This is a genomic window from Gemmatimonadaceae bacterium, from assembly GCA_036273715.1.
Taxonomy (GTDB): Bacteria; Gemmatimonadota; Gemmatimonadetes; order Gemmatimonadales; family Gemmatimonadaceae; genus JADGGM01.
In genome coordinates, this window is record DASUHB010000002.1 from 1 (window position 1) to 50507 (window position 50507).

The 50507-nt window shown below is 66.5% G+C and carries 43 protein-coding genes, 1 tRNA gene and 3 rRNA genes; 44 read left to right on the forward strand and 3 right to left on the reverse strand.

The genetic code is table 11. The features are described 5' to 3' along the window. From VFW04_00095 to VFW04_00310, 44 genes are all read left to right on the forward strand, one after another. Positions 1–1380, forward strand: a 16S ribosomal RNA gene (locus VFW04_00095); the annotation flags it as partial. A gap of 255 nt (positions 1381–1635) precedes the next feature. Continuing rightward, positions 1636–4607: ribosomal RNA gene (locus tag VFW04_00100) — 23S ribosomal RNA — on the forward strand. 102 nt (positions 4608–4709) lie between these two features. Next, positions 4710–4826, forward strand: a 5S ribosomal RNA gene (gene rrf, locus VFW04_00105). A gap of 72 nt (positions 4827–4898) precedes the next feature. Then, entirely contained in the window at positions 4899–5783 is an 885-nt protein-coding gene (gene era, locus VFW04_00110; protein ID HEX5177704.1) for a GTPase Era, read from the forward strand. Next, complete coding sequence (locus tag VFW04_00115) at positions 5780–5947, forward strand: Trm112 family protein (protein HEX5177705.1); 168 nt, start codon at positions 5780–5782, stop codon at positions 5945–5947. Before era ends, VFW04_00115 begins: the two co-directional genes overlap by 4 nt. A 204-nt stretch (positions 5948–6151) precedes the next feature. After that, entirely contained in the window at positions 6152–7117 is a 966-nt protein-coding gene (locus VFW04_00120) for a diguanylate cyclase (GenBank protein HEX5177706.1), read from the forward strand. 591 nt (positions 7118–7708) lie between these two features. Continuing rightward, positions 7709–8149: a hypothetical protein gene (locus tag VFW04_00125; GenBank protein HEX5177707.1), complete on the forward strand. Its 441-nt coding sequence runs from the start codon at positions 7709–7711 to the stop codon at positions 8147–8149. Between the two features lie 81 nt (positions 8150–8230). Beyond that, positions 8231–9347, forward strand: a protein-coding gene (prfB, locus tag VFW04_00130) for a peptide chain release factor 2 (GenBank protein ID HEX5177708.1) whose coding sequence is annotated in 2 segments (ribosomal slippage) — positions 8231–8293 and positions 8295–9347 — 1116 coding nt in all. Because the reading frame shifts where the segments join, the coding sequence is not laid out codon by codon here. Further along, a complete protein-coding gene (gene lysS, locus VFW04_00135; GenBank protein HEX5177709.1) occupies positions 9344–10843 on the forward strand; it encodes a lysine--tRNA ligase in 1500 nt (499 codons plus the stop codon). The genes prfB and lysS overlap by 4 nt, the downstream gene beginning before the upstream one ends. Next, entirely contained in the window at positions 10840–12090 is a 1251-nt protein-coding gene (locus VFW04_00140) for an FtsX-like permease family protein (protein ID HEX5177710.1), read from the forward strand. The genes lysS and VFW04_00140 overlap by 4 nt, the downstream gene beginning before the upstream one ends. Continuing rightward, positions 12087–12785, forward strand: coding sequence for an ABC transporter ATP-binding protein (locus VFW04_00145; protein ID HEX5177711.1), 699 nt, complete (start codon positions 12087–12089; stop codon positions 12783–12785). Before VFW04_00140 ends, VFW04_00145 begins: the two co-directional genes overlap by 4 nt. A 35-nt stretch (positions 12786–12820) precedes the next feature. Beyond that, positions 12821–13273 (forward strand): UvrB/UvrC motif-containing protein, encoded by a 453-nt coding sequence (locus VFW04_00150; GenBank protein ID HEX5177712.1) that lies wholly within the window; start codon positions 12821–12823, stop codon positions 13271–13273. Continuing rightward, entirely contained in the window at positions 13270–14355 is a 1086-nt protein-coding gene (locus VFW04_00155; protein ID HEX5177713.1) for a protein arginine kinase, read from the forward strand. The genes VFW04_00150 and VFW04_00155 overlap by 4 nt, the downstream gene beginning before the upstream one ends. Before the next feature lie 60 nt (positions 14356–14415). After that, the gene (locus tag VFW04_00160) at positions 14416–16875 is read left to right on the forward strand and encodes an ATP-dependent Clp protease ATP-binding subunit (GenBank protein HEX5177714.1); all 2460 of its coding nucleotides are present in this window, start codon (positions 14416–14418) and stop codon (positions 16873–16875) included. A gap of 80 nt (positions 16876–16955) precedes the next feature. After that, positions 16956–19358, forward strand: coding sequence for an outer membrane protein assembly factor BamA (gene bamA, locus VFW04_00165; protein ID HEX5177715.1), 2403 nt, complete (start codon positions 16956–16958; stop codon positions 19356–19358). Positions 19359–19369: 11 nt separating this feature from the next. After that, positions 19370–20023: an OmpH family outer membrane protein gene (locus VFW04_00170; protein ID HEX5177716.1), complete on the forward strand. Its 654-nt coding sequence runs from the start codon at positions 19370–19372 to the stop codon at positions 20021–20023. Then, complete coding sequence (gene lpxD / locus VFW04_00175; GenBank protein ID HEX5177717.1) at positions 20023–21093, forward strand: UDP-3-O-(3-hydroxymyristoyl)glucosamine N-acyltransferase; 1071 nt, start codon at positions 20023–20025, stop codon at positions 21091–21093. The genes VFW04_00170 and lpxD overlap by 1 nt, the downstream gene beginning before the upstream one ends. Continuing rightward, complete coding sequence (locus VFW04_00180) at positions 21090–22370, forward strand: bifunctional UDP-3-O-[3-hydroxymyristoyl] N-acetylglucosamine deacetylase/3-hydroxyacyl-ACP dehydratase (GenBank protein HEX5177718.1); 1281 nt, start codon at positions 21090–21092, stop codon at positions 22368–22370. Before lpxD ends, VFW04_00180 begins: the two co-directional genes overlap by 4 nt. Beyond that, positions 22367–23143 (forward strand): acyl-ACP--UDP-N-acetylglucosamine O-acyltransferase, encoded by a 777-nt coding sequence (gene lpxA, locus VFW04_00185; GenBank protein ID HEX5177719.1) that lies wholly within the window; start codon positions 22367–22369, stop codon positions 23141–23143. Before VFW04_00180 ends, lpxA begins: the two co-directional genes overlap by 4 nt. After that, positions 23140–24132 (forward strand): Gfo/Idh/MocA family oxidoreductase, encoded by a 993-nt coding sequence (locus tag VFW04_00190; GenBank protein ID HEX5177720.1) that lies wholly within the window; start codon positions 23140–23142, stop codon positions 24130–24132. The genes lpxA and VFW04_00190 overlap by 4 nt, the downstream gene beginning before the upstream one ends. Continuing rightward, on the forward strand, positions 24125–25240 hold the full coding sequence (lpxB, locus tag VFW04_00195; GenBank protein HEX5177721.1) for a lipid-A-disaccharide synthase: 1116 nt from the start codon (positions 24125–24127) through the stop codon (positions 25238–25240). The genes VFW04_00190 and lpxB overlap by 8 nt, the downstream gene beginning before the upstream one ends. After that, positions 25237–25896, forward strand: a complete 660-nt coding sequence (locus VFW04_00200) for a lysophospholipid acyltransferase family protein (GenBank protein HEX5177722.1) — start codon at positions 25237–25239, stop codon at positions 25894–25896. The genes lpxB and VFW04_00200 overlap by 4 nt, the downstream gene beginning before the upstream one ends. Continuing rightward, positions 25889–26968, forward strand: a complete 1080-nt coding sequence (locus VFW04_00205; protein HEX5177723.1) for a tetraacyldisaccharide 4'-kinase — start codon at positions 25889–25891, stop codon at positions 26966–26968. Before VFW04_00200 ends, VFW04_00205 begins: the two co-directional genes overlap by 8 nt. 83 nt (positions 26969–27051) lie before the next feature. Then, positions 27052–28272: a Glu/Leu/Phe/Val dehydrogenase gene (locus VFW04_00210; GenBank protein HEX5177724.1), complete on the forward strand. Its 1221-nt coding sequence runs from the start codon at positions 27052–27054 to the stop codon at positions 28270–28272. Between the two features lie 42 nt (positions 28273–28314). Beyond that, positions 28315–28779, forward strand: a complete 465-nt coding sequence (locus tag VFW04_00215; GenBank protein HEX5177725.1) for a 23S rRNA (pseudouridine(1915)-N(3))-methyltransferase RlmH — start codon at positions 28315–28317, stop codon at positions 28777–28779. Between the two features lie 88 nt (positions 28780–28867). After that, positions 28868–30442, forward strand: a complete 1575-nt coding sequence (gene bshC / locus VFW04_00220; protein ID HEX5177726.1) for a bacillithiol biosynthesis BshC — start codon at positions 28868–28870, stop codon at positions 30440–30442. After that, positions 30429–32024 (forward strand): murein biosynthesis integral membrane protein MurJ, encoded by a 1596-nt coding sequence (gene murJ / locus VFW04_00225; GenBank protein HEX5177727.1) that lies wholly within the window; start codon positions 30429–30431, stop codon positions 32022–32024. The genes bshC and murJ overlap by 14 nt, the downstream gene beginning before the upstream one ends. A gap of 81 nt (positions 32025–32105) precedes the next feature. Next, positions 32106–33953 (forward strand): excinuclease ABC subunit UvrC, encoded by a 1848-nt coding sequence (gene uvrC, locus VFW04_00230; GenBank protein HEX5177728.1) that lies wholly within the window; start codon positions 32106–32108, stop codon positions 33951–33953. Next, positions 33950–35095 (forward strand): threonine synthase, encoded by a 1146-nt coding sequence (locus VFW04_00235; GenBank protein ID HEX5177729.1) that lies wholly within the window; start codon positions 33950–33952, stop codon positions 35093–35095. The genes uvrC and VFW04_00235 overlap by 4 nt, the downstream gene beginning before the upstream one ends. Positions 35096–35232: 137 nt before the next feature. After that, positions 35233–36423 (forward strand): nickel pincer cofactor biosynthesis protein LarC, encoded by a 1191-nt coding sequence (gene larC / locus VFW04_00240; protein ID HEX5177730.1) that lies wholly within the window; start codon positions 35233–35235, stop codon positions 36421–36423. 47 nt (positions 36424–36470) lie between these two features. Continuing rightward, entirely contained in the window at positions 36471–37997 is a 1527-nt protein-coding gene (locus tag VFW04_00245) for an FxLYD domain-containing protein (protein ID HEX5177731.1), read from the forward strand. Positions 37998–38178: 181 nt separating this feature from the next. Next, entirely contained in the window at positions 38179–39498 is a 1320-nt protein-coding gene (locus VFW04_00250; protein HEX5177732.1) for a DUF512 domain-containing protein, read from the forward strand. After that, positions 39495–40808, forward strand: a complete 1314-nt coding sequence (gene der / locus VFW04_00255) for a ribosome biogenesis GTPase Der (protein HEX5177733.1) — start codon at positions 39495–39497, stop codon at positions 40806–40808. Before VFW04_00250 ends, der begins: the two co-directional genes overlap by 4 nt. After that, the gene (gene plsY / locus VFW04_00260) at positions 40809–41432 is read left to right on the forward strand and encodes a glycerol-3-phosphate 1-O-acyltransferase PlsY (protein ID HEX5177734.1); all 624 of its coding nucleotides are present in this window, start codon (positions 40809–40811) and stop codon (positions 41430–41432) included. Beyond that, positions 41432–42427: an NAD(P)H-dependent glycerol-3-phosphate dehydrogenase gene (locus VFW04_00265; protein HEX5177735.1), complete on the forward strand. Its 996-nt coding sequence runs from the start codon at positions 41432–41434 to the stop codon at positions 42425–42427. The genes plsY and VFW04_00265 overlap by 1 nt, the downstream gene beginning before the upstream one ends. Further along, positions 42424–42879, forward strand: a complete 456-nt coding sequence (locus VFW04_00270; GenBank protein HEX5177736.1) for a MerR family transcriptional regulator — start codon at positions 42424–42426, stop codon at positions 42877–42879. The genes VFW04_00265 and VFW04_00270 overlap by 4 nt, the downstream gene beginning before the upstream one ends. After that, positions 42876–43550 (forward strand): glycosyltransferase family 2 protein, encoded by a 675-nt coding sequence (locus VFW04_00275; protein HEX5177737.1) that lies wholly within the window; start codon positions 42876–42878, stop codon positions 43548–43550. Before VFW04_00270 ends, VFW04_00275 begins: the two co-directional genes overlap by 4 nt. Continuing rightward, positions 43550–44314: a 5'/3'-nucleotidase SurE gene (surE, locus tag VFW04_00280; GenBank protein ID HEX5177738.1), complete on the forward strand. Its 765-nt coding sequence runs from the start codon at positions 43550–43552 to the stop codon at positions 44312–44314. Before VFW04_00275 ends, surE begins: the two co-directional genes overlap by 1 nt. After that, on the forward strand, positions 44311–44952 hold the full coding sequence (locus VFW04_00285; GenBank protein ID HEX5177739.1) for a protein-L-isoaspartate(D-aspartate) O-methyltransferase: 642 nt from the start codon (positions 44311–44313) through the stop codon (positions 44950–44952). The genes surE and VFW04_00285 overlap by 4 nt, the downstream gene beginning before the upstream one ends. A gap of 49 nt (positions 44953–45001) precedes the next feature. Then, a complete protein-coding gene (locus VFW04_00290; protein ID HEX5177740.1) occupies positions 45002–46297 on the forward strand; it encodes a hypothetical protein in 1296 nt (431 codons plus the stop codon). 1 nt (position 46298) lies between these two features. Further along, positions 46299–46574, forward strand: coding sequence for an acylphosphatase (locus tag VFW04_00295; protein HEX5177741.1), 276 nt, complete (start codon positions 46299–46301; stop codon positions 46572–46574). Positions 46575–46581: 7 nt separating this feature from the next. Further along, positions 46582–47130 (forward strand): adenine phosphoribosyltransferase, encoded by a 549-nt coding sequence (locus VFW04_00300; protein ID HEX5177742.1) that lies wholly within the window; start codon positions 46582–46584, stop codon positions 47128–47130. Between the two features lie 157 nt (positions 47131–47287). Then, positions 47288–47361: transfer RNA gene (locus VFW04_00305), tRNA-Arg, on the forward strand. 79 nt (positions 47362–47440) lie between these two features. Next, positions 47441–48106, forward strand: coding sequence for a tetratricopeptide repeat protein (locus tag VFW04_00310; protein ID HEX5177743.1), 666 nt, complete (start codon positions 47441–47443; stop codon positions 48104–48106). Between the two features lie 351 nt (positions 48107–48457). Here the strand turns inward: VFW04_00310 and dapF are convergent, their stop codons facing one another. The 3 genes from dapF to VFW04_00325 all read right to left on the reverse strand — a co-directional run. Beyond that, the gene (gene dapF, locus VFW04_00315; GenBank protein ID HEX5177744.1) at positions 48458–49282 is read right to left on the reverse strand and encodes a diaminopimelate epimerase; all 825 of its coding nucleotides are present in this window, start codon (positions 49280–49282) and stop codon (positions 48458–48460) included. Continuing rightward, positions 49279–50004 (reverse strand): polyprenol monophosphomannose synthase, encoded by a 726-nt coding sequence (locus VFW04_00320; protein ID HEX5177745.1) that lies wholly within the window; start codon positions 50002–50004, stop codon positions 49279–49281. The genes dapF and VFW04_00320 overlap by 4 nt, the downstream gene beginning before the upstream one ends. After that, positions 49997–50507 (reverse strand): YfhO family protein (locus VFW04_00325; protein HEX5177746.1); only part of this gene is annotated, 511 nt, incomplete at its 5' end. The genes VFW04_00325 and VFW04_00320, both read right to left, overlap by 8 nt.

The following is a 50507-nucleotide window of genomic DNA, read 5'->3' on the forward strand; positions in this document are numbered from 1 at the left end:
CGGCCGGGTAATACCGCATACGATCGAGACGAGGCATTTCGACTCGATGAAATCTACGGAGCAATTCGAGGGGCTCGCGGCCTATCAGCTAGTTGGTGGGGTAATGGCCTACCAAGGCAACGACGGGTAGCTGGTCTGAGAGGATGGCCAGCCACATTGGGACTGAGAAACGGCCCAGACTCCTACGGGAGGCAGCAGTGGGGAATCTTGCGCAATGGCCTAACGGCTGACGCAGCGACGCCGCGTGAGGGATGAAGCTCCTCGGAGTGTAAACCTCTGTTGCCCGGGACGAATAGCGGATTTTTCCGACTTGACGGTACCGGGTGAGGAAGCACCGGCTAACTCCGTGCCAGCAGCCGCGGTAATACGGGGGGTGCGAGCGTTGTCCGGAATCACTGGGCGTAAAGGGCGCGTAGGTGGCTTTGTAAGTTTGCGGTGAAAGCCCGGGGCTCAACCCCGGGTCTGCCGTGGATACTGCAAGGCTTGAGTACTGTAGAGGCAGGTAGAATATCGGGTGTAGCGGTGGAATGCGTAGAGATCCGATAGAAGACCGGTGGCGAAGGCGGCCCCCTGGGCAGTAACTGACACTGAGGCGCGACAGCGTGGGGAGCAAACAGGATTAGATACCCTGGTAGTCCACGCCGTAAACGATGGGTACTAGGTGCTTCGGGGAGCGACCCCTGGAGTGCCGGCGCTAACGCAGGAAGTACCCCGCCTGGGGAGTACGGCCGCAAGGCTGAAACTCAAAGGAATTGACGGGGGCCCGCACAAGCGGTGGAGCATGTGGTTTAATTCGACGCAACGCGAAGAACCTTACCTGGGCTTGACATGCTGGGGAAATCGGGGAGAGACCTCCGATGTCCTTCGGGACTCCAGCACAGGTGCTGCATGGCTGTCGTCAGCTCGTGTCGTGAGATGTTGGGTTAAGTCCCGCAACGAGCGCAACCCTCGCGTCCAGTTGCCAGCGAGTAAAGTCGGGGACTCTGGGCGGACTGCCGGTGCCAAACCGGAGGAAGGTGGGGACGACGTCAAGTCATCATGGCCCTTACGTCCAGGGCTACACACGTGCTACAATGGGCCGTACAAAGGGATGCAAAAGCGCGAGCTCAAGCCAATCCCAAAAAGCGGTCCTCAGTTCGGATTGGAGGCTGCAACTCGCCTCCATGAAGCCGGAATCGCTAGTAATCGTGGATCAGCTACGCCACGGTGAATACGTTCCCGGGCCTTGTACACACCGCCCGTCACGCCATGGAAGCTCGGAGCGCCCGAAGTCGGTGTCGGAACTCGCAAGAGACCAAGCCGCCGAAGGCGAGCCGAGTGACTGGGGCGAAGTCGTAACAAGGTAGCCGTAGGGGAACCTGCGGCTGGATCACCTCCTTTCCGGAGCGACGAGTAAGCAACCACCCTCGGGTGGCTGCGGAAAGTCTCTCGGATGTCGCCCGCTTCGTTCAACTATCTCTCACATCGATTCTTTTTTTTCAGGCGGACGCGCCCCGATTGGGACGCGTCGTTTGCCTAACGCTGTTTGACAATCGAAGATGGTGTAGATCGTGGGATGGAATTCATCATTGTGACGACGATTTCGTCATCGCAGATGAAGCGCGCGTGCTCTGCTTGCTGCATTGAACATGATGTAGTCAAGCGAGCGAAGGCATGTGGAGGATGCCTGGGCACACGGAGGCGATGAAGGCCGTGGTAAGCTGCGAGAAGCTCGGGGGAGCGGCACACACGCAATGATCCCGAGATGGCCGAATGGGGCAACCCGGCGGTGTGCGAACACCGTCATCCTGTCGCAAGACAGGAAGCGAACCTGGGGAACTGAAACATCTAAGTACCCAGAGGAAGAGAAATCAACCGAGATTCCCGGAGTAGCGGCGAGCGAAACGGGATGAGCCCAAACCGGAGTCTTCGGACTCCGGGGTTGTAGGATCCACGTTCGACAGTCGCGACGTCAGCTGAAGTCTCCTGGGATGGAGCGCCAGAGACGGTGAGAGCCCGGTAAGCGAAGACTAGGCACGGCTGTTAGTGGAGATCCTGAGTAACGCCCGTCACGAGAGACCGGGCGTGAAGCTGGGGGGACCACCCTCCAAGGCTAAAGACTCCCGTGTGACCGATAGTGAACGAGTACCGTGAGGGACAGGTGAAAAGCACCCCTGTGCGGGGAGTGAAAAAGTACCTGAAACCACATGCCTACAAGCGGTCGGAGGCTGGAATATGATCTTCGGGTCGTATTCGGCTGACGGCGTGCCTTTTGCATTATGATCCGGCGAGTTACTGCTCACGAGCGAGGCTAAGCGGGTATCCCGCGGAGCCGCAGCGAAAGCGAGTCCTGCAAAGAGGGCGTCGAGTTCGTGGGCGTAGACCCGAAGCCAGGGCGATCTACCCATGCACAGGATGAAGCTCGGGTAACACCGAGTGGAGGTCCGCACCGTTGTGGGTTGAAAACCGCTCGGATGATGTGTGGGTAGGGGTGAAAGGCCAATCAAGCCTGGAGATAGCTGGTTCTCCCCGAAATCTATTGAGGTAGAGCCTCAGGGCGGCGTAAGCCGTATGGTCCTGGGAGGTAGAGCGACTGGATGGGCGCGGGCGGCGACAAGTCGTACCAACCCCAACCAAACTCCGAATGCCCAAGGACTGGACCCTGGGAGGCAGTCGGCGAGCGATAATGTCCGTCGGCGAGAGGGAAAGAACCCAGAACCACTGCTAAGGTCCCAGAGTGGCCGCTGAGTATAGCGAAGGAAGTGTTCCTGCTGTGACAACTGGGAGGTTGGCTTAGAAGCAGCCATTCCTTTAAAGAGTGCGTAATAGCTCACCAGTCCAGCGGGAATGCGCCGAGAATGGTCGGGATTAAGCGGCCCACCGAAGCATGGTCTTGTGCCGTTAGGCACAGGGGTAGGGGAGCGTTCCCCGTGCGATGAAGCCCCGGTGGAAACCAAGGGGTGGAGCGAGGGGAAGTGAGGATGCCGGAATGAGTACGCGCCAAGCAGGGTGAAAACCCCTGCCACCGTAAGCCCAAGGGTTCCTGCGCCATGGCAATCAGCGCAGGGTGAGGCGGAGCCTAAGACGAGGCCCCAGAGGCGTAGTCGATGGTAAGCCGGCGAAGATTCCGGCCCCGCCATGTTGTCGTTGATCCCCGATGTGACACGGGAACAAAGGACGAGCGGCCTAGTGGATTCGGCCGTCCAACCGCGTAGGGAGTAATCCCGAGACGGGAGCGCGAGGCAAGGGGGCAACCCCGAACCGAGTCGTCTGGAGTCAACCGGCGAGAAAAGCATCGGGTGGAGACAGCACGGCGTCCGTACCGTAAACCGACACAGGTGGGCGAGGCGAGCAGCCTCAGGTGAGCGAGTGAAACGTGGTCAAGGAACTCGGCATAATGATCCCGTAACTTCGGAAGAAGGGATGCCCTGAAACGTGAACGGCCTCGCGCCGCTAGCGGGTCAGGGTCGCAGCGAATCGGCCCAAGCGACTGTTTAGCAAAAACACAGGTGTGTGCCAAGCCGCGTAAGGCGCCGTATACACACTGACGCCTGCCCAGTGCCGGAAGGTTAAGGGGAGAGGTTCGGGGGTAACCCCAAAGCTTCGAGCCGAAGCCCCGGTAAACGGCGGCCGTAACTATAACGGTCCTAAGGTAGCGAAATTCCTTGTCGGGTAAGTTCCGACCTGCACGAATGGCGTAACGACTTGGGCACTGTCTCGACCACGTGCTCGGCGAAATGGCAGTCTCGGTGAGGATTCCGAGTCCCCGCGACAGGACAAAAAGACCCCATGCACCTTTACTGTAGCTTGTCATTGGACGTTGCACTTCACTGTGTAGCTTAGGTGGGAGCCGTTGAAGCCAGGGCGCTAGCTCTGGTGGAGGCACCAGTGAAATACCACCCTGTGTGATGCGACGCCCTCACCCAGACGGGAAAACCCCGTCGGGGACCGTGGCAGGTGGGCAGTTTGACTGGGGCGGTCGCCTCCGAAAGAGTAACGGAGGCGCGCGAAGGTGCCCTCAGTGCGGTCGGTAATCGCACGGCGAGTGTAACGGCAGAAGGGCGCCTGACGGTGAGAGCGACGGCTCGAACCGCCACGAAAGTGGGCCGTAGTGATCCGGTAGCCCGGTGTGGAGCGGCTATCGCGCAACGGATAAAAGGTACGCTGGGGATAACAGGCTTATCGCGCCCGAGAGTTCACATCGACGGCGCGGTTTGGCACCTCGATGTCGGCTTATCACATCCTGGGGCCGGAGAAGGTCCCAAGGGTCCGGCTGTTCGCCGGTTAAAGTGGTACATGAGCTGGGTTCAGAACGTCGTGAGACAGTTCGGTCTGTATCCGTCGTGGGCGTTGGAGTGTTGAGGGGCGCGGACCCTAGTACGAGAGGACCGGGTCGGACAGCCCGCTCGTGTCCCGGTTGCATCGCCCGATGCATCGCCGGGTAGCGATGGCTGGCGGGGATAACCGCTGAATGCATCTAAGTGGGAAGCCCCCCCCGAGATGAACACTCCCGAGGCCTTGAGCCTCCTAAAGGGCCGGAGAAGACTACTCCGTCGATAGGCCGCACGTGGACGTGGGGTGACCCACTCCGAGCGCAGCGGTCCTAATCGCCCGTGTGGCTTGACTACTCCCAATTCCCCATTCTGCAAGCAGAGCATCACGCTTCATTGATGTCTCCATTCCAAGATCTACACCAACTCCGATTGTCGTTCGCCTAACGTCCGACTTTCGCTGGCGACTAGAGCGTAGGGGCCACACTCGTTCCCATCCCGAACACGATCGTTAAGCCCTACAGCGCCGATGGTACTCCGCCCGAGAGGGCGCGGGAGAGTAGGCCGTCGCCGGCACTCCTTTGAAGCCCCCAGTCGGGAATACTCCCGACTGGGGGCTTCGTCATCTGACCCAATGCCCCTCACTCTATGACCCACGCCGGCATCCTCACCCTCTGCGGGAAACCCAACGCCGGCAAATCCACACTCCTCAACCGCCTCGTCGGCCAAAAGCTCAGCATCGTCAGCTCGAAACCACAATCCACCCGCGACCGCATCCTAGGAATCTTCACGCGCCAGGATCTCCAGGTCGTCCTGCTCGACACACCGGGACTGCTCGACCCGCACTACGCGCTCCAGCGCGCCATGCGCCACACCGCGCGCCGCGCACTCGAGGACGCCGACGTCATTGCATACCTGGTCGATGCAAATGAGCGCAACGTTGCGTCTCTCGTGGACGCCGCCGGCCTGGATGCACCGCCGCGCGCGCCAGTGCTCACCGTATTCAACAAAATCGACGCACTCGACCCGCCGCGCCTGGACGCGCTGCGCGCCCAGCAGCCCGATGCGCTCTTCGTTTCGGCACTCACCGGCGAAGGCATCGATGCGCTCATCGCGCGCGTCGCATCAGCCCTGCCCGAGAGCCCTTTTCTCTATCCCGAAGACGACATCGCCGAGCAACCGCTGCGCTTCTTTGCCTCCGAACTCATTCGCGAGACGGCGCTCGAGCAGCTGGAGCAGGAGGTTCCGTACAGCATTGCATGCACGATCGAGGAGTTTCGCGAGGAGCGTCGGCCCGTGTACATTCGAGCGGTGCTCTACGTCGAGCGCGACAGCCAGAAGCGAATCGTGATCGGCGAGGGTGGGGCTCGGATTCGCGAAATCGGTCGCGCGTCGCGAGAGAAGATCGAGGCGTTGATCGACGCCCCGGTCTATCTCGATCTCTGGGTGAAGGTGCTTCCTAACTGGCGGCGTGATTCCGCCGCGCTGCGACGACTCGGCTTCACGCACACTGATGAGGAGACACGGCCATGAGTCTCTCGCCACAGTTGCTCGAGGTGCTCGTTTGCCCCAAGTGCAAGGGTGAGCTCGAGTACCGGGAACAGGAACAGTGCCTCGTCTGCCACGCGTGTCGTCTTCGGTATGCGATCCGCGATGACATTCCGATCATGCTTATCGATGAGGCGACCGCGATCTGAGGCGGCGTCGCATCGCGGCGCACAAAGAAAATCATCGCGGCCGCCACTCGACGCACATCAGGCGGCCGCATAGTGTATGTGCCGCTTGGAGTTGCGTTCTCCGAGCGGAGATCGTCGAGCAGAGTACTCAATTCCCCGTGTCACCGGCGACGTGCGCGTGTCCGCGTCGCGATCCGGTGCCGAGAGAGCCGAGGACCGCCCAGGGTGGCCCACCCCCACGCCATCTTCTTTTCTCCAGACTCCGGCCGGCCGCCTGAAGGCGTGCGCGGCTGGCTCGCGGCGCGCGGTCTTCCGATCGTCGTGTCGTGCGACGTGGCGGATCTCATGGCTCGCACGCTCCGCGGCCGGCCAACCGTGGTCGTGTTCGACGCACGCACGAACGCGGCGGTGGTGCTCAGTGCGTGCCGACGGCTCAAGAGCGATTCCTACACGGGCGTGGTGCCGGGCGGCGTGCTCACCGGCGATGATGAGAGCGACGTGACGGGAGCGCTCGATGCGTTGGCGGACGAGGTCTTCCCCGCGAGCATGCGGCCGGCTGAAGCAGCGCTCCGATTCGACGCCATGCTGCGCCGCGCGGATCGCGATGTACACGTGCATCCGTCCACCCGGCTTCCCGGCGCGCCGGAGATCGAGTCCGAGATTGGACGACGCATTGCGAGCGGCGAGCCGTTCGCGGTGTGCTACGCGGACCTCGATCACTTCAAGGAATACAACGATCGCTACAGCTACTATGAGGGCGATCGCGTCATTCGCATCGTGGCGACGATTCTCCACGACGTCGTGCGCGGATCGAGCGGCGACGATGGATTTGTCGGGCATATCGGCGGCGATGATTTTATCTTCGTGGTGCCGATGCGTGATGCGGTGGAGATCTCGCGCGAGATCATCGAGATCTTCGATGCACTTGCGCCGTTCCAGTACTCCGAGCAGGATCGGCACGCTGGATATTTCTTCGGAAAGGATCGGCGCGGGCAACTGCACCGCGTGCCGCTGATGACGCTGAGCATTGGCGTGGTAACGACCGAACGCCGGAACTTCACGCATCCAGCGCAGGTCAGCGAGTTGGCCACGGAGATGAAGAGTTATGCGAAGACGCTGCCTGGTTCCGTGTACGTCGTCGATCGTCGCCAAGACCGAGTGGAGTCGGGCGTCGGCGCGTCGGACCACTGAGCTCGGGCGGCGAGCGCGCACCGCGGAGAAGAGAATGGCGCGATGAACGTCGTCTGCCCCGAATGCGGATCGATCTTTCGAGTCGACCCGGCGAAGATACCGCTCGCCGGCGTTCGTGCACGGTGCTCGGTGTGCGGAGGTGTGATCGCCATCGGCGAGCGCGGTCGCATCGACGACGACTTCGCCTCCCCGCAGCCGGCAGCAGCGCACGGCGGAGTGGCGGCGCGAGCAGGTGCGGGAGCGGCGCCTTCGCCGCTGTCGCCGCGACCGGCGACAACCATGCCGACGCCGCCGCAGCCATCGCGCGCGCAAGTCGACGCGTTGCTCTCGGGGATGAGTCGGCGCTCGATGCCCAACGCAGAAAATTCGGCGGCTGCGTCGACGGCGCCCGCCGCGCCAAGCAAGCCACAGGGGTCGGGCGCAGTACCCATCGTGCCGGCGTCACCGCCGGTGCCTGCGGCGGGCGCCGCCGCCGCACCGCGTCCGACCGCTGCGCCTGCCGCACCGTCGCGGCCGGGGTTTCCGTTTTCGCACTCGCCGTCTGCGCCGGGCGCGACCGGCGGTGGACCGGGGCCGAGACCTGCGCCACGCGTGCCGACGCCCGCAGCGCCGGCGCCGTCCGTTGGGCATGCCGGGCCAGCGGCGCCGCAGGCGCCGCCGGCCGGCATCCCCTTCGCCCAACGCCCGCCCGCAGCTCCCGCTTCCGCACCGACCGGTGCGCCCCGCGCCACCGCCCCGGTCCAGCGGCCGTCCACCGGCTCGCGCGCCCCGATCAATCCCTTCCTGTCCAACGATCCCAACGTCAAAGCGAAGCGCCTGGCGCGCGCGTTGGTCTCCGACATTGTCGCGTACTTCCCCGACAAGCATCGCGAAGGACTGCGCAACGGCACGCTGCGCGAGCTCTTTCGTGAAGAGATCAAGAAGAGCTACGAGGAATACGTCGACCAGATGACTCGCGAGTTCGCCGAGAGCACCACCCACTTCCAGGACGCGCTGAACGACGTCCTCGCGGGTGGCAAGCGGATTTTCTGACGAACGGTCGTTGGTCGCAGTAGGGCGTTTCCCATCGTTGGTCTATATTTCCCCCTCGGTCACACACTCAACGGGGAAGTCATGTCAGAATCAGAGCGGGCCCGCCGGCTGCACCATTACGAGGAACGGCTCGGCGAGCTGCGGAGGTATCTTTGACGTCGATGGCAAACGGCGTGAGCTCGAAGCGCGCGAAGCGCGCATGGGCGAGCAGGGATTCTGGGACGACCAGGAGCGCGCACGCGAAGTCATAGCGGAAATCAAGAAGCTCAAGGAAGTCGTCGAGCCGTTCGACACCCTGTCGAACAAGGTGCAGGAGCTGCTGGAGATGGAAGCGCTGCTCGACCAGGAGCCGGACGACTCGTTGTCGGCGGAGCTCGAGCGCGAAGTATCGGCGCTCGACGAGCAGGTGCCGGCGTTCGAAGTGCGGTCGCTGCTGGCCGGCCCCGACGACCGGCGCGATGCGATGCTCGAAATCAGCGCCGGCGCCGGCGGCACCGAAGCGCAGGACTGGGCATCGATGCTCATGCGCATGTACGAGCGTTGGGCGGCGCGCCACGGATTCGCGTGGGAAGTACTCGACATGAGCGAGGGCGAAGAAGCCGGGATCAAGGGCGCGATGATCGAGATTCGCGGGCCGTACGCCTACGGATTTCTCCGTCCGGAGACGGGGGTGCATCGGCTGGTTCGCATTTCGCCGTTCGACGCACAGGCGCGGCGTCACACGAGCTTCGCGTCGGTGTTCGTGTATCCCGAGGCCGACGAGGACATCAACATCGAGGTGCGCGACGAGGACATCAAAATGGATGTCTTCCGCGCCTCGGGCGCCGGCGGCCAGCACGTCAACAAGACCAGCTCGGCCGTTCGCCTAACGCACATCCCCTCGGGCATCGTGGTGAGCTGCCAGCAGGAGCGGTCGCAGTTCAAGAACAAGGCGACGGCGATGAAGATGCTGCGCAACGCGCTCTATCAGCGCGAGGTGGCGGAGCGGGAGAAGAAAAAGGCGGCGATCGACGCGGCCAAGACCGATGTTTCGTTCGGGAACCAGATCCGGAGCTACGTGTTCCAGCCGTATACCATGGTCAACGATCATCGCACCGAGCTCAAAATTCCCGACGTGCGCAAGGTGATGGACGGCGGCATCGACCCGTTCATCGAGGCCTACCTGCGCAAGTTCGGCGCAAGCGTTGGTGCCGCGTGACGTCGGCCGAAGCCAGTGCGGTGCTGCTGGCGCGCCGCGCGAAGCTGGACCAGCTCCTCGAGCGCGGGATCGCGCCCTTCGCCTACCGGTACGAGCGGACGCACGATGCGCGGCAGGCGGTTGCTGCGTTAGGCGACGGATCCGGGGACGCACCGGGCCCCGAGGTGCGCGTGGCCGGCCGCCTCGTCGCCTGGCGCGCCCACGGCAAGACCGCGTTCGCGCACCTGGCCGACGCGTCGGGACGGCTGCAGCTCTATTTCCGCCGCGATGAGTTAGGCGAAGAGCGGTTCGCCGCCCTCGACCTGCTCGATCTGGGCGACGTGATCGGCGCCGAGGGTCCGCTCTTCCGCACGAAGACCGGCGAAGTCACGGTGCGCGTCCGGTCGTTCGAGCTGCTCGCCAAATCGCTCCGCCCGCTGCCCTTCGGCAAAGAAGAAATCGTCGACGGACGGGCGGTGATGCACAGCGGCTTCGCCGACGCAGAGCAGCGATCGCGCCAACGCTATGCCGATCTCGCCGTGCACCCGGACGTGCGCGAGCTGTTCATCGCCCGCTCGCGCATGGTGTCGGCCATCCGGCGATTCCTCGATGCGCGCGATTTCATCGAGGTCGAGACGCCGGTCCTGCAACCACTGTATGGCGGCGCAACGGCGCGCCCGTTCGTCACGCAGCACGAAGCGCTCGACATGCCGCTCTATTTGCGCATCGCCGACGAGCTGTACCTCAAGCGGCTCATCGTCGGCGGTCTCGAGCGCGTGTACGAGATCGGGCACGACTTCCGGAACGAGGGCATCGATCGGACGCACAATCCGGAATTCACCATGCTCGAGTTCTATCAGGCGTACGCGGACTATCGCGACATGATGGGCGTCGTCGAAGCGCTGCTGGTCGCGGCAGCCGATGCGATTCGCTCGGACGCCTCGTTAGCCGAGCGCGTCCCGGTGTTCCAACCGCCGTTTCCGCGGGTCGAGTGGGTACCGGCGCTCAACCATGCGCTCGGCTTCGACGCGATGGCACTCGACGTCGCGGCGCTGCGCAGTGCGGCCGATCGGATCGGCATCGAGCACGTGGCGAGTCTGAGTCGTCCCAAGATTCTGGATGAAATGTTCCAGGCGCTGGTCGAGGCGCAGCTCGACGCGCCGACCTTCGTGATCGATTATCCGCGTGAGTTGTCTCCGCTGGCCAAGCCCAAGCGCGGCGATCCCCGGCTCACCGAACGGTTCGAGTTGTTCGCGCACGGCAAGGAAATGGCAAACGCATTCAGCGAGCTGAACGATCCCATCGATCAACGCGCGAGATTCGAGGCGCAGGCAGCGCTGCGCGCGGCCGGGGACGCGGAAGCAAGCGGCGTGGACGAAGACTATCTTCGCGCTATGGAGTACGGCATGCCGCCGACCGGCGGCGTGGGGATCGGGATCGACCGACTGTTCATGTACCTGAGCGGCACGGCGCACATCCGCGACGTGATTCTGTTTCCAACCATGCGTCCCGAATGAATCGACTCGAGCTGGCGATTGCGTGGCGGTATCTGCGAACGAGGGGCGGCTCGCGACTGTTTTCGTTCATCAGCGCCATCGCGATCGGCGGCGTGCTCGTGGGCGTGAGCGCGCTGATCGTGATCAACGGTGTGATGACGGGCATGCAGACCGATCTGCGCGACAAGATTCTCGTCGGCAGTCCCGACCTGCGCGTGCTGACGTTCGGCGATGATCTCGTGATGCCCAAGTGGCGCGATGCGCTGGCGCGGGTGGTGCACGAGCCGGGGGTTGTGGCCGTCGCGCCGTTCGTCCTAACGCAGGGGCTCGCGCAAGCGGGACACAATTATCCGTCGGCGGTGCAGGTGGAAGGCATCGAGCCCGAAGCGCGCGGCGTCCCGCAAATCACGACCATTCGGCAGAAGGCGCTCAAGGGCGACTTCCGATTCGCGAGCGATGACGGCACCGGACACGGCGCCGTGTTGGGCTCGAGTCTCGCGAATCGTCTCGATCTGACTGTGGGCGACACGTTCACCATCATCTCGCCGGCCGGCGCCAAGTTCAGCGCATCTGTCGGGATGGTCGTGCCGCGGATCTTTCAGTTTCAGGTCACCGGGATTTTCGAGACGGGCATGTTCGAGTACGACGACTCGTACATCTACATCTCGCTGCCGGTGGCGCAGCAGTTCGCGAATCTGGGCGATGCGGTGACTGGGTTGGAAGCGCGCACCACGTCGCGCGAAACGGCCGGCGCCGTTGGCGTACGCATTCGTACGATGCTCGGGTACCCGTATCGGGTGGTCGATTGGCAGCAGCAGAACTCGTCGCTGTTCCACGCGCTCAAGCTCGAGAAGCTGGCGATGGGCGTGATTCTGTTGCTGATCGTGGTGGTCGCGGCGTTCAACATTGTGAGCACGCTCACAATGGTCGTGACGGACAAGACGCGAGAGATAGGGATTCTCAAGGCGATGGGGCTGCGGTCGGCGGCGGTGCTGCGCGTCTTTCTCGTGCAGGGGCTCGTGATCGGTCTTCTGGGAACGGGAATTGGACTCGTGCTCGGTGTGACGGTGGGCGTAGTGATCGACCACTTCAAGCTCATCGCGCTCGATCCGAGCGTATATTTCATCGACCATCTGCCAGTGTCGATTCAGCCGTTGGACGTGTTGTGGATCGTGCTGGCGAGCGTCGCGATCGCCATGTTGGCCACGTTGTATCCGTCTCTGCAGGCGGCGAATCTCTATCCGGTGGAAGCCATCCGTCACGAATGAGCATTGTCGAGGCGAGAGATCTGTCGAAATCGTACGTCGGCGGCGACGGCACGCCGATCCGTGTGCTCGACGGCGTGGATCTCGACGTGGCGCGCGGTGAGATGCTCGCGATCGTGGGCGCAAGCGGCGCGGGGAAGAGCACGTTGTTGCATTTGTTGGGCGGACTGGATCGTCCGACGCGCGGGTTCGTGGTCCTCGATGGCGAACCGCTGCACGGCTTGAGCGACGAGGCGTTGGCGCGCGTGAGGAACCGCAAGGTTGGATTTGTCTTTCAGTTTCACCACCTGCTGCGGGAGTTTTCGGCGCTCGAGAACGTGATGATGCCGTTGCGTATTGCGGGATGGGATGCGAAGCGGGCGCGTTCGCGCGCCGAGGAATTGTTGGCGAGGGTGGGGCTCGAGGGGCGGATGACGCATCGGCCGGCCGAGCTGTCGGGGGGCGAGCAGCAGCGCACCGCGGTCGCGCGTGCGTTAGCCATCGATCCCAAGGTGGTGTTGGCGGACGAGCCGTCGGGCAATCTCGACAACGCGAACGCCGAGCGGCTGCACGAACAGTTCGTGGCGCTCGTGCGGCAGCTCGAGATTGCGATGGTGGTGGTGACTCACAATCGCGCGCTGGCGGCGCGTGCGGATCGGACGCTGTTGCTGGACGGCGGTCGGCTGCGCGAGACGGATGTGCGAGAGGTCGTAGCCTGATGTTGTGCGACAGCTGCAAGGAGCGGGATTCGGTCGTGACGCTCACGCGGTCCAACGCCGACGGCGTCGTGACGGAAGAGCACCTGTGCGAGCGCTGCGCGCTGGAGCGCGGCATCGAGACGCACATCACGCAACCGAAGCAGCCGCTGGCCGATTTCATCGGCGCGCTGCACAAGCAGCTGCCGGCGTCGCCGCACGACAGCGGACGGTGTGGGTTCTGCTCGGGGACGCTGCGCGATTTCCGCAGCACCGGCCGGTTAGGCTGCCCCTACTGTTACACGACCTTCGAGGCCACGCTGCGCGACTGGCTGCGCCGCATCCACGGCACGTCGAAGCACGTGGGCAAGCGCTACCAACCGCCGGTTCCGTTAGTCGAGGAAGGCGCGACGGTGTTGGCCGAGCTGCGCGACCGCTTGCGTCGGGCGGTGGAGCAGGAGCAGTTCGAGGAAGCGGCGCGTCTTCGCGATCAGATCAAGGTGTTGGAATGACGTTGGACCTGTCGCTGCTGCCGGACGGCGGCGTGAGTTGGCTCGATGCGTCGGGCGATCACGCGGGCATCGTGCTGTCCACGCGCATCCGTCTCGCGCGCAATCTCGAGGGCTTTGCCTTTCCGGGTCGCGCGCGCGACGGCGAACGATTGCGGGTGTTATCGCGGGTGCGCGAGGCGGTGGGCACGGCGCCGAGTCTCGAGCATCACGTGCTCGTGCGCGTGGACGATCTGCCGAGTGAAGACCGGCTGCTGCTCCACGAGCGGCATCTGGTGAGTCGAGAGCTGGCCGGGTTGGATCCGCAGCATCCTGTGCGCAGCGGCGCCGCCGTGTTTCTCGGGGCAGGGACAGGCGTCATGGTAAATGAAGAGGATCATCTGCGACTGCAGGCGCTGCGCTCGGGGTTCGCCCTGTCCGAAGCGTACGCCGCGCTCGAGCGGATCGACGAAGAGCTGGGCGCGACGGTACCCTTCGCCTACCACCAGGAGTTCGGGTTTCTCACCTCCTGTCCGACCAACACGGGAACCGGAATGCGGGCTTCGGTGATGATTCATCTACCGGGGCTCAACGCCACAAAAGAGATTTCGAAGACGTTAGCCGGTTTGCAGCAGATGGGATTGACGTACAGAGGGCTGTACGGTGAGGGGAGCGAAGTCGTCGGGAATTTCTTTCAGATTTCCAATCAGACGACGCTTGGGCGGTCGGAGGATGAAATCATCGACCAGCTGATGTACGTGCTGCGCACGGTGATTTCTCGCGAAGAGGATGCGCGGCGTGTCTTGCTTCGCGACGCCGGTTATATTATTGAGGACAAGCTCTGGCGAGCTTATGGCACCCTCCGGTACGCACGAAGCCTCACGTTCGACGAGGCGATGAGTTACCTCAGTGGCGTACGACTGGCCGTTGGATTGAAACTGATCACCGGCCTCAGTGTATATACCCTCAACAAGCTCCTGATTTTTTCCCAATCTGCGCATCTGGCACAGGCCGAGGGGAGAGCGCTCACAGACAGTGAGGCAAACCTCGTCCGCGCACGATATGTGCGACAGTTGCTGGCAGAAGAGGCAGGGACGAACGGCTGACCCGACGCAGGGCTGTCCGGCACTGAGGGACCTATGAACGGCTACAACTTCACTGAGCGTGTGCGAAAAGTTCTCGCGATGGCTCGCGAGGAAGCCGCACGTCTCCACCATGAGTACGTGGGGACAGAGCACATCCTGCTCGGCCTCATCCGGGAGGGTGAGGGGGTCGCTGCGGCCGTTCTCCAGAATTTGAGCGTGGATCTCGACGAGATTCAGCAGAAGATCGAGGAGACGGTCAAGAAAGGCAAAGCAGCGCAAACCACCGGGCCTGATCTTCCCTACACATCGCGGGCGAAGAAGGTACTCGAGCTCGCCATGAGCGAGGCGAGGGAGCTCAACCACAGTTATGTGGGTACGGAGCACCTCCTGCTCGGATTGTTACGGGAGGAGAAGGGCATCGCGGCGCAGGTACTCACCGATACAGGCGTCAATCTGGACGCCGCGCGGGCGGAGACGCTGCGCCTGTTGGGCACGGAGATGCCGGCTGGAGGTGCCACGGCTCAGGCCGGCAGCCCACCGGCCCCGCAGCAGGCGAAGGGCGAGAAAAAGTCGAAGACGCCGGCGCTCGACCACTTCTGCCGCGATCTCACGCAGCTGGCTGGCGAAGGCCAGCTCGATCCGACCATCGGCCGTGCGAAAGAGATCCAGCGCGTGATGGAAGTGCTGACGCGCCGCAAGAAGAACAACCCGGTGCTCATCGGCGAGCCAGGGGTGGGCAAAACGGCCATCGTCGAAGGGCTGGCCCAACTCATCGCCAACGGCGAGTGCCCGGAGTCGCTGCGCGACCATCGCGTGCTTGCGTTAGACATGGCGGCGGTGATCGCCGGCACGAAGTATCGCGGCCAGTTCGAGGAGCGGCTCAAGGCGGTCATGAACGAGATCGCGCAGAACAAGAACATCATCTTGTTCATCGACGAGCTGCACACGCTGGTTGGAGCGGGCGCGGCCGAAGGCGCGATCGACGCGAGCAACATGCTCAAGCCCGCGCTCGCGCGCGGCGAGCTGCAGTGCGTCGGCGCGTCCACGCTCAACGAGTATCGCAAGTACATCGAGAAGGACGGAGCGCTCGAGCGGCGCTTCCAAACGGTGATTGTCGATCCACCTTCGGTGGAGGAGACCGTAGAGATCCTTCGTGGTCTGCGCAAGAAGTACGAGGACCATCACCACGTGACGATCCCCGATACGACGCTGGTGACCGCCTCGAAGCTCTCCGAGCGGTACATCACCGACCGGTTCCTGCCCGACAAGGCGATCGACGTGATCGATGAGGCGGGTGCACGGGCGCGACTGGCGGCGCAGGCGCCGCCGCCGGAAGTGGCGGAGCTCAAGGGCAAGCTCGAGGAAGTGAACGTCGAGAAGGAATCCGCCGTTCGCGATCAGAATTTCGAGCGCGCGGCCGCGCTGCGCGACAAGGAGCGTGAGCTCCAGGGCGAGATCCGCCGCAAGGGCGAAGAGTGGGAGAAGCACCGCCAGTCGTTCCGGCCAGTGTTAGGCGAGGAGGAAATTTCCTTCATCGTCAGCCGGTGGACGGGCATTCCCGTGACGCGCTTGCAGGAGGCCGAGAGCGCGCGACTGCTGCGCATGGAAGACGAGCTCCACGCGTCGGTCGTCGGGCAGGATGAGGCGATCAAGGCGCTGTCCCGCTCCATTCGCCGCAGCCGGGCCGGTCTCAAGGATCCGGCACGCCCGATCGGGTCGTTCATTTTCTCGGGGCCAACGGGCGTCGGGAAAACCGAACTGGCGCGTGCGTTAGCCAAGTTCCTGTTTGCCGATCAGTCGGCCTTGATTCGCGTCGACATGAGCGAGTACATGGAGAAGTTCTCCGTGAGCCGGCTCATTGGCGCGCCTCCGGGCTACGTTGGCTACGAGGATTCGGGGACGCTCACCAAGGCCGTGCGTCGCAAGCCATACAGCGTCGTGCTGCTCGATGAGATCGAGAAGGCGCATCCCGACGTCTTCAACATCCTGTTGCAGGTGTTGGACGAGGGGCACCTCACGGACAACTATGGTCGCGTGATCGACTTCAAGAACACCGTCGTGATCATGACGTCCAACGTGGGCGCGCGCGACATCACCAAGAGCAAAGGGTTGGGCTTCGCGGCGCCGGACGATCGCGAGAACTTCGATCGCATTCAGGAAAAGGTGAAGGAGGAAATCCAGCGGGTCTTCAATCCTGAATTCCTGAACCGGTTGGACGACGTCATCGTGTTCCACCCGCTCAACAAGGAGCACATCTCGCAGATCGTGGGCATCCTGTTGCGCGAGGTGCAGCGCCGGTTGTCGGACGAAGAGATCACGCTCAAGCTGTCCGGGCCGGCCAACGACTTCCTCAGCACCCACGGGTACGACGAGCATTTCGGGGCGCGTCCGCTCAAGCGGGCCATCCAGAAGTACGTCGAGGACCCGCTGTCGGAGAAGATTCTGATCGGGGACTTTGCGAAGGGCGATGAAGTCGAGGTAGACGTATCACCCGACGGGTCGAAGCTCGATTTCAAGGTGCTGAGCAAGACCACCACCTGACCGGCCCGCCAGGAGCCACAAATAAAAACGGCGGAGTGCCCAGTGGGGCATTCCGCCGTTTCGTGTGTATCTTATAGGCCATGTTTCGACGACTGTTTCTGCCCATCGCCCTTTGCACGGTGACGGCCGGGGTGCATGCACAGGCCTCCGGCCCATGTGCAACGCCCGATTCCGTGATCATCCGGGGCAACAGCCGCGTGTCGACGTCGACGGTGCTCTCGGACATCGGGATTACGAAAGGCGATACACTCAATTTCCGCGTCCTGCAGCGCGCCATCCGCAACCTGTATGCGACGGGGCAGTTCAGCACCGTACAAATGAGCTGCGAGATGGGGACGAGCGGACATGCGGCGGCTGTCTTTACCGTCGTCGAGCGTCCGCTCCTCGGCCATTTCTCGGTGCAGGGCGAGGACGTGATCGGCGAGGGGGCGCTGCGCGACAAAATCGAGCTGCTGTCCGGCAAGCCGATCGACCCCTCGTTAGTCGCACGCGCCGTGGAGCGCATCGACTCCATGTACGAAGCCAAGGGGTATTACCTGGCGAGCGTGCAGCCGGAGAGCACGGTGTCGAACGGATTCACGAACATCACGTTCAAGGTGAGCGAGGGCCGGCGGCTCGCGGTGTCGGGTGTGCAGATCGACGGCGGGAAGAAACTGCCGCCGGCCGATGTGGTTGGCGCGATGAAGACCAAGCCGGAAGGATTCTGGTTCTGGCAGAAGGGCGAGTTCGACGAGGACAAGTTCCAGGCGGACATCAACGACCGCATCCCCAAGCTGTATCAATCGAACGGCTTCATCGACTTCCAAGTCCAGAAGGACACGCTGCTCGTGGACAAGCAGAACGGGAAGGCGATGGTGCAGGTAAACGTGAAGGAGGGGCCGCAATACCACGTCGGGACATTCGAGGTGGTGGGAAACCGGCACTTCTCGACGGCGGACATTGACCGCTTCTATCCGTTCGTCCCGCGGTCGCCATCGTTAGGCGACAAGGTGAAGGGCCTGTTCGGCGGCGGGTCGAGCGACGAGAACGTGTTCGATGCGGCCGCCTGGAACGATGCCACCGACAAGCTGCGCACGGCGTACGCGAACGACGGCTACATCTACGTGCAGATCCGCCCGGTGATCGAGCGGGAGGTGAGCAAAGACTCGGTGCCGACGGTGAATCTCCGCTGGGAAATCGCGGAGGGCTCGCCGGCGACGATCAACCGGATCGACATCGCGGGCAACGACTACACGTCGGATCAGTGCATCCGGAACGCGTTAGTCATCTTGCCGGGCGACGTGTTCAGCCAGGACCGCCTGATCCGCAGCTATGAGAACATCCAGAACCTGGGCTTCTTCGAGTCGCCGCTGCCGCCGCCCGAGACGCCCCGTGTGAACGACAAAGGCGACGTGGACGTGGTCTTCCACGTGAAGGAGAAGCACACCGGGAGTGTGAACTTCGGCGCGTCCGTGGGCGAGGGCACGGGGCTGGGCGGATTCATCGGGCTCGATCAGCCTAACTTGTTCGGCTTGTGCAAGAAGGCGTCGGTGCAGTGGCAGTACGGCAAGTACGTGAACGACTTCCAGCTGAGTTACACCGACCCGTCGATTCGCCAGACGCGCATTTCGGGAACGGCGACGGCGTACAGCACGTATTCGCGGTACCTGATTGCGGACCTCGGACAGAGCCAGGCATCGGGTGGATCGCTGCAGTTGGGCTTCCCCGTACACGGCTCTCCGTTCACGATGTTCTTCGTGTCGTACGGCGGCGAGGCGGTGCGGTTCACCGGCGGTCTGGCGTCGCGCGACACTGCCATCGATACGCGGCAACACTTCCGGTCGACCGTTGGTTTTCAGTTGACGCACGACAACCGCATCGACCTGCCGTTCCCGTCGGGCGGATCGCTGCGGACGATCGACGCGCAGTTCAACGGCGGGCCGCTGGGTGGCACGTCGAGCTTCCAGCGCTACACCACGGAATTGCGTAACTATTCCACCCTGGCGCAGTGGGGCGGCAGTGCGCTGGGCTCGCAGTCGATGAAGCTCGTGTTCGGGCTTACGGCTCGGGCCGGCATGTTGTTTGGCGACGCGGGGCCTTTCTTCTATTCTCAGAAGTTCGCCATGGGCGGCACGCAATACGGCGAGCAACTGCGCGGTTACGAGGAATTTTCGATCACGCCGGCGGGATTCGTACCCGGAACGAACAGCAACGCCACCGTCCAATCCTTCGGAAACGCATTTTTCAGCACGACAGCCGAGCTCGGCGTTCGCTTCAATTCCATGCTGTACTCGGACCTCTTCTACGACGCGGGGAACGTGTACGATTCGCCGCGTGACTTCGATCCGACGCGGTTATTCCGGGGTGCCGGCATCGGTGTCGCGATCGTGACGCCGCTCGGGCCGCTTGGCCTCGATTGGGCGTATGGGTTCGACCGGGTCGACGTGAACGGGCGCCCGGATCCGAAATGGATGCTGCACTTCAAGCTCGGACAAATTTTCTAACCGGAGTCACAATGCGTTCGTTTGTCCATGCCGCGCTCTCGGCGCTGGCAATCTCCACCCTCATGGCTGGAACAGTGTTGGCGCAGGGAGGCACCGTGTCGCCGCCGGCGAGTGCGTCGAGCGGCACGATCAAGATCGCCTACGTCAACTCGCAAAAGATTCTGGCCGAAGTGCCCGGCCGCAGTGATGCCGAAGCGCAGATGCAGAAAGAGATGGAGGGCTATCGCGCCGAAGTGCAGAAGATGAGCGATTCGCTCAACGCCATCGTCTCGGCGTACAACAAGGCGGAGCCGACGCTGAGCGCGACGGCGAAGGCGACGCGGCAGAAGGACATTCAGACCAAGGAGAGCGCGTACCAGCAGCGGGTGCAGCAGCTCGAGCAGCAGGCGCAGCAGCGGCAGGCCGAGCTCATGCGTCCGATCATGCAGCAGATCAACAAGGTGATCGAGCAGATTCGGAGCGAGAACGGCTACGCGATGGTGTTCGACGCCGGGAATCAGTCCGGCGTGGTGGTGGCGGCCGACTCGTCGCTCGACATCACGGACAAGGTGATCCAGCGACTGAAGGCAGCCGGTCCGGTGTCGACGACGCCGCAGAAGCCGCCGGCTGGACCCACGGACAAGCCGCTCGGCGCGTCGCGATCGCCGGATCCCAGCAAGCCGTAATGCCCAACGACGTGACGCACATGCGCCTCGGCGATGAGAGAGAAGAAGGCCCTTCACTCACCGCCGAGGCGATTGCGCGTTTGGTAGGCGGTACGATTCGGGGGAACGGCGGGGCGCGCGTGCGCGGTGTCGCGCCGTTGGACCGGGCGACGACCGACGATCTGAGCTTCCTCGCGCAGCCACGGTACGCGGCGCTGTTCGAGCGGTCGCAGGCCGGCGTCGTGCTGGTGGCGCCGGATCTCGCCGATGCGCCGGGCGCCGCGGCGTGCCGGATCGTGGTGCGGCAGCCCCACGAGGCGATGCTGCGCGTGCTGCCCGCGCTCTATCCGCCGCCGCCGCGGGAATCCGGCGTGCACGGCACGGCGGTCATCGGCCGCGGCGCTCGGTTAGGCGCCGGCGTGGCGATCGGCCCGTACGCGGTGATCGGCGACGGCGTGCAGTTGGGCGAGGATGCCGTCGTGGGCGCCCACACGACGATCGGGGCCGGCGTGACGGTGGGTGCGCGAACCTGGCTGGCCGACGGCGTGACGCTGTACGCGGGCACTGCGTTAGGCGAACGCGTTCGGGTGCACGCGGGAACGCGCATCGGGTGCGACGGGTTCGGTTACGTGCCGGGCGAAGATGGCCATCGCAAGATTCCGCACGTCGGCCGGTGCATCATCGGCGACGATGTGGAGATCGGCGCCAACTCGACCATCGACCGCGGGAGCGTCGATGACACGGTGATCGGCGCCGGAACGAAGATCGACAACCTCGTGCACATCGCGCACAACGTGCGCATCGGCCGGCTCTGTCTCATCATGGCGCAGGTGGGCATCGCGGGATCGGTGCACATGGGCGACGGGTGCATTCTCGCGGGGCAGGTGGGGGTGAGCGGGCATCATGACATCGGCGCCGGGGCGCGCCTGGCGGCACAGGCCGGGGTGTTCGGCGACATTCCCGCGGGACAGACCTGGTCGGGCTACCCGGCGCGTCCGCACGGGGAGCAGCTGCGCGCGCACGCCGCGCTGTACAAGTTGTCGGGGCTCATGCGGCGCATCGAGAAATTGTTGGAGCGCGACACCGGGTGAGCGACCAGCGTCATTCGATTGCGCAGGCGGTGTCGCTCGAGGGGATCGGACTGCATCTCGGGCAGGCGTGCCGACTCACGTTCCGGCCGGCGGAGGCGGGCACGGGCGTGGTGTTCCGTCGCGTGGATGTCTCGGGGGAGCCGACGATTCCGGCGCGTGCGGACTTCGCGGTGCTGAGCGACCGGCGGACGCAGCTCGGCAGCGGGCCGGCGGCGCTGCACACGGTGGAGCACGTGCTGGCGGCCGTGGCGGCGCAGGACATCGACGACCTGGTGATCGAGATGGACGGGCCGGAGCCGCCGATTCTGGACGGCAGCGCGGCGCCGTACTTCGATGCGTTAGGCAGGGCGGGGATTGCCGATCGCGGCGGGGCGGTGCAATATCTCGCCGTCACGCGCCCGATGTCGGTCAAGTGCGGCGAGTCGAGGTACGAGGTGCTGCCGGCGCCGTCGTTGTCGCTCAAGGTGACGATCGACTTTCCGCATCCGCTGATCGGCCGGCAGACGTTGGACATGGGCGTCACGCGCGATTCGTTCGCGCGCGAGCTGGCCGGCGCGCGGACGTTCGGATTCACGCGCGAGGTCGAGATGCTGTCGCGGATGGGCTTGATCCGCGGGGCGTCGACGGCGAATGCGCTGGTGTTGGACGACACGGGGCTCGTGGATGCGGAGCTCCGTTGGGCGGACGAGTTCGTGCGGCACAAGACGATGGATTGCGTGGGCGATCTGGCGCTGGCCGGTGCGCGGGTGCGGGCGCGCGTGATCGCGGTCAAGCCGAGCCATCGCGGCACGGTCACGCTGGTGCAGCAGATGGTCACGCAGGCGAGCCGGGAGGGCGAATCGCGGATGCTTGGGATCGAAGACATCATGAAGGTGTTGCCGCACCGATATCCGTTTTTGCTGGTGGATCGCGTCCTCGAGATGGAGCCGCGGAAGCGGATCGTCGGTATCAAGAACGTGACGATGAACGAGCCGTTCTTTCAGGGGCACTTTCCGGGGCATCCGGTGATGCCGGGCGTGCTGATCGTCGAAGCGATGGCGCAGGTGGGCGGCATGCTGCTCATGGGCGCGGTCGAGGATCCGGAGAACAAGATCGTGTACTTCATGTCGCTGGACAACGTGAAGTGGCGGAAGCCCGTTCGGCCGGGCGACCAGCTGCGGTGCGAGTTGGAGATGGTCCAGATTCGCGGGCGCGTGTGCAAGATGCGGGGGCTGGCGAAGGTCGAGGGCGACCTGGTGTGCGAGGCGGACATGGCGGCGATGGTCGTCGACCGATGAGCGCGCGCATCCACCCGTCGGCGATCGTGTCGCCCGATGCGCAGTTGGGCGACGGGGTGGAGGTGGGGCCGTGGGCCGTGATCGGTCCGTCGTGTGTGTTAGGCGACGAGTGCGTGGTGGCGGTGCGCGCGGTGCTCGAGCGAAACGTGACGCTGGGCGACGGCGTGCGCATCGGCATCGGGTCGGTGATCGGCGGCGACCCGCAGGATCTCAAATTCCAGGGCGAAGAGACGCGCGTCGAGATCGGCGATGGGACGGTGGTGCGCGAATATGCGACGATCAACCGCGGCACTTCGGAATCGTTCAAGACCTCCGTTGGGCGCGACTGCTTCATCATGACGTACGTGCATCTGGCGCACGACTGCCACGTGGGCAACGGCGTGATCATCTCGAACGGCACGCAGCTCGCGGGACACATCACGGTCGAGGACCGCGCGATCATTTCCGGGCTGTGCGCGATCCATCAGTTCGTGAAAATCGGCACGCACAGTTTCATCGGCGGCGCGTCGCGGGTGCCGCAGGACATTCCGCCGTATCTCAAAGCCGTCGGGAATCCGATCAGACTGTACGGGCTCAACAGCGTCGGCTTGCAGCGCGCGAACTTCGAGCCGGCGGTGCTCCGCGAATTGAAGCGGGCCTATCGGCTCGTCTTTCGCTCGGAGCTGAACGTGTCGCAGGCGATGGAGCGGGCGAACACGGAGCTCGAGATGTTCCCCGAGGTGCGGCACTTTCTATCGTTCGTGGACGGCAGCGGCCGCGGCGTGGCGACGTGAGCGCGCCGCGCATCGGCGTCGTCGGCGCAGGGAGCCTGGGCTACCACCACGTCCGGCTGCTGCGCGAGCTGCCTAACGTAGACTTCGCGGGCTTCTACGACATCGACGCGACGCGCGTCGCCGCGGTGCAGGCGGAGCTCGGCGCCACCGCGGCGCCGTCGCTCGCGGCGCTGCTGGACCGCGTGGACGCCGTCACGGTCGTCGTGCCGACGCCGGCGCACCACGCCGTCGCCAAGCAGGCGCTGGCGCGCGGCGTGCACGTGCTGATCGAGAAACCGATCGCGACCACGCTCGACGAAGCGGACGACCTGCTGGCGACCGCTCGCTCGACCAAGGCGCTGGTGCAAACGGGACACGTCGAACGGTTCAATCGCGCGATCCGCGCCGCGCTGCCGCACATCGCCGAGCCGCGATTCGTCGAGAGCAATCGCCTGGCGCCGTTCAATCCGCGCGGATCCGATGTCGCGGTGGTGCTGGATCTGATGATCCACGACATCGACCTGGTGCGCACGCTCGTCGGCGGACAGGTGACCGAGCTGGCTGCCGCGGGCGTGCCGGTGTTGACGCCGTCGGTGGACATCGCCAACGCGCGGTTAGGCTTCGACTCCGGCGCTGTGGCGAACATCACCGCGAGCCGCGTGTCGCGCGACCGGTTCCGCAAGCTGCGGATCTTTCAACGCAGCGGGTATCTGTCCCTGGATCTCGCGCAGGGGACGGGCGAGTTCTACCGGCTGCGCGACGATCTCAACGTGGCGGCGCTCGCCGCCGCTCCGCGGCAGCTCGAGGACTTCATGGAGCGCGTGCCGCTCGACGCGCCGGCGGGCGAGCCGCTCCGCCTCGAGCTCGAGAGCTTCGTGGCCGCGGTGCAGGGTACGCAGCCGGTGCTGGTCAGCGGCGACGACGGGCGCGAGGCGCTCGCCCTGGCGCTGCGCATCATGCGTGCGATCGAGCGATCGATGCCGGTGCTCGCCGGATCGCCCGGTGCGTGAGGTGCTGTTCGTCGCCGGCGAAGCGTCCGGCGACCTGCACGCGTCCGGAGTCGCCGAAGAGCTGCGCCGCCGAGTGGCGGATCTGCCGCTCGCGGGCATCGGCGGCGCGCGCATGGAGCGCGCAGGCGTTCGCCTCATCGAGCACACCGACCGTCTTGCGGTGATGGGGTTTTTCGAGGTGCTCAAGCACGTACCGCGGCACTACGTCCTGCTGGCCGCGCTCAAGCGGCGGCTGCGGTCCGGCGCGGTGGGTCTGGTGGTGCTGGTCGACTACCCGGGCTTCAACATGAAAGTCGCCGCGGCGGCGCACGCGGCGGGCGTGCCGGTGCTCTACTACATCACGCCGCAGGTGTGGGCGTGGGGCGCCGGTCGCCTCCGCGCGCTGGCGCGGACGGTGACGCGGGCGGCGGTGATCCTGCCCTTCGAGGAGGCGCTGCTGCGGTCGCACGGCGTGCAGGCGACGTTCGTTGGGCATCCGCTGCTCGACCGCGCGGCGGCGTCCATGCCGTCGCGCACGGCCGCGCGCCGCGCACTCGGCCTAACGGACGCGGAGCGCGTGCTGGCGCTCTTTCCGGGAAGCCGCGCCCAGGAGATCGCCCGCCACCTGCGGCCGTTCCTCGACACGGCGCGGATGCTCGAGCGGCGGGTGCGCGGTCTGAAGGTGGTGGTGAGCGTTGCGCCGGGCATTGCGCTCGACGGCGCGCGGTCGCCGTATCCCCTGGTGCAGGACTCCTCGTTCTCGGTGTGGCGCGCGGCGGATGCGGCGCTCTCGAAGAGCGGGACGTCCACGCTCGAGGCCGCGGTGGCGGGGTGTCCGTTGGTGGTTGCCTACCGCACCGGCGCGGCGAGCTACGCGATCGCGCGGCGCGTGGTGACCATCCCGCGGATCGGGCTCGTGAACGTCGTGGCCGGCGAGTCGCTGGCGCCCGAATTTCTGCAGGACGCGGTGAATCCGGCCGCGATGGCGGATGCGATCGAGCCGCTGCTCGACCCGAACAGCCTGGCGCGTGCGGCGCAGGTGGCCGGACTCGCTCGCGTCCGGGACAAGCTCGGCACGCCCGGCGCGGCGGCGCGCGTGGCCGACATGGCGCTGGCGCTCGCGCAATGACGGCCGCGGCCGTCGACACCCGGCGCGCGCGCCGCCGCGCGGTCCTCAGTTGGTTAGGCGGCGGCCTCCTGCGGGTGCTCGCGCGCACGTGGCGGATCCGCTACGTGAATCGCGGCGCGCTCGACGCGCTGCGCGCGGCCCGGCAACCCGCGATCCTCTGCCTGTGGCACGGCGAGATGCTGCCGCACCTGTGGGCGCACCGCGGTCAGGGCATCACGGTGCTCATCAGCGAGCACGGCGACGGCGAGATCATCGCGCGCATCGCCACTTCGTTAGGCTGCAAGACCGTGCGGGGATCGTCGTCGCGCGGCGCCGACCGGGCATTGTTAGGCATGTGCCGCGCCGTGGACGGCGGCGGGGACGCGGCGTTCACACCCGATGGCCCGCGCGGACCCGCACATACGTTCGCGCCCGGCGTGCTCATCGTCTCCCAACGCACCGGGGCGCCGGTCGTTCCGCTCGGCGCCGGCGCGTCGCGCGCATGGCGTCTCGCGAGCTGGGACCGGTTTCTCATCCCCAAGCCGTTTGCGCGCGTGACCATCGCCTACGGTACGCCAACTATCGCCGACGCGGGGAGTGCGCGCGAGGCGGTGAGCCAGGCCCCGCGCTTCGAGGCGCTCATGGCGGAGACCAACGCGGTAGCAACGCGTGATTGATCCGCGCACGACGGACCACGTCTGGTACAGCGACGACGCGCGCGCACGCGCCGCACGCGCCTTGCTATGGCCGTTCGCGGCCGTGTATGCGGGCGCCGTCGCCGTGCGCGGCGCGCTCTTCGATGCCGGACTCGTCGAGCAAGTCAGGCTGGCGCTTCCCAGTGTGAGCGTCGGCAATCTCACGGTCGGTGGAACGGGGAAGACTCCGACTGCGGCGTGGCTCGCGGCGCGGCTCGTGGAGCGAGGCGCGCACCCGGCGATCGTGATGCGCGGATACGGAAGCGACGAGCCGCTCGTCCACCGGGAGGTGAATCCCGAGATCCCGGTAGTGATCGCGGCCGACCGAGTAGCAGGCGTGAGGCGCGCTCGTGCCCTCGGCGCCGACGTTGCGGTCCTCGACGATGCATTTCAGCACCGCCGCGCGCGGCGCGATGCGGACGTCGTCCTCGTCAGCGCCGATCGCTGGCGGCTTCCCGCGCGGCCGCTGCCCGCGGGACCATGGCGTGAACCATTGAGCGCGCTGGCGCGGGCGTCGATGGTGATCGTGACACGCCGCGCCGTGCCGGATACGGTTGTGGCTGCAGTAATAGGCGAGCTCGGCCGCTCGTGGCCGGACTTGCCGACGGCTGTTGCGTCGCTGACGCTCGGCGACCTGCATCGTGTGAGTGGACCAGAAGTCCGCCCGCTGTCGTCGCTGCGCGGCGAGCGCGTCTATCTGGCGGCCGCCATCGGCGATCCGCTCACGCTCGTGGCGCAGCTTCGGGCCTCAGGTGCAGATGTCACGCTCCACGCCTTCGAGGATCATCATCGGTTCACCGACGATGACGTCACCGCTGTCCAGCGCGGAGCAGGCGAGACGCGTCTCGTCCTGTGCACGCTCAAGGACGCCGTGAAGCTCGCGCCGCTCTGGCCTCGCGCGGCGCCGTCGTTGTGGTATGTTTCCCAGCAGTTCGCGCTGGAGTCCGGGCAAAGCACAGTGGATTCTCTTCTTGCCTCACTGCTCGATGCGCGACGCGACCAACCCGGAGTGCGGCCGCCCGCGTTGGGCCATCCGTCCTTACCAAACTCATGACAACCGATCTCAGACTCTCTACCGACAAGATCGTCAGGCCCGATAAGGACCGCTTCCTGAACGAGGACAACCCTTTCGAGGACATGATGTCGCGGTTCGACCGGGCAGCCGAGCTGCTCGATCTGGAACCGGGCCTCTACAAGATCCTCCGCCACCCCGAAAAAGAGATCACGCTGTCGATCCCCGTCCTCATGGACAACGGGGAGATCGAGGTGTTCACCGGCTATCGCGTGCTGCACAACACGTCGCGTGGTCCGGCCAAGGGAGGGATTCGATTCGATCCGAACGTCAATCGCGATGAAGTGAAAGCGCTCGCCGCGTGGATGACGTGGAAGTGCGCGGTGGTGAACATTCCCTTTGGCGGCGCCAAGGGCGGCGTGATTTGCGATCCGCTCAAGCTGAGCGTCGCCGAGCTCGAGCGCATCACGCGCCGGTATACGGCGGGTCTCATCGGGGTCCTCGGACCGGATTCGGACGTGCCGGCGCCCGACGTCAATACGAACGAGCGCGTGATGGCGTGGGTGATGGACACCTACTCGATGCACATGCGGCACACGGTGACGTCGGTGGTGACGGGCAAGCCGGTGGAGATGGGCGGCTCGTTAGGCAGGCGGGAAGCGACCGGCCGCGGGTGCATGCTCGTCACGCTTGCGGCGCTGGAGCATCTGGGCATGCGCGCCGCCGGCGCAACGGTGGCGGTGCAGGGTTTCGGCAACGTGGGTTCCGTCGCGGCGCAGCTGCTGCACACGCAGGGCTGCAAGGTGATCGCGATCGGCGACCGCTCGGGCGGCATTGTGAACACGAACGGCATCGACGTCAACGACGCGATCGCGTACGTGAAGCAGAATCGCTCGCTCGAGGGCTACTCGAAGGGCGACCGCATCACCAACGACGATTTGTTGACGCTCGAGGTCGACGTGCTCGTGCCCGCGGCGCTCGAGAACGTGATCACGCGCAAGAACGCGCCCAAGATTCGCGCGCGCGTGATCTGCGAAGGCGCGAACGGGCCGACCACGGCGCCCGCCGACGCGATCCTCGATGACAAGGGCGTGTTCGTGATCCCGGACATCCTCGCCAACGCGGGCGGTGTGACGGTGTCGTACTTCGAGTGGGTGCAGGACCGGGGCGGCTATTTCTGGACCGAAGCGACCGTGAACGATCGTCTGCAGCAGATCATGCAGGACAGCTTCCGCGCGGTGCTCGAGTTGTCGCGGCGGCACAAGGTGAACATGCGCACGGCCGCGTACATGTTGTCGATTTCGCGCGTCGCTACGGTGCACCGGCTGCGCGGGATCTACGCCTAACGCTGGCGCCCGGGCGCCGCGGGCCGCGCGTGCGCCGCGCTGATGCGCGTGCTCGTCGCGGCCGTGGGCCGGCCGAGGGATCGCGACCTGGCGGCCGTGATCGAGGAATACGAGCGACGCGCGGCGCGGTACTGGCCGCTCGACATCCGCGCGGTCCGCGAGGAGCCGGCGCGCGGGCGCCCGTCCACCGAGGTGCAAGAGCGCGAAGGGGAGCGCTTGCTGGCCGCGGCCGGCTCGGCGACGGTGCTCGTGGCCTGTGACGCCGAGGGAACTCTGATGCGGTCCGAGGAGTTCGCCGGTTGGCTCCGCGACCACCGCGACGGCGGACGCGATGTGGCGTTCATGATCGGCGGTGCGTACGGGTTGTCGGAGAGCGTGCGGCGCCGGTCGGCGATGCGGTTGGCGTTCGCGCGATGGACGCTGCCGCACGAGCTCGCGCGGTTGGTGCTCGCGGAACAACTCTATCGCGCCGGTACGATCGGGCGCGGCGAACCGTACCACAAGTGATGCCATCTTCTCGAGTCGAAACCGCCGTGCATCAGCATCGCATCCGATGTCGGGCGCGGCAGTGGGTTCGCACGTTCCGGGGACGCGCGTGAGCGAGCTTCGCGTCCTGTCGCTGCCGCCCGCGGTGCCGGACATTGTGCGCGCGGCGCGCGACGGCGGGCCGGAATCGGCGTGGTACGAGACTCCGCCGCGCGATGCGTCGGCGTGGCGTGAGCGGGCGTCGCGCCTGCGCAGCGACGGCAGATGGGCGCGGGTGCTCGGTCCGGCGATCGAGGCGCGCGGCGCGGCAGCGGATCGTCTGGCGCGAGCGGCCGACGGCGGCGTGGTGGTGACGACGGGCCAGCAGCCCGGGCTGTTCGGCGGCCCGATCTACACGTGGAGCAAGGCGCTCAGCGCGATCGCGCTCGCGGATGCGATCGAAGAGTCGTCAGGGATCCCGACCGTGCCGGTATACTGGGCGGCGACCTACGACGCGGACTACGCCGAGTCGAGCGTGACGCACGTGGCGCTCGAGGATCGCGTGGTGACGTTGTCCTCGCCGCCGGCGGCGGTCGAGGGCCGTGGCATGCGGGACACGCCGTTAGGCGACGTGCGGGGCGCGATGCAGACGCTCGCCGATGCGGCCGGCGCAGCGGCCGCGCCGCACGTGCTGGACGACGTGCGCCGGGCCTACGCGCCCGATCAGACGGTGGGCGGCGCGTTCGTCGCGCTCCTGCGCGCGATACTGGAGCCGTTAGGCATGCCGGTGCTGGATGCCGGCCACCCGGCGGTGCAGGCGGCGTCGCGTCCGGCGCTGGCGCACGCGTTGGCCGACGCGGCGCCGGTGGACGCGGCGCTCCGCTCGCGAAGCGCCGCGCTCGTCGAGGCGGGGTACGAGCCGCAGGTGGCGCACGTGGACCGGTTGTCGTTGGTGTTCGCGGCGGGGGACGGCGCGCGGCGGCGGCTGCCGATCGGCGCGGCGCTCGGCGATGCGCAGGGCGCACTCGAGCCCAACGTGCTGCTGCGGCCGGTCGTGGAGCGCGCGATCCTGCCCACCGTGGCCTACGTGGCGGGTCCGGCCGAGCAGGCCTACTTCGCGCAATCGACGGCGGTGGCCGATGCGTTAGGCATGGCGCGTCCGCTGGCGGTGCCGCGGTGGTCCGGCGTGATCGTCGAGCCGCACGTGCAGCGGATTCTCGACCGATACGGCCTCGACGTGGACGCGCTGCGCGATCCGCACGCGGTGCTGGGCCATCTGGTGCGCGAGCGCGTGCCGGCCGAGATCGCGGCAGCGCTCGTGCGCTACCGGCAGGCGCTCGAAGCGGCGGCGTCCGAGCTCGATGCGGCGCTCGAGCAGTCCGCGCCGCCGCTCGTCGACCGCGCGGTGGCGGAGGGGACGCGGCGCAACATCGCGCACCGGCTGGACCGTTTGGAGCGCCGGGTCGCGGCCGCGACCAAGCGGCGCGAGACCGAGCTCACGAGGCACATCGGGATCGCGCGCGCCTCGCTGTTTCCTTTCGACCGTCTACAGGAGCGCGTGCTCAACCTGATGCCGCTTTTGGCGCGGCACGGGCTGCCGTTGCTCGATGGGATCTCGGCGCGCGCCCGCGAGCACGTCGCGGGGCTGGGGCTGGCGCCGGCAGGGCAGGCTGCGTATTCGCACGATGCCGGTGGCGGCCGCTGAGCCGGCGCGGCCGCGTGCGCCGGAGCGCACGGGCCGCGCGGCGCTATTGGTGGCGTCGGGCATCTTCCTCAGCCGCATCTTCGGACTGATTCGCCAGCGGTTCCTCGGCCACTATCTCGGGTTAGGCGACGCGGCCGACGCGTTCAACGCCGCGTTCAAGATCCCGAATTTTCTCCAGAACCTGTTTGGCGAGGGCGTTCTGTCCGCGTCGTTCATTCCGGTGTACGCGCGGCTGCTGGCCGAGGGCGACGAGCAGGAAGCGCGGCGGGTCGCGGGCGCGGTGGCCGGACTGCTGGCCGTGACGACGTCCATCATCGTGCTGTGCGGCGTGCTGGCTACGCCGTGGCTCATCGCCATCATCGCCCCGGGGTTCGCCGGCGCCAAGCGCGATCTGACGATCGAACTGGTCCGCATTTTCTTCCCGGGCGCCGGCGTGCTCGTGATGTCGGCGTGGTGCCTGGGCGTGCTCAACAGCCACCGCCGGTTCTTCATCTCGTACACGGCGCCGATTTTCTGGAACCTCGCGATCATCGTCACGCTAATTGCGTTAGGCAGCAAGCGAGCGCAGTCGCCGCTGGCCATCGCGGCGGCGTGGGGATCGCTTGCCGGCAGCGTGCTGCAGCTGCTGGTGCAGCTGCCGACCGTCCTCAGCCTGCTCGGCCGCCTGCGGCCCTCGCTGGACGTGGCCGGCCGGAACGTGAGGACGGTGATCAACAACTTCATGCCGGTGTTCGTCGGGCGCGGGGTGGTGCAGATCAGCGGCTACGTGGATGTGGTGCTCGCCAGTCTGTTGCCGGCCGGCGCCGTCGCCGGCCTCACCACCGCGCAGACGCTCTACGTGCTGCCGGTGAGCTTGTTCGGCATGTCGGTGTCGGCGGCCGAGCTGCCGGCCATGTCCAGTGCGTTAGGCGACGAACACGAGATCGGCGAGTACCTGCGCGTGCGCCTCGACGCTGGGTTGCGGCGCATCGCCTTCCTGGTGGTGCCGTCGGCCGTGGCATTCCTTGCGTTAGGCGACGTGCTCGCGGCGGCGTTGTTCCAGACCGGGCGGTTCACCCGCGCCGACTCGGTGTACGTGTGGGGGATCCTCGCCGGCTCGGCCGTGGGATTGCTCGCCTCGACGCTCGGGCGCCTGTACTCGTCGGCGTATTACGCGCTGCGCGATACCAAGACGCCGCTCCGCTTCGCGCTCGTGCGCGTCACGCTGACCACGGGGTTGGGCGCGGTGTTCGCGCTGCTCGTGCCGCCGCTTCTCTCGCTCGATCTCAAATGGGGCGCGGCGGGCCTCACCGTGTCGGCAGGCATCGCGGGTTGGGCCGAATTCCTCCTGTTGCGCCGCACGCTGAACCGCCGGATCGGGCGCACGGGTCTCCCGGCTGCGTTCGTCGCCAAGCTCTGGTGTTCGGCGCTCGTCGCGGCGGCCGCCGCCTGGGGTGTCAAGCTGCTCGTGGGAGTCGCGCATCCGATCCCGCTCGCGATACTCGCGCTCATTCCGTACGGCCTCGTGTACTTCGGTCTCACCACGTCGCTCTCGATTCCCGAGTCGCGCACCGTACTGGCGGCGGTGTTCCGGCGGCGCTGAGGCGCGCCCGAGCACAACGGTTCGGCGTATATTTCATCGATGCGCCCGTCGCGACGGTTGCGACGCGGCCCAGCCTTGCCGATGACTGAATCCGATTTCCATCCGCTCGCGCACAAAGTCGCGAATCTGCCCGAGTCGCCCGGCGTCTACCTGTGGAAGAACGCCGAGGGACGCGTGCTGTATGTCGGCAAGGCCAAGCGTCTGCGGTCGCGTGTGCGGAGCTATCTCGCCGGCGATCGCATCGAGAGCATCAAGACCATCGCGCTCATGCGACAGGTCGTGGATGTGGACACGATCGTCGTTCCGTCGGAAGCGCACGCGCTGATCCTCGAGAACAATCTCATCAAAGAGTATCGGCCGCGGTTCAACATCGCGCTCCGCGATGACAAGTCGTATCCGTACATCAAGGTCACGGTTCAGGAACCGTTTCCGCGCGTGATCGTGACGCGCCGGCTCGTCGACGACGGCGGCCGATACTTCGGTCCGTACACCGACGTCGGCGCGATGCGCCGCGCACTCAACGTGGTGAAGCGCATCTTCACCGTGCGGTCGTGCAACTACGACATGCCGCGCGAAATGCCCGAGCGGCCGTGTCTCGATTACCACATCGGCCGGTGCAAGGCGCCGTGCATCTTCGCGCAGTCGCAGCTGGAATACCGTGCGATGATCGACGAGGTGCTGTTGTATCTGGACGGCCGCACGGACGAGGTCACGCGTCGTGTGCGCGCACGCATGGAGGAAGCGTCGGTGCGGCTCGACTTCGAGCGCGCGGCCGAGCTGCGAAATGCCCTACGACATCTCGAGCTGCTCGAGGAGCCGACGGTGGTCGTGGAAGTCGAGGGCGGCGACCGCGACGTCATCGGCTACGCGCGCGATGGCGACGAGGCGTGTGTCGTCGTGCTCCGCATTCGCGCGGGCAAGCTGTTGGCGCGCGAGCAGCAGGTGCTGGAGAACCTCGAGGGCGAGAGCGACGCGGCCGTGTTGTCGGCCTATCTCGTGCGCGGCTACCTGGCATCGCCGGAGCACGCGAGCGAGCTGCTGGCGCCGTTCGAGTTCGATGATCGCGAGCTGATCGAGCAATCGCTGCCGAACACGGCCCTTCGTATTCCGCAGCGCGGGCCGAAGCGCGAGCTGATCGATCTTGCCGAGCAGAACGCGCGGCACCTGCTCGAGGAGCAGAAGCTCGCGTCGTTCGAGGCCGGCGAGCGCGCCGTCGATCCGGTGTACGAGCTGCAGCGGGAGCTCGGCCTAACGACGGTGCCGCGGGCGATCGTCTGCTTCGACATCTCGACGGCGCAGGGGACGGACACCGTCGCGTCGTGCGTCTGGTTCGAGAACGGCCGGCCCAAGCGCGGCGAGTATCGCAAGTTCAAGATCAAGACCGTCGAAGGCACCGACGATTTCGCATCGATGCGCGAAGTGGTCACGCGCTACTTTCAGCGACGTATCGAAGAAGAGAAGCCGCTGCCCGATCTGGTGATGATCGACGGCGGCAAGGGGCAGTTGGGCGCGGCGCGGGCGGCACTCGAGTCGTTGGGTCTGGGCGCGCTCCACACCGTGAGTCTCGCCAAACGCGAAGAAGAAGTATTCGTGCCGGGCCGCGCGGAGCCATTGCGATTGTCGCGACGGTCACCCGGTCTGCGATTGTTGCAACGCGCGCGAGACGAAGCGCACCGCTTTGCGATCACATACAACCGAAAGCGCCGCGCGATGCGCACGGTCACGTCGGAGCTCCTCAAGATTCCGGGTATCGGGCCGCAGCGCCGCCGCGCGTTGCTGCACGCCTTCGGAAGCGTGCAAGGCGTGCGCGATGCAAGCGAAGCCGACATTGCGCGACTGCCGGGTTTCAGCGCTGCGAGCGCGCGCCGCGTACTCGAAGCGTTGGGCGTTGCGACGGTCACTCCGACTTCAACCACATCCGATTCGTGAATTCCTGGACGCTCGAATGTTCGGCGTGCGGCCACACCGAGGCCGGCACCACGCGCGCCACCGTCTGCCCATCGTGCGGACAACCCTATCTCGTTCGGTACGCCGAGCTCCCGGCGTCGCGCGACGTGTTGCGCGGTCGATGGGACATGTGGCGATACGCCGCACTGCTGCCGCTCTGTGACGGCGAGACGCCGGTCTCGCTCGGCGAAGGGGCCACACCGCTGCTCGAATCGGGCGAGCTGTCGCGCGAGTTAGGCGTTGGACGCTTCTGGATCAAGGACGAAGGACTGAATCCGACCGGTTCCTTCAAGGCGCGCGGCATGAGCGCGGCTGTCACGCGCGCCAAAGCGCTGGGTGTTCCGGGATTGGTCGTGCCGACCGCCGGCAATGCGGGCGCGGCGCTCGCGGCGTACGCCGCCGCTGCCGGCCTGCCGGTGCGCGTGTACGCGCCCGAGACCACGCCGCGCGGCATTCTGGCGACGATCCGTACGTTAGGCGCTGACCTGCATACGGTGCCCGGGCACATCGGCGACGCCGGCGCGAAAGCCAAGGCGTTCGCCGCCGAGTCGGGCTACTTCGACGTGTCGACGCTGCGGGAGCCGTACCGCATCGAGGGAAAGAAAACCATGGGACTCGAGCTGGCCGAGCAGCTGGGATGGCGCTTGCCCACGGTAATCGTGTATCCGACGGGCGGCGGCACGGGGCTGATCGGCATGTGGAAAGGCTTTGCGGAACTGCGCGAGATGGGCTGGCTCGATCCCGCGGCGCGGCTGCCCAGGATGGTGACCGCGCAGGCGGAAGGGTGCGCGCCGATCGTGCGCGCGTTCGCCGAGCACGCCGACCGGGCGCGTCCGTGGGAGAATCCGGCCACCCATGCGAGCGGGCTGCGCGTTCCCGGTCCGTTAGGCGACCGGCTCATTCTGCGCGCGCTGTACGAGAGCAATGGCGCCGCGGTCGCCGTGTCGGAAGCAGCGATCCGGGAGGGGACGGCGCGCATCGCCCGCACCACGGGCATAGACGCCGCGCCAGAAGGCGGCTGCGCGTTCGCCGTCTGTCAGGCGCTCGCGGCGGCCGGCCAGCTCTCGGCTGCCGACGAGGTGGTGGTCTACAACACCGGCGGCGGCGTCGCCTATCGCGAGTGAGGTCTTAGCTCTGGGCAAGTGACGCTGCTTCCGAGGCCGCTGTTTTCGCCGGTTGGCCTTGGACGTTGAAATTGATCCGCTAGCGATCGTATCGAGCGCTAGCGTCGCAACGCCACTCGTGCATAACTTTTACAGCTATGCGCGTTGCCCTCCTGGATCCTTTCAGCGGCATAGCCGGCGACATGACGCTCGGCGCCTTGATCGACGTCGGACTCGACGCCGAGTGGCTCCGCGCGCTGCCGTCGCGGCTTGGGCTCGAGGGCGTCACCGTCCGGATCGAACGCGTCAAGCGCTCATCGGTGGCCTGCACCAAGGTGGACTTCGACATTCCACCGCAGCCGCATTCGCGCGGCATTCACGAGATTCGCGAGCTCGTCTCGCGTGCGGACGTCCCGGAGGCCGTGCGCGAGCGCGCCGATGCGGCGTTCGTCGCCATTGCGACGGCAGAGGGTGAAATTCACGGCATCGCGCCGGAACGCGTGCATCTGCACGAAGTCGGTGCCGTCGACGCGATCCTCGATGTCGTCGGATCCGTGTGGGGCTTCGAGCAGATCGGCGTCGAGCGTGTGTTCTGTGGACCGGTAAGTATCGGTGACGGGACAGTCGCGACAGCACATGGGATACTTCCAGTGCCGGCTCCTGCGACGCTGAAACTGCTCGAGGGGATCGAGATTCGTCCCGGACCTCAGGGATCAGGTGAGCTGGTGACGCCAACGGGCGCCGCACTCATTCGCGTGTTGTCGAGCGGTCCGGCCCCGGCTTCGCTCACGCCGGTTCGCAGCGGATTCGGCGCGGGTACCAAGGATCCCAAGGGACGCCCCAACGCGCTCCGCATCGTGATCGCCGAGATGGCGGCCGCCCAAGGGGTTGCGGTGGAACACCTCGTGCAGCTTGCCACCGACATCGACGACATGGACGGCGAGCAGCTCGCCGCCGTGGCGGAGCGCCTCCGCAACGAAGGCGCGCTCGATGTGGTACTGCTTGCAACGTTGATGAAAAAAGGCAGGCCGGGCACGCGCATCGAGGTGCTGGCCGGCCGTGAAATGGCGGACCGCCTCGAGGAGCTGCTCTTTTCGCACAGCTCTTCTATCGGCGTGCGCCGCACCCTCGTCGAGCGACATGCCTTGCCGCGCGCCGTTCACACGGTGCATGCGCTCGATCACGACATTCGGGTAAAGGTGGTGACGCTGCCGACGGGGGAGCGCCGCGCCAAACCGGAGCACGAGGATGTCGCGCGCGTGGCAACGGAAACGGGGCGATCGCTGCGAGAAGTGGCGGCGTCTGCCCGAGCCGCCGGAGAACGGCTGATCCACGAACGGGTACCATGAATGGCGGGCAGTCGCGCTCGCTCAACGCTCTCAGTGAGGAACGGTAGATGAACGCTTGGCGCAATGTGATCGGCTGCGTGCTTGTCTGGTCCGCCTTCGCGGTCCCGACTGCAGCGGCTCAGAAAAACGACAAGCAGGGCGATGCCGGCAAGTGCACTATTGACTTCGGCTCGAACGACCAGGTCAAGAGCGCGTACAACCAGATGACCGTGCTGGGGTTGTCGTCGGGGAAACCGGACGACGCGCGCAAGAAGATCAAGAGCGCGATCTCGTCGCTCACATCGAAGTCCGATTTTGGCAAGGACCAGATGGCGCGTGACGCGGTCCTCGGGCAGGCTCTCGTGACGTGGTACGACACGCCGGGCTCGCCCGCGGTCGCGCCCGCGGCAGATCTCGGCTATCCGTCGTCGGCCGGGCAGGTGGACGTACTTGCTGCGGCGGACTCCGCGTTCACCGCGGTGGAAACGTCGCATCCCGACTGCGTCGATCAGATGGACGGGTATCGGCAGCAGCCGTGGGCCCGCTTGATCAATCAGATCGGTCCGCTCATCAACGGCAACAAGGACGACTCGGCGCAGGTGATCCTGAATCACGCGATCACGATTTATCCGAAGTCGCCGTACGACTACTACTTCCAGGGACAAATCGCGCAGCGCAAGAAGGACTGGCAGACGGCGGCGACCGCCTACTCGAAAGCGGTCGAGCTGTCGACGCCCGACATCGTGGCCAAGGACACGAGCGTCAAGGCGGTGAAGGAGTTCAGTGAATTCAGCGCGGCGTATGCCCAACTTCAGGTTGGGCAGGCGGCGTCCGGCCCGCAGCAGCAAGAGGCAATGAAGAAAGCTGCCGATCTGTATCGGCAGTACCTCAAGGATTATCCGAGCGGTGACAACGTGCAGCCCGCGCAGGCCGGCCTAACGGTGGCGCTCAAGGCGTCGGGCGACACGGCGTCGCTCGGAGAGATGTGGAAGGACATGGCCGCCAACCCGACCAAGTACACCGACGCACAATTGTTCGACGCCGGCACGCAGGCATTCACGGCGCAGAAGTACGCCACGGCGGTGCAGTTGATGGAGTTTGGCCAGAAGTCGAACCCGTATCTTCGCGCGGGGCTGTTCAACCTCGCGAACGCGTACTGGAAGAACAATCAGTTCGACAAGATGCAGCCCGTGGCCGACACCCTGACGAAGATCGATCCGGACAACCCAGACAACTACCAGCTGCTCGCGATCGCGTATCAGGGCATGGAGAAGGGCGCCGACCCGAAGCAGAAGAAGGCACTCGCAGACTCGGTGAACAAGTATGTGACCGCAGGCGACCAGCTGCCGGTGCACGTGCAGTTCTCGCAGTTCACGCACGACGGCGACAAGTACACGCTCACCGGCCAGGTGCAGAACACGGGCACGAAGCCGGAGACGGCCGCGCTCAACGTCAAGTTCCTGGACAAGACGGGCCAGGTCGTGACGAGCCAGTCGACCTCGGTGCAGCTCGGCGCCAACGAGACCAAGCAGTTTACCCTGAACGCGACCGGCGCGAACATCGCCGCGTACCGGTACGATCCGATCAAACCGTGACCCCGCCACGCCGAGCGCGCGCTGCATGCGCCGCTCGGCGTGAGTGGCGGAAGTGTCCGATTCGTCTTGCTTTCCGGGCATTGATCTCCTAGTTTACTTGATGCTCCCGCACCGCCAGGTGCGGTGATGCGTGCCCAACGCACGCCCAAAGGGGGAGGCCGCAGAGGGCGGTCTCCCCCTCATGCACACAGCCGGGTTCATGATTCGCGTCAGTCGCGTCGCATCAGGCAGCATCGCCGACGAGATCGGCATCGTGCCGGCCACCGAACTACTCACGGTGAATGGTCGTGCGCTGGACGACTTCCTCGATTGGGAGTTCCTGTCGGCGGACGACGCGCTCGTCATCGAAGCGCGCCTGCCCGATGGGCAGGCGCTCGTCGCAGACGTGGAGCGCCCCGACGGCGAGCCGTTAGGCATCGAGCTGGAACCGCCGCGCGTTCGCCGCTGCGCGAACCGTTGCGAGTTCTGCTTCATCGAAGGGTTGCCGACGGGGCTCCGCAAATCGCTCTATGTGCGCGACGACGACTACCGGCTCTCCTTCGCCTACGGCAATTTCGCCACGCTGTCCAATGTGAAGGAGAAGGACATTGCGCGCATCCTGGAGTACCGGTTGTCGCCGCTGTACGTGTCGGTGCACGCGACTCCCTGGGAAGCGCGCAAGGTGCTGCTCAACAACCCGAAGGTGCCGAACATCGTCGCGCAGTTGAGCCGATTGGCAGAGGGCGGCATTCAGTTTCACGGGCAGATGGTGATCGTGCCCGGGCTGAACGACGGCGACGTGCTCGAGCAGTCGCTCGAGGATTTGTGGTCGTTCGGCGACGCCGTGCTGTCGGTGGCGGTGGTGCCCGTCGGGCTCACGCAGTTCTCGCACCTGTACACCGGCAAGACCATGGATGCCGAGACGAGCGGCGCGCTCGTCGCCCATGTGGAGCGGTGGGAAGGGCGCGCGCTCGCCGCGCGCGGCGAGCGGTGGGTGTACGGTTCGGACGAGCTCTACTTGCTGGCCGGGCGCGAGTTGCCCGCGGCGGCGCACTACGGCGATTTTCCGCAAATCGAGAACGGGGTGGGTGCGGTGGCGCATCTTCGCCAACGCATCGCCGACGCGATCGGCGAGCGGGCCTTGCCGCGTCTCGACGGCGCGCGCATCGGTGTGGTGACCGGTGTCGCCATGGGTCCGCGCATCATGCCCGATCTGCTCGACCGCCTAACGGAAGCCACGGGCGCCCGCTTCGAGCTGCTCGTCGCCGAGAATTCCCTGTTCGGACCAACCACCACGACGGCGGGGCTGCTCGTGGGCGCCGACATCCGGCGCGTTCTCGCCGGCCGGGCCGATCTCGACGTCGCGCTCATCCCCGCCGAGACGATCAACGACGACGGCCTCTTCCTGGATGACACACCGTTCGCCGCGCTGCGGGACGCGCTGCCGATACCCGTGCATCCGTCGTACGACTTCGTCGACGTCCTCCAGCAGAACGGCCTCGCGGCCGTGGCGGCGCGGTGACCATTCCCGTCGTCGCCCTGGTCGGCCGGCCCAACGTCGGCAAGTCCGCGTTGTTCAACCGGCTCGTCGGCGGCGACGCGGCGATCGTGAGCGACGAAGCGGGCACGACGCGGGACCGGCACTTTGCGCGCGCCGAATGGAACGGCCGCGCGTTCTGGCTCGTCGACACCGGCGGCCTAACGGAGGATCCGTCGGTGCCGATCGACGTCGAGATCCGCCGCCAGGTGCTGCAGGCGGTCGACGAGGCCGACCTGCTGCTGCTCGTCGTGGACGCGCAGGCCGGCGTGCACCCGCAGGACGCGCGCGTGGTGGAGCTGCTGCGCGGCACGGGCAAGCCGTGGCTGCTGGTCGCCAACAAGGTGGATGACCCAGCCTCGGCCGACTTCTACGAATTCTATCATCTCGGCGCCGGCGACCCGGCGCCGGTGTCGGCGCGCAACGGCAAAGGATCGGGCGATCTGCTCGACGCGATCGTGTCCCGGTTCCCCGAGCGGAGCCCGGAGGAGCCCGATGCGCTGCACGTCGCCGTCATCGGCCGGCCGAACGTGGGCAAATCGTCGCTCGTGAACCGGTTGTTAGGCGAAGACCGGCTCGTCGTGGCCGCCGAGGCGGGCACGACGCGCGATGCGATCGACACGCCCATGCAGTATCACGGCCGTACGCTGGTGTTCATCGACACCGCGGGGCTGCGCCGTCAATCGCGCATTGCGGATGGCGTCGAATTCTACTCGGCCTTGAGGACGCGCCGCGCCATCGAGCGGGCCGACATCTGCCTGCTCGTGATCGACGCGGCCGTGGACCAGGGCATCGAGAACCAGGATCTCAAGATCGCATCGCTGGCCTGGGAACGGGGCACCGGCCTCATCCTCGTCGCCAACAAATGGGATCTGGTCGAGAAGGACGATAAGAGCGCCGCGCGGTTCATGAAGGCGTCGCAGGAGAAGGCGCCGTATCTGCGATTCGTGCCGTTCCTGTTCACGTCGGCGCTCACGGGACAGCGCGTGACGCGTGTGCTCGATCAACTGATGCAGGTGGACACGGAGCGGCGGAAGCGCATTTCCACGTCGCAGGTGAACGCGTGTCTCGAGGAGCTGGTCGCGCGACTGCAGCCCCCGCAGGCGGCGGGACGCGAAGTGAAGCTGATGTACGCGACGCAGGTGCAGGTGGCGCCGCCGACGATCGCGGTGTTCGGCAACCATCCGGAGCTGGTGGAAGAGCATTACGTGCGCTACCTGCACAATGGCTTTCGCGACGCGTGGGGGTTCACGGGAAGCCCGCTCCGCGTCGTCATGCGGAGACGCGCCGCCTGAATGCGCGCCAGCCCGTTCCTCTGGCTCATCGCCGCGTATCTGATCGGCGGGATCCCGTGGGCATATGTAGCCGGACGTCTCGTGGGCGGCCTCGACCTCCGGCAGCACGGCTCAGGCAATCTCGGCGCGACCAACGTGTATCGTGTGTTAGGCGCTCCGGCGGCGGTGGTCGTGGTGCTGCTCGATGTGGCCAAGGGATTCGGCCCGGCGTTCCTCTTCCCGCAGTGGACCATCGCGGCGTCGTCGCCGTACTGGGCGCTGGCGTACGGGCTGGCGGCGATCGCGGGGCACGTGCGGAGTCCGTATCTGTTGTGGAAGGCCGGCGGCAAAGGCGTGGCGACCGGGTGCGGCGTGTTCCTCGCGGTCGCGCCGCTCGCGACGCTGATCGCGATCGTCGTCTGGGCGGCGGTGCTGCGGGTGTGGCGATACGTCTCGGTGGCGTCGCTGGCCGCCGCGGCGGCGCTGGTGATTGCGTTAGGCGTGCTCGACGGCCCGCGTGCGCCGGTGTTTGCGTTGGGCGTGGTGGTCGCGGGATTCGTCGTGTGGACGCACCGCGCGAACCTCGGCCGTCTGCGCCGGGGCGAGGAGCACCGCGTGGGACGCCGGCCGGCGGCGGGCGACTGATGCGCTGTGCCGTCGTCGGGGCGGGGGCGTGGGGCACCGCGCTGGCGGATCTGCTCGTGCGCAACGAGCACGAGGTTGCGCTGTGGGCGTTGGAGCCGGATGTGGCCGAGGCCGTGAACACCCGCCACGCCAATCCGCGGTTTCTGCCGGGCGCGTCCATCGCGCCGGCGGTCCGCGCGACCTGTTCGTTAGGCGAAGCGACGGCCGGCGCCGAGCTGATCGTCTATGTGACGCCGTCGCACGTGCTGCGCGCGGTGCTGCGCGGCAGCCGCGACGCGGTGCCGGGCAGCGCGACCCTCGTCGTGGCCAGCAAGGGCATCGAGCGCGGGACGCTCGTGGTGATGACCGACGTCGTCCGCGAGGAGCTGCCGGGGCGTCCGGTGGTCGCGTTGTCCGGCCCCAGTTTTGCCACCGAGGTCATCGCCCGGCAACCGACCGCGGTCGTGGCGGCATCGACGAACGAGGCCGCCGCGCAGCTCGCCCAACGCGCGCTCAGCAACGAGACGTTCCGCGTGTATTCGCACGATGACGTGATCGGCGTCGAAATCGGCGGCGCGCTCAAGAACGTCATCGCGGTGGCCACCGGGATCGCCGAAGGATTGGGATTGGGGTTCAACCCGCGCGCGGCGCTGATCACCCGCGGGCTCGCCGAGATCACTCGGTTAGGCGTGGCCATGGGCGCGTCGCCGCGCACGTTCGCCGGCCTCGCCGGACTGGGCGACCTCGTCCTCACGTGCACCGGCTCGCTGAGCCGCAACCGGGCCCTCGGCCTCGACATGGCCCGCGGCGCGTCGCTCGACGATGTCCTCGCCAGCCGCGAGACCGTCGCCGAAGGCGTCGTCACCACAGAGAGCGCGCACGCCCTCGCCGCGCGCGCCGCCATCGAGATGCCCATCGTGGCCGCGGTGTATCGCATTTTGTTCGAGCACCACCATCCCCGCGATGCGATTGCCGAACTGATGTCGCGCGAGCTCCGCGCGGAGGTCGACTCATGAGTCCACAGTCCCCACGCTCGGCGCACTCGAATGCCCAGGGCCATCACCGCGACCCGGTGCAGGAGTTTTTCTCCATCGGCGAGGTGTGCGAGCTGACCGGCCTCAAGCCGCACGTCCTGCGCTACTGGGAGAGCCAGTTCCGGTTCCTGAGCCCGGCAAAGAATCGCTCCGGCAACCGCGTCTACCAGCGCCGCGAGATCGAGTTGATCATGCTCGTCAAGCATCTGCTGTACACCGAGAAGTACACGATCGACGGCGCCCGGCAGAAGGTCGACCAGCACCGCCGCAAGGGCGAGCTGCGGCCGGCGGCCCGCACCGCGCTCGACCTGCAGACCATCGAAACGATGGAGCAGGAGCTGCGCGAAGTCCTCGGCTTGTTAGGCGGAGACGGCGCGGAACCGGCTCCCTCGGCGGCCAAGCCCCCGTCGGGAGGCGGGGGCCGCGGCCGGTGATCGCGCCGCTCGCATGCGTGATTCCCGCGCTCGATGCGGCGCCGACGCTGCCGCTCGTGGTGACCGCGCTCCGCGACGCGCTCGCCGGCGCGTGCATCATCGTGGTGGACGACGGGTCGCGCGATGACACCCATGCGGTCGCACGGGCCTGTGCCGACACCGTGATGCGGTTCGAACGCAACCGTGGCAAGGGCGCGGCCCTTCGCGCCGGGACGAGCGCGGCGCTCGCCCACGGTGCGCGGGCGGTGGTGACCATGGATGCCGACGGCCAGCACGACCCGTGGGCGGCGCCGCGACTGGTCGCCGCGCTCGACGACGCGGACATGGCGGTCGGCACACGCGCGCGCGGGGCCGGCGCGATGCCGATGGGCCGGCGCATCACGAACGCGCTCGCGAGCCGAGCCGTGGGCGCGATCGTGCACTCCCGGGTGCCGGACGCGCAGTGCGGGTTTCGCGCGATGCGCCGCGCCGTGCTCGAGCGCGTCCGTGCGAGCGGCGACCGATACGAGTTCGAGACGGAATTTCTCATCGGCGCGGCGCGCGCCGGGTTCACGATTGCCGCCATCCCGGTGCCCACGATGTACGGCGCGCCGAGCCACTTTCGCGCGGTGCGGGACACGGCGCTGGTGGTCCGCGCCATCTGGCGACAGCGCGCCGGAGCGTTCGCCTGATGCGGCTGTTGTGCACCAACGACGACGGCATCCTCGCGTTCGGTCTGGAGTGTCTGGCCAAGGCCGCCGCTCCGTTAGGCGAGGTGACGATCGTCGCGCCCGATCGCGAGCAGAGCGCCACCAGCCACTCGCTGACGCTGCACCATCCGATCCGGCCGGTGATGCGGGGCGAGCACCGATGGCAGGTGGATGGCACGCCGACCGACTGCGTCATGCTCGCCGTCGAGGCGCTCATGCCCGAGCGGCCGGACTTCGTGCTGAGCGGCATCAACCACGGGCACAACATGGGCGAGGACGTGCTCTACTCGGGCACGGTGGCCGCGGCGATGGAAGGGGTCACGTTAGGCATTCCCGCCATGGCGCTGTCGTTCGCCGGCGGAGAGCTCAAGGCCGATCCGGCGCTGCTCGCCGACCAGGTCCAGGTCGTGTCCAAGCTGCTCGGCCACCTGGTGCACCTCGAGCACATCCCGCGCGACACGCTGCTCAACATCAACCTGCCGCCGCTGCCGGCGGCGCAGATCAAGGGCATCCGCCTAACGCGGTTGGGCAGGCGGGTGTACTCCGACTCGCTGGTGCGCATGCACGACCCGCGCGGCCGCGAGATCTTCTGGATCGGGGGCGGCTCGGCGGAGTGGAGCGGGGCCGACGACTCGGACTTCCGCGCCGTCAACGAGGGATACGTGTCCGTCACGCCGTTGACGCTCGACCTCACGCACACCCGCATGCTGGAGGACGCGACGTCGTGGTGGATGGAACTGCCATGAGCCAGTACGCCGGCGCGCGCCGCCGGCTGGTCGAAGCCCTGCACGACGGCGGTGTGGGCGATCTCAACGTGCTGCGCGCGTTCGATCAGACGCCGCGGCATCTGTTCGTGCCCACCGGCATGCGCCACCGCGCGTACGAAGACAGCGCGCTGCCCATCGGCAACGGCCAAACCATCTCGCAGCCGTCCACCCATGCGCGCTATCTCGAGCTGTTGCGCCTCACCGGGTCCGAGCGCGTGCTCGAGATCGGGACTGGCTCCGGCTATCAGACCGTGCTGCTGTCACACCTGTCGAGCCAGGTCTTCTCGATCGAGCGCGTGGGCGGTCTGCTCGAGCGGGCACGCGATGCGATCCGCGAATCGGGCGCCCGGAACGTCTCCCTGCTGAGCGGCGACGGAACGCTGGGGTGGCGAGAATATGCTCCATTCGACGCGATTCTGGTGACGGCGGGCGCGCCGGCGGAGCCGCAGCCGCTCGTCGAGCAGCTCGCCGACGGCGGCCGCATGTTGATTCCGCTGGGCGATCGCGAGGAACAGCGGCTCACGCTCGTGACGCGTCGCGGCGAGGCCGTGGAGCGCCGTGACATGGGGCCAGCGCGATTCGTCCCGCTCGTGGGGATGCACGGCTGGCCGTCGTAGCCGGCCCAACGCCACGCGCGCTATATTTTCCCACCTTTCGGGAGCCTCGATGCCCGATCAGTCGGACGAGACGCAAAAGCAGCAACGCCGCAGCACGGCTTTACCGCCGTTTTTCGCGCCGCGCACCGCCCGCCCAACGACGCCGTCGCAGTCGGCCACGGCGACGCCGCCGCGCCGGACGCTGTTCACCCCTCCGGGCGTCCCGAAACAGCGCCCGGCCTTCACGACACCGTTGGCCACGCCGCGGGTGACACCGTTCGCGGCGCCCGTCGTGTCGTCGCCGCCACCGACTGACCTCGATGCGTCGTACGAGCCGCCGCCGCTCCCCATGTTTGACGCTCCAGTCGGCGCCGACGACGCGATGGCGACCGGGCTGGAGGCGGCCACGGGCGCGGCGGTTAAGGAGGAGCCCGCCGTTGCGGATCCAGCCCGGTTGCCTAACGCAGAAACGCCGTCCGAGGCAGGGCGGGGGACCGTGGCGCACGATGCCCGCGATGGCTTCGTGATCGAGCGGTACGAAACCCCGCCGATCTCGCTCAGCGCGACGGGTGAGCAGGGGGTCGTGAGCGACGATCCGTCCATGGCCTTCCAGGTCTACGACGATGCGTCGCGGTTGCTCGAGCGCGGCGCGCGCCCGGTGCCGTCCGAGGGCGGGGGCCTCGAGATCGAACGCACGGAAGTCACGTTCGAGGCAGCGTCGCCCGACGTCGCGCCGCTGGAGGTGGAGAGCTTCTGGGCGCCCCAGGCGATGCCGCAGCCGGAGGCGCCGCGGGACGCGTCCACGCCTCCGTTAGGCAACGAGGCCGTCGTCCAGCCGCAGGCGGCGGAACCGGCGCCGGAGCCGCCGGTGCCGGTCGCCCCGCAGGCGCCGGACGATGCCGAGGAAGCGCTCGCCGAAGCCTTCGCCGAACCGGCGCCTAACGAGAGCGTGCCGCGGTGGGCCACGCCGCGGATGGTGCCGGCCGTCGAGCACGGCGCGCCGTCGCCGCGCGAGCCGTGGGACCTGCCCGCCGCTCCGCCGCCGCCGGACGAGCTGGCTGCGGCGCTCGCGTGGCCCGATTCCGGGCTGCGCGCCCGGACGCCCGCCGCCGGAATCGCCGCGCACGGCCAAACCGGCGACACATCGCATGAGCTCGCGGCGAGCGCCGAAGGATGGCCGCTGTCGGTGGCCGGCCGTCCCGGCATGCCGGACACGATCGCCGAGGCGCTGGAGCGCATCGCGCAGCGCGTGCGCGCCGGAGAAGTGCCGTTGCCGGCCGACGTCGCGCTCGCCAAGAGCGACGAGAGCGCGCTCGCGCTCACGCTGGCCGCGCTGCTGCGCGCCGGCGCGTCCACGCGTGCGTGACATGCTGCGCCTGCACTTGCGTGTCCGCGGCGCGGTGCAGGGCGTCGGCTTCCGATGGTTCGCCCGCGAGACGGCGCAACGGCTCGGCGTATCCGGGTGGGTGCGAAATTGCGACGATGGCAGCGTGGAGATCGGCGTCGGCGGCGACGATGAGCGGGTGGAGAAGTTCGCCGCCGCGATGGCGCGCGGCCCGCGGAACGCGTCAGTCAGCGATGTTTCCCGGAACCCGTTAGGCGACGACGAGCCGCTCGCTCGCCCCTTCGAGATCAGACGGTGAGGCACCCATGAACCGAAGCGAGCTCACGTCGAGCGCCCTCGCGGGAGAGTTGCGGCGCGCGATCCGGGACGTCCCGGACTTTCCGAAGTCGGGCATTGTCTTCAAGGACATCACGCCCATTCTGCTGGACGCGACGCTGTTTCACCATGCGACCGAGGCCATGGCGGCACCGTTCGCCGCGGACGCGATCACGCACGTGATCGGCATCGAGAGTCGCGGGTTCATCCTCGGCGCCCCGGTCGCGCAGCATCTGGGCGCAGCGTTCGTTCCGGTCCGCAAGCCGGGCAAGCTGCCCTCTACGGTGGAGCGGGTGCAGTACGCGCTCGAGTACGGCACCGACGCGCTCGAGATGCACCGCGATGCCTTGGGCCCGAGCGATCGAGCGCTCATCGTGGACGACGTGCTGGCCACCGGTGGGACGGCGCGCGCGACGTGCGAGCTCGTGGAACGCACCGGTGCGCGTGTCATCGGGTGCAGCCTCCTGATGGTGCTCACGTTCTTGTCCGGCGTGCAGGCGCTGTCGTCCAGGCGCGTCGAGTCGCTGCTCGAGTACTGACCGGGCGCCTAACTCCGGCCGTCGGCGCGCCGGAGGGTTTCCGCACAAAGGAGTGGGGTACTATACTTCCGGCGGCGACTGGGGATCGGCGCACGCACAGCCGGTGGCGCGCTGGATCTCGAAAAGTCGTGCGAATCGAGGCGGGGTACCCCTCACAGCCCCTGTAGCTCAGGTGGATAGAGCAGCGGTTTCCTAAACCGTTGGCCGGGTGTTCGAGTCACCCCAGGGGCACTGTCGGGGCATCGGGTGGCGTACCAACGAGTCTCTTTGCAGGCATTCATTCTTCACGTTCACGCAGACGAGCCAGGCTATGACCAAGACAGGTGCAGCTGCACGCCCCGATCTGGAAGACCGCGCTGAGGACCTCAAGGAGTGGGCGCTGATCCACAGCAAGGGCCTATCGATCGCCGCTCTCGTCGTGGTGGTCCTGGTTGGCATCGGGTTCTTGTACGTGAAGTCGCAGCAGGCGCAAGCGCGCAATGCGTCGTCGGCGCTGCTGCAGGCGGAGCAGGCGTTAGGTGCTGGCAACTCAGCACTTGCGCAGAGCGACCTCGAGCGACTTGTGAACAGATACGGGTCCACGGACGCGGGTCGGCAGGCTCAGCTGCTCCTCGCGCAGACCTACTTCGATGCCGGCAAATACGCCGAGGGCGTGGAGGGACTGCAGAAGCTGATCGCGGAAAAGCCGAAGTTCATCGAGGCGTCGGCGTACAACCTGTTGGGTGCCGGGTACGAGCAGCAGAACAAGTTCGACGACGCGGCGAACGCGTACCAGAAGGCCGCAGCGATGGCGCAGGGCAAGGCGGATCGCGATACGTACCTCGCGAACGCGGCCCGGGCGCTCACAGCGGGCGGCAAGACGGCCGACGCGGTGAAGATCTGGTCGAAGCTCGCAACTGATCCAACGAGTCCGGCGGCCGCCGAGGCGCGCGTGCGGCTTGGAGAGCTCCAGGCGAAGGCGGTGAAGGCTGGGTGAGTAGCCGATAATCGGAGTGACCTTGGCGCAAGACTCGGGGGCGGCTGCGATCTGCGGCCGCCCTCGGTTCGTTGAAGCAGCCGGTTTTCCAGAGCGCTCGGATCGCCAGCAAAGTACTTCGTATAAGATATGTTATGTAAACTAGCATCGTGGAAAACTGTGGAAATCTCGATGCTCGCTGCTTAGCAAGGGTTTCGACTCCACTGTCGCCACCCCAGAGTGCAACTGCTCGGTACGGGAGCGCTCTATGGCTTGGCCGATGGGTTGAATGCGCTGATCGAGCTATAACGCCAATGGAGCCGCCTGACTGTCGTCCTACTGTCGCGACAAGCATTTCGCGACAGTATCGCGTCACCCAATCGGCAGCAGCCCCCGAAAGACGACGCGGCCCTCACCGCGCAGCGTCGGCAGCCACGCGCTCCCCTCGCGCCGAAGCGTGATCGTCAGCGACCGGCCGGACCGCGTCCTGAGCGTCGTCTCGAGACCAGCCTCGCCCCAGGCGGCCAACAAAATCGCCGTCGACACCGACCCCGTGCCGCACGCGAGCGTCTCCGCTTCCACTCCCCGTTCGTACGTGCGGATGTCGAATCCGCCATCCGGCCGACGCGCGACGAAGTTTGCGTTCGCGCCGCCGCCAGGCCGAACGTACTCGTGCAGCCGGATCGCGCGACCGCGGCGCACGATCTCCAGCGTCTCGAGCTCGTCGCGCAAAATCACGACGTGCGGGTTGCCAACGATTGCGTAGCCAATTCGCTGCTCGCCCGGCTCCAGCGCGATCTCCGCAGCGGGCCGGACGTCCGTCACCGGCCAAAGGTCGACCTCCGGCTGGCCGTCGCACATGCGTGCCGACGCAATCCCGGAGTCGGTTTCGAAACGCATCCCTGCCGCGCTGCCCGCACCCAACTGCGACGCCAAGCTCGTAACGCACAGCGCGGCGTTGCCGCACATCTCGGCGACCGATCCGTCGCTGTTGAAGTAGCGCATGCGGAACTGTGCGCCGTTCGTGCTGGTAGGCTCGATGAACACCATGCCGTCCGCGCCCACACCGGTCCCTCGCGCACAGACGTCACGTATCACCCGAGGTGTGGCCAATTGACCTGCCGGCTCGGTGCGGGCGTCGAAGACGACGAAGTCGTTTCCCGAGCCGGACATCTTGAAAAACTCCCGGTCACTCATTTGATGCGTCCCGTGATCGCCAGCCATCTGAGACGCCAGACCATCCACACAGCCTCACGCACGATCTTGCGCGACATCTTGCTTTCGCCCTCGGTACGATCCACGAAGACGATCGGAATCTCGACGATGCGAAATCCCTTCTTCCATACGCGGAAGCTCATCTCGATCTGGAACGCGTAGCCGTTCGATCGCACCGCGTTCAGGTCGATTGCCTCGAGAACGGACCTGCGAAAGCACTTGAACCCGCCCGTGGAATCCTCGAGAGGAAGCCCAGTTACAGTTCTCGCGTATATGTTGGCGAAGAAGCTCAGGATGAGGCGCGTCATCGGCCAATTCACCACGGTCACCTTGCCGCGGCGGTACCTCGAGCCCAACACGAGGTCGGCGTTCACGATCGCGTCGAGAAACTGGGGGAGGTGGGCTGGGTCGTGCGAGAAGTCTGCGTCCATCTCGAAGAGATAGTCGTAGCCGTTCTCGAGTCCCCATCGGAAGCCCGCGATATAGGCTGTGCCGAGTCCCATCTTGCCTGCACGATGCAACACGTGCACACGCGGATTCTCGGCCGCCATTGACTCGACGATCTGTCCGGTACAGTCCGGCGACGCGTCGTCGACCACCAGGATCTCGAGTCGCGGATCCTTTTCGAGTACCGCGGGAATGAGTCGCTGGATGTTCTCCCGCTCGTTGTACGTCGGGATGATGACGATGGCGCGCTCAGGCATGCTGCTTTTTGTCGAGAGCGATCCCGGCGGCCAGCATCGCCAGCGCGATGAGGATGGCCACGATGGTGATCACTTTTCCGCGTTCGTAGGCGGCGCTCGTGAACGTGAGATCGATGTGCCGCGCGCCCTCAGGCAGCGCTACGCCGATGAGCACGTAGTCGGCGCGTCCGACGACGGCCGGCTTCCCGTCGGCTGTGGCAACCCAGCCCGGATAGTAGTTCTCCGACACCATAAGCGCGGAACCACGCGGCGCAGGCTGTCTGAGATCGACGTCGATGTGTCCTGGATCGTAGCGCGTGACCGTCGCCTCCACCGCACTCGGCTCGGGTAGCGAGGTGATCCTGGCGCCCTGCACTGCGGCAGACGTGTCGAAGATCGCGCCGCGTCTGATGTCGAATCGCGGATCGAGCACGGCGGACAGCGTCTGATCGTCGGACGCTTTGACGATGACAGGAGCGACCCACGCCGGCGGATCATCGGTCGGCACGGTGTAGAGGTACGTC

What these genes read in the sequence shown, in the direction of transcription:
- era (HEX5177704.1), top strand. Translation starts at nt 4,899, where the DNA reads ATGACCCACGCCGGCATCCTCACCCTCTGCGGGAAACCCAACGCCGGC.
- VFW04_00115 (HEX5177705.1), top strand. Translation starts at nt 5,780, where the DNA reads ATGAGTCTCTCGCCACAGTTGCTCGAGGTGCTCGTTTGCCCCAAGTGC.
- VFW04_00140 (HEX5177710.1), top strand. Translation starts at nt 10,840, where the DNA reads ATGAATCGACTCGAGCTGGCGATTGCGTGGCGGTATCTGCGAACGAGG.
- VFW04_00145 (HEX5177711.1), top strand. Translation starts at nt 12,087, where the DNA reads ATGAGCATTGTCGAGGCGAGAGATCTGTCGAAATCGTACGTCGGCGGC.
- VFW04_00155 (HEX5177713.1), top strand. Translation starts at nt 13,270, where the DNA reads ATGACGTTGGACCTGTCGCTGCTGCCGGACGGCGGCGTGAGTTGGCTC.
- bamA (HEX5177715.1), top strand. Translation starts at nt 16,956, where the DNA reads ATGTTTCGACGACTGTTTCTGCCCATCGCCCTTTGCACGGTGACGGCC.
- VFW04_00170 (HEX5177716.1), top strand. Translation starts at nt 19,370, where the DNA reads ATGCGTTCGTTTGTCCATGCCGCGCTCTCGGCGCTGGCAATCTCCACC.
- lpxD (HEX5177717.1), top strand. Translation starts at nt 20,023, where the DNA reads ATGCCCAACGACGTGACGCACATGCGCCTCGGCGATGAGAGAGAAGAA.
- lpxA (HEX5177719.1), top strand. Translation starts at nt 22,367, where the DNA reads ATGAGCGCGCGCATCCACCCGTCGGCGATCGTGTCGCCCGATGCGCAG.
- VFW04_00200 (HEX5177722.1), top strand. Translation starts at nt 25,237, where the DNA reads ATGACGGCCGCGGCCGTCGACACCCGGCGCGCGCGCCGCCGCGCGGTC.
- VFW04_00210 (HEX5177724.1), top strand. Translation starts at nt 27,052, where the DNA reads ATGATGTCGCGGTTCGACCGGGCAGCCGAGCTGCTCGATCTGGAACCG.
- VFW04_00215 (HEX5177725.1), top strand. Translation starts at nt 28,315, where the DNA reads ATGCGCGTGCTCGTCGCGGCCGTGGGCCGGCCGAGGGATCGCGACCTG.
- uvrC (HEX5177728.1), top strand. Translation starts at nt 32,106, where the DNA reads ATGACTGAATCCGATTTCCATCCGCTCGCGCACAAAGTCGCGAATCTG.
- larC (HEX5177730.1), top strand. Translation starts at nt 35,233, where the DNA reads ATGCGCGTTGCCCTCCTGGATCCTTTCAGCGGCATAGCCGGCGACATG.
- VFW04_00245 (HEX5177731.1), top strand. Translation starts at nt 36,471, where the DNA reads ATGAACGCTTGGCGCAATGTGATCGGCTGCGTGCTTGTCTGGTCCGCC.
- VFW04_00250 (HEX5177732.1), top strand. Translation starts at nt 38,179, where the DNA reads ATGCACACAGCCGGGTTCATGATTCGCGTCAGTCGCGTCGCATCAGGC.
- plsY (HEX5177734.1), top strand. Translation starts at nt 40,809, where the DNA reads ATGCGCGCCAGCCCGTTCCTCTGGCTCATCGCCGCGTATCTGATCGGC.
- VFW04_00265 (HEX5177735.1), top strand. Translation starts at nt 41,432, where the DNA reads ATGCGCTGTGCCGTCGTCGGGGCGGGGGCGTGGGGCACCGCGCTGGCG.
- VFW04_00270 (HEX5177736.1), top strand. Translation starts at nt 42,424, where the DNA reads ATGAGTCCACAGTCCCCACGCTCGGCGCACTCGAATGCCCAGGGCCAT.
- surE (HEX5177738.1), top strand. Translation starts at nt 43,550, where the DNA reads ATGCGGCTGTTGTGCACCAACGACGACGGCATCCTCGCGTTCGGTCTG.
- VFW04_00285 (HEX5177739.1), top strand. Translation starts at nt 44,311, where the DNA reads ATGAGCCAGTACGCCGGCGCGCGCCGCCGGCTGGTCGAAGCCCTGCAC.
- VFW04_00290 (HEX5177740.1), top strand. Translation starts at nt 45,002, where the DNA reads ATGCCCGATCAGTCGGACGAGACGCAAAAGCAGCAACGCCGCAGCACG.
- VFW04_00295 (HEX5177741.1), top strand. Translation starts at nt 46,299, where the DNA reads ATGCTGCGCCTGCACTTGCGTGTCCGCGGCGCGGTGCAGGGCGTCGGC.
- VFW04_00300 (HEX5177742.1), top strand. Translation starts at nt 46,582, where the DNA reads ATGAACCGAAGCGAGCTCACGTCGAGCGCCCTCGCGGGAGAGTTGCGG.
- VFW04_00310 (HEX5177743.1), top strand. Translation starts at nt 47,441, where the DNA reads ATGACCAAGACAGGTGCAGCTGCACGCCCCGATCTGGAAGACCGCGCT.
- dapF (HEX5177744.1), bottom strand. Translation starts at nt 49,282, where the DNA reads ATGAGTGACCGGGAGTTTTTCAAGATGTCCGGCTCGGGAAACGACTTC.
- VFW04_00320 (HEX5177745.1), bottom strand. Translation starts at nt 50,004, where the DNA reads ATGCCTGAGCGCGCCATCGTCATCATCCCGACGTACAACGAGCGGGAG.